This is a genomic window from Clostridia bacterium, assembly GCA_028698525.1.
In the GTDB taxonomy this organism is placed as follows: Bacteria; Bacillota; Clostridia; order JAQVDB01; family JAQVDB01; genus JAQVDB01.
Genome location: JAQVDB010000008.1, coordinates 1 through 44,578 on the forward strand (window position 1 = coordinate 1; position 44,578 = coordinate 44,578).

The 44,578-nt window shown below is 35.8% G+C and carries 44 protein-coding genes, 6 tRNA genes, 1 riboswitch and 1 other annotated feature; of the genes, 3 read left to right on the forward strand and 47 right to left on the reverse strand.

Annotated elements, in window-relative coordinates:
• Positions 1-354: 354 nt before the first annotated feature.
• From PHP06_01930 to PHP06_01940, 3 genes are read right to left on the reverse strand one after another with little or no spacing between them, the layout of a single operon-like run.
• Positions 355-1,530, reverse strand: coding sequence for an ABC transporter permease (locus PHP06_01930; GenBank protein MDD3839319.1), 1,176 nt, complete (start codon positions 1,528-1,530; stop codon positions 355-357).
• Positions 1,531-1,542: 12 nt separating this feature from the next.
• On the reverse strand, positions 1,543-2,211 hold the full coding sequence (locus PHP06_01935) for an ABC transporter ATP-binding protein (GenBank protein ID MDD3839320.1): 669 nt from the start codon (positions 2,209-2,211) through the stop codon (positions 1,543-1,545).
• A gap of 1 nt (position 2,212) precedes the next feature.
• Positions 2,213-3,835 (reverse strand): HlyD family efflux transporter periplasmic adaptor subunit, encoded by a 1,623-nt coding sequence (locus tag PHP06_01940; protein MDD3839321.1) that lies wholly within the window; start codon positions 3,833-3,835, stop codon positions 2,213-2,215.
• A 201-nt stretch (positions 3,836-4,036) separates the two neighbouring features.
• On the opposite strand from PHP06_01940, the gene PHP06_01945 reads away from it, so the two are divergent.
• Together PHP06_01945 and PHP06_01950 are read left to right on the forward strand one after the other, a co-directional pair.
• A complete protein-coding gene (locus PHP06_01945; protein ID MDD3839322.1) occupies positions 4,037-4,708 on the forward strand; it encodes a response regulator transcription factor in 672 nt (223 codons plus the stop codon).
• 2 nt (positions 4,709-4,710) lie between these two features.
• Positions 4,711-5,913: a HAMP domain-containing sensor histidine kinase gene (locus PHP06_01950; protein ID MDD3839323.1), complete on the forward strand. Its 1,203-nt coding sequence runs from the start codon at positions 4,711-4,713 to the stop codon at positions 5,911-5,913.
• Between the two features lie 339 nt (positions 5,914-6,252).
• Here PHP06_01950 and PHP06_01955 read toward each other — a convergent pair whose 3' ends face one another.
• The 20 genes from PHP06_01955 to hisZ form a co-directional block, all read right to left on the reverse strand.
• Complete coding sequence (locus PHP06_01955; protein MDD3839324.1) at positions 6,253-6,861, reverse strand: DUF445 family protein; 609 nt, start codon at positions 6,859-6,861, stop codon at positions 6,253-6,255.
• Positions 6,862-6,920: 59 nt separating this feature from the next.
• Positions 6,921-7,793: a putative sporulation protein YtxC gene (ytxC, locus tag PHP06_01960; GenBank protein MDD3839325.1), complete on the reverse strand. Its 873-nt coding sequence runs from the start codon at positions 7,791-7,793 to the stop codon at positions 6,921-6,923.
• A 61-nt stretch (positions 7,794-7,854) separates the two neighbouring features.
• Positions 7,855-8,616: a hypothetical protein gene (locus tag PHP06_01965; GenBank protein ID MDD3839326.1), complete on the reverse strand. Its 762-nt coding sequence runs from the start codon at positions 8,614-8,616 to the stop codon at positions 7,855-7,857.
• Positions 8,617-8,921: 305 nt separating this feature from the next.
• Entirely contained in the window at positions 8,922-9,914 is a 993-nt protein-coding gene (locus PHP06_01970) for a diaminopimelate dehydrogenase (GenBank protein MDD3839327.1), read from the reverse strand.
• 78 nt (positions 9,915-9,992) lie between these two features.
• A complete protein-coding gene (gene recX, locus PHP06_01975; GenBank protein ID MDD3839328.1) occupies positions 9,993-10,619 on the reverse strand; it encodes a recombination regulator RecX in 627 nt (208 codons plus the stop codon).
• A 170-nt stretch (positions 10,620-10,789) separates the two neighbouring features.
• On the reverse strand, positions 10,790-11,470 hold the full coding sequence (gene sfsA / locus PHP06_01980; GenBank protein ID MDD3839329.1) for a DNA/RNA nuclease SfsA: 681 nt from the start codon (positions 11,468-11,470) through the stop codon (positions 10,790-10,792).
• A gap of 146 nt (positions 11,471-11,616) precedes the next feature.
• Positions 11,617-11,706, reverse strand: a tRNA-Leu gene (locus PHP06_01985).
• Positions 11,707-11,712: 6 nt separating this feature from the next.
• Positions 11,713-11,787 (reverse strand) — tRNA-Cys (locus tag PHP06_01990).
• Between the two features lie 13 nt (positions 11,788-11,800).
• Positions 11,801-11,875 (reverse strand) — tRNA-Gly (locus PHP06_01995).
• 7 nt (positions 11,876-11,882) lie between these two features.
• Positions 11,883-11,958 (reverse strand) — tRNA-Phe (locus PHP06_02000).
• A gap of 9 nt (positions 11,959-11,967) precedes the next feature.
• Positions 11,968-12,044: transfer RNA gene (locus tag PHP06_02005), tRNA-Asp, on the reverse strand.
• An 8-nt stretch (positions 12,045-12,052) separates the two neighbouring features.
• Positions 12,053-12,128, reverse strand: a tRNA-Val gene (locus PHP06_02010).
• Positions 12,129-12,266: 138 nt separating this feature from the next.
• Complete coding sequence (hisIE, locus tag PHP06_02015) at positions 12,267-12,908, reverse strand: bifunctional phosphoribosyl-AMP cyclohydrolase/phosphoribosyl-ATP diphosphatase HisIE (GenBank protein ID MDD3839330.1); 642 nt, start codon at positions 12,906-12,908, stop codon at positions 12,267-12,269.
• 24 nt (positions 12,909-12,932) lie between these two features.
• A complete protein-coding gene (gene hisF / locus PHP06_02020) occupies positions 12,933-13,691 on the reverse strand; it encodes an imidazole glycerol phosphate synthase subunit HisF (GenBank protein MDD3839331.1) in 759 nt (252 codons plus the stop codon).
• A gap of 8 nt (positions 13,692-13,699) precedes the next feature.
• Positions 13,700-14,413 (reverse strand): 1-(5-phosphoribosyl)-5-[(5-phosphoribosylamino)methylideneamino]imidazole-4-carboxamide isomerase, encoded by a 714-nt coding sequence (hisA, locus tag PHP06_02025; GenBank protein MDD3839332.1) that lies wholly within the window; start codon positions 14,411-14,413, stop codon positions 13,700-13,702.
• Between the two features lie 73 nt (positions 14,414-14,486).
• Positions 14,487-15,071 carry an imidazoleglycerol-phosphate dehydratase HisB gene (gene hisB, locus PHP06_02030; protein MDD3839333.1) on the reverse strand — a complete coding sequence of 195 codons (585 nt, stop codon included), beginning with the start codon at positions 15,069-15,071 and terminating at the stop codon, positions 14,487-14,489.
• Positions 15,072-15,088: 17 nt separating this feature from the next.
• Entirely contained in the window at positions 15,089-16,168 is a 1,080-nt protein-coding gene (gene hisC / locus PHP06_02035) for a histidinol-phosphate transaminase (protein ID MDD3839334.1), read from the reverse strand.
• Positions 16,161-17,456, reverse strand: coding sequence for a histidinol dehydrogenase (gene hisD / locus PHP06_02040; GenBank protein ID MDD3839335.1), 1,296 nt, complete (start codon positions 17,454-17,456; stop codon positions 16,161-16,163). Before hisD ends, hisC begins: the two co-directional genes overlap by 8 nt.
• Entirely contained in the window at positions 17,457-18,095 is a 639-nt protein-coding gene (gene hisG / locus PHP06_02045; protein ID MDD3839336.1) for an ATP phosphoribosyltransferase, read from the reverse strand.
• Positions 18,067-19,347 (reverse strand): ATP phosphoribosyltransferase regulatory subunit, encoded by a 1,281-nt coding sequence (hisZ, locus tag PHP06_02050; GenBank protein MDD3839337.1) that lies wholly within the window; start codon positions 19,345-19,347, stop codon positions 18,067-18,069. Before hisZ ends, hisG begins: the two co-directional genes overlap by 29 nt.
• 350 nt (positions 19,348-19,697) lie before the next feature.
• Here hisZ and PHP06_02055 point away from each other — a divergent pair, with 350 nt between their 5' ends.
• Positions 19,698-21,455, forward strand: a complete 1,758-nt coding sequence (locus tag PHP06_02055) for an NFACT RNA binding domain-containing protein (protein MDD3839338.1) — start codon at positions 19,698-19,700, stop codon at positions 21,453-21,455.
• On the opposite strand, the gene pyrE is transcribed toward PHP06_02055, so the two are convergent.
• The 24 genes from pyrE to PHP06_02175 all read right to left on the reverse strand — a co-directional run bounded on the left by pyrE (position 21,452) and on the right by PHP06_02175 (position 44,372).
• Entirely contained in the window at positions 21,452-22,030 is a 579-nt protein-coding gene (gene pyrE / locus PHP06_02060; GenBank protein ID MDD3839339.1) for an orotate phosphoribosyltransferase, read from the reverse strand. The genes PHP06_02055 and pyrE overlap by 4 nt on opposite strands.
• 21 nt (positions 22,031-22,051) lie before the next feature.
• Positions 22,052-22,966, reverse strand: coding sequence for a dihydroorotate dehydrogenase (locus tag PHP06_02065; protein ID MDD3839340.1), 915 nt, complete (start codon positions 22,964-22,966; stop codon positions 22,052-22,054).
• A complete protein-coding gene (locus tag PHP06_02070; protein MDD3839341.1) occupies positions 22,959-23,741 on the reverse strand; it encodes a dihydroorotate dehydrogenase electron transfer subunit in 783 nt (260 codons plus the stop codon). Before PHP06_02070 ends, PHP06_02065 begins: the two co-directional genes overlap by 8 nt.
• A gap of 6 nt (positions 23,742-23,747) precedes the next feature.
• Positions 23,748-24,695 carry an orotidine-5'-phosphate decarboxylase gene (pyrF, locus tag PHP06_02075; GenBank protein MDD3839342.1) on the reverse strand — a complete coding sequence of 316 codons (948 nt, stop codon included), beginning with the start codon at positions 24,693-24,695 and terminating at the stop codon, positions 23,748-23,750.
• On the reverse strand, positions 24,695-25,984 hold the full coding sequence (locus PHP06_02080) for a dihydroorotase (protein MDD3839343.1): 1,290 nt from the start codon (positions 25,982-25,984) through the stop codon (positions 24,695-24,697). Before PHP06_02080 ends, pyrF begins: the two co-directional genes overlap by 1 nt.
• Entirely contained in the window at positions 25,971-26,912 is a 942-nt protein-coding gene (locus tag PHP06_02085; protein ID MDD3839344.1) for an aspartate carbamoyltransferase catalytic subunit, read from the reverse strand. The genes PHP06_02080 and PHP06_02085 overlap by 14 nt, the downstream gene beginning before the upstream one ends.
• A gap of 70 nt (positions 26,913-26,982) precedes the next feature.
• A complete protein-coding gene (locus tag PHP06_02090) occupies positions 26,983-28,221 on the reverse strand; it encodes a uracil-xanthine permease family protein (protein ID MDD3839345.1) in 1,239 nt (412 codons plus the stop codon).
• A 141-nt stretch (positions 28,222-28,362) separates the two neighbouring features.
• On the reverse strand, positions 28,363-28,899 hold the full coding sequence (gene pyrR / locus PHP06_02095) for a bifunctional pyr operon transcriptional regulator/uracil phosphoribosyltransferase PyrR (protein MDD3839346.1): 537 nt from the start codon (positions 28,897-28,899) through the stop codon (positions 28,363-28,365).
• A 152-nt stretch (positions 28,900-29,051) separates the two neighbouring features.
• Entirely contained in the window at positions 29,052-29,984 is a 933-nt protein-coding gene (locus PHP06_02100; protein MDD3839347.1) for an RluA family pseudouridine synthase, read from the reverse strand.
• A gap of 18 nt (positions 29,985-30,002) precedes the next feature.
• Positions 30,003-30,452: a signal peptidase II gene (gene lspA, locus PHP06_02105; GenBank protein MDD3839348.1), complete on the reverse strand. Its 450-nt coding sequence runs from the start codon at positions 30,450-30,452 to the stop codon at positions 30,003-30,005.
• Between the two features lie 226 nt (positions 30,453-30,678).
• Positions 30,679-31,305, reverse strand: a complete 627-nt coding sequence (locus tag PHP06_02110) for a TraR/DksA C4-type zinc finger protein (protein ID MDD3839349.1) — start codon at positions 31,303-31,305, stop codon at positions 30,679-30,681.
• A 17-nt stretch (positions 31,306-31,322) separates the two neighbouring features.
• Complete coding sequence (locus tag PHP06_02115) at positions 31,323-31,640, reverse strand: DUF5665 domain-containing protein (GenBank protein ID MDD3839350.1); 318 nt, start codon at positions 31,638-31,640, stop codon at positions 31,323-31,325.
• 116 nt (positions 31,641-31,756) lie between these two features.
• Positions 31,757-34,546 (reverse strand): isoleucine--tRNA ligase, encoded by a 2,790-nt coding sequence (gene ileS / locus PHP06_02120; protein MDD3839351.1) that lies wholly within the window; start codon positions 34,544-34,546, stop codon positions 31,757-31,759.
• Between the two features lie 51 nt (positions 34,547-34,597).
• Positions 34,598-34,821 (reverse strand) — a binding site (T-box leader).
• 44 nt (positions 34,822-34,865) lie between these two features.
• Positions 34,866-35,366, reverse strand: coding sequence for a DivIVA domain-containing protein (locus PHP06_02125; GenBank protein ID MDD3839352.1), 501 nt, complete (start codon positions 35,364-35,366; stop codon positions 34,866-34,868).
• A gap of 18 nt (positions 35,367-35,384) precedes the next feature.
• The gene (locus PHP06_02130) at positions 35,385-36,170 is read right to left on the reverse strand and encodes a YlmH/Sll1252 family protein (GenBank protein MDD3839353.1); all 786 of its coding nucleotides are present in this window, start codon (positions 36,168-36,170) and stop codon (positions 35,385-35,387) included.
• Between the two features lie 45 nt (positions 36,171-36,215).
• Positions 36,216-36,491 (reverse strand): YggT family protein, encoded by a 276-nt coding sequence (locus PHP06_02135; GenBank protein ID MDD3839354.1) that lies wholly within the window; start codon positions 36,489-36,491, stop codon positions 36,216-36,218.
• A 13-nt stretch (positions 36,492-36,504) separates the two neighbouring features.
• A complete protein-coding gene (gene sepF / locus PHP06_02140; GenBank protein MDD3839355.1) occupies positions 36,505-36,954 on the reverse strand; it encodes a cell division protein SepF in 450 nt (149 codons plus the stop codon).
• Positions 36,955-36,969: 15 nt separating this feature from the next.
• On the reverse strand, positions 36,970-37,662 hold the full coding sequence (locus PHP06_02145; GenBank protein ID MDD3839356.1) for a YggS family pyridoxal phosphate-dependent enzyme: 693 nt from the start codon (positions 37,660-37,662) through the stop codon (positions 36,970-36,972).
• Positions 37,663-37,693: 31 nt separating this feature from the next.
• Positions 37,694-38,917 carry an HlyD family efflux transporter periplasmic adaptor subunit gene (locus PHP06_02150; GenBank protein MDD3839357.1) on the reverse strand — a complete coding sequence of 408 codons (1,224 nt, stop codon included), beginning with the start codon at positions 38,915-38,917 and terminating at the stop codon, positions 37,694-37,696.
• Between the two features lie 198 nt (positions 38,918-39,115).
• The gene (alr, locus tag PHP06_02155; GenBank protein ID MDD3839358.1) at positions 39,116-40,219 is read right to left on the reverse strand and encodes an alanine racemase; all 1,104 of its coding nucleotides are present in this window, start codon (positions 40,217-40,219) and stop codon (positions 39,116-39,118) included.
• Between the two features lie 14 nt (positions 40,220-40,233).
• Positions 40,234-41,277 carry a peptidoglycan bridge formation glycyltransferase FemA/FemB family protein gene (locus tag PHP06_02160; GenBank protein ID MDD3839359.1) on the reverse strand — a complete coding sequence of 348 codons (1,044 nt, stop codon included), beginning with the start codon at positions 41,275-41,277 and terminating at the stop codon, positions 40,234-40,236.
• Between the two features lie 75 nt (positions 41,278-41,352).
• The gene (locus PHP06_02165; GenBank protein ID MDD3839360.1) at positions 41,353-41,619 is read right to left on the reverse strand and encodes an ATP cone domain-containing protein; all 267 of its coding nucleotides are present in this window, start codon (positions 41,617-41,619) and stop codon (positions 41,353-41,355) included.
• Between the two features lie 238 nt (positions 41,620-41,857).
• Positions 41,858-43,243, reverse strand: a complete 1,386-nt coding sequence (locus tag PHP06_02170; protein ID MDD3839361.1) for a 2-isopropylmalate synthase — start codon at positions 43,241-43,243, stop codon at positions 41,858-41,860.
• 329 nt (positions 43,244-43,572) lie between these two features.
• Positions 43,573-43,720: riboswitch (cyclic di-AMP (ydaO/yuaA leader) on the reverse strand.
• A gap of 85 nt (positions 43,721-43,805) precedes the next feature.
• Positions 43,806-44,372: a helix-turn-helix domain containing protein gene (locus PHP06_02175; protein MDD3839362.1), complete on the reverse strand. Its 567-nt coding sequence runs from the start codon at positions 44,370-44,372 to the stop codon at positions 43,806-43,808.
• Positions 44,373-44,578: the final 206 nt, after the last annotated feature.

A 44,578-nucleotide genomic window follows, 5' to 3' on the forward strand; every position in this document is an offset into this window, starting at 1 on the left:
AAATTATATATCAGGAGGAAATGCTTTTACGATAAATGAAAACAAAGATTATCTTGTTTACACTGATGGAACATATAAAGGCAATCCAGAAAATATAGGAATAGCCAATGATTTTTAGGGCTAGATGAATTTACGGGCTTGGGGGTTTACCTGAAATAGCAGATACTTGTCAGGCAGCATATATATAGACTTCTGATGCTTGGTAAAAAAGCAAAATTAAAAGACTTTGCTGAACTTAAAGCGGGAGATTTTGATAGCTATAGTTGTGCCGATACCGATACTTTAAAAAAATACAAGGACCCCTATTCATATCGAACGGGATCCTCTTTATCACTATATTATAACTTCCGCACATTATCCTTCATACCGTAGTGCATCAATTGGTTTTAACTTACTTGCCTTGTTCGCTGGATATAGCCCAAATACAACTCCGATCATCAAAGAAAAACACACTGCCAAAAGTGCCGTACTAGTAGACATCACAAGAGTCATGCCCATTATTTTAGACAGAATAACCATAAGTGTCCATGCAATTAACAGTCCCAAGCATCCACCCATAAGGCTTATGACTAAAGCTTCTATTAAAAATTGGCTCAATATATTCTCCCTTGCTGCTCCTATTGCCTTTCTTATACCTATCTCCCGTGTACGTTCAGATACTGAAACGAGCATTATATTCATTATACCTATGCCACCCACAAGCAAACTAATGGCAGCAATTCCGCCTAACATAAGTGTAAGGGTCTGTGTAGTTTCGCTTAAAGTATCTAGCATCTCTGATTGGCTATACAAACTATATGCATCTGTATCATCGTCAAATACACGGTTGAGATAGCTCTCAAGCGATACCTGGGCCATATCTACCACATCACCTGAAATCGCCGAGGCATAAAATGTTCGGATGCCTTTTTGAAAGAGTATGCGTTCACCTAATGTAAAGGGAATTACTATTTTTGAGTCATTTGATCCTGTCGATGAACTACCCTTTTCCTCAAATACACCTATAATTGTAAATACATAACCCTCATAGGATATCTCTTCCCCAACTACATTTCGTGTCCCAAAAAGCTCCTCTGCAACTTCTGTACCTAACACCGCTACAAAACTTCTATTGTCTATATCAGGCTGCTTTAAAAACCTGCCCTGTGCTATTGGATAATTTCTAATTTCACTGTATTCTGGTGTTGTTGCCTCAATAGTGGCTTCATCATAGGTGATATTTCCCGCTTTTAGTGTAGCTGACTGACTTATTAGCGGAGCAATACCGGCGATAAACACATTAGACGTAGCCACCTCATTTAGATCATCCATAGTGATAGGATTGTTTCCCTCGGTTCTTATATTGGCAGTCAAGAGGTTTGTGCCCATATCTTCAATACTGGACGTCACCTGGGACGTAGTACCTTGGCCAATGGCGACTAATACTACCACCGCAATTACCCCTATAATTACGCCTAATATAGTTAGAAAAGAACGCATCTTATTTGATGCAATTGATTTTATAGCCATTTTGAATGATTGTACAATCATTTTACCACCTCCCTAAACCTTCTTTTTTATTCGGCCATCTTCAATATATACTCTACATTCAGCTTCGGCAGCCACATTACTATCATGGGTAATAAGTACTATTGTATTCCCACTTTTATGTAGTTCATGAAATAAGGTTATTATCTGCTTACCAGTGGAACTATCCAAATTACCTGTAGGTTCATCTGCAAGTATGAGCGAAGGCTGGGTCACAAGTGCCCTTGCTATCGCCACTCGCTGTTGCTGTCCGCCAGAAAGTTCAGTCGGCTTATGATGGATTCTATCTGAAAGTCCCACCTTTTTAAGTGCTTCAATTGCCCGCATTCTCCGCTCTTTTCCCTTCACTCCCTGATATACAAGTGGCAACTCCACATTTTCCAGCGCATCAAGTTTTACTAAGAGGTTGAAGCCTTGAAATATAAAACCTATCTTTCTGCTCCTTATTTGGGCGAGCCCCTTTTCAGAATACTCAGCAATATTGAGTCCATCCAGCACATAACTCCCCTTGTCAGCAATATCTAAACAACCCATGATATTCATCAATGTTGACTTGCCACTACCTGAAGGGCCTACTATGGCCACAAATTCTCCCTGCTCTATTTCAAGAGAAACCTCGTTGAGTGCATATACAGTTTCGCCACCCATTTCATATTTCTTTACTATACTATCTAATTCAATCACTCTAGTCACGCCCCTGTCCTTGAGGGCCTGCGCCTGATGGTGCTCCGTCAGATGGCGGTCTACCCTGGGGAGTGTTGCCCTCCATCTGGCGTGGTGTACCCATGTCCATCCCTCCTGGTGCCATCATCCCACCTTGTTGTCTATTAGTGTTAGTAGTTTTAGTACGTACAATAACCACCTTATCGTCGGTATCGAGTCCATCTGTGATCTCTACATAATTATCATCTGAAAGCCCAGTGCTTACAACAGTCCTTTCGCCAGGATCCTCTCCAGGGTCCTTAGGTAGGGTTCCTGTATAGAGCCATACATACTGCTCTCCTTGTGTAGACTGTATAGCCTCAAGGGGCAATAGTAATATATCGGTACGTTCTTCGATTATGATCTCAGCTGTGGCATTCATTCCGATTTTTAGTTTTTCATCACCTTCAACCTTGAGTTTCACATCGTATGTAGTCACGCCACTATTCACTTCACCTACTTGAGATATACTTTCCACTGTTGCATCATACGTCTTATCCTCTATAGCATCAATTGTAACCTTTGCACTCTGGCCTTCCTCTATATTTTGAATATCCAACTCATCAATTGATACCGTCAAAGTATCTGCACTATCTGTATATATGGATAATATCTCACTATTTTCTGTCACCTGCGTACCATCATTTATTGAAATTTCATTTACTATACCATCATATTCGGATACAAGCCCTCCACTTTCACGCATCTTTTGTGCAGCAAGAAGTAAATTTTGCTTTTTCAAACGCCCTTTAATCTGCGTTTCATATTTTTCTGAAGTTGGCAAATCTTTTAAATATATAAGCGAAGTATTCTTATATACTTTACTATTTTCATTTATATATATTCTTGACACAGTCCCTACATCGGCTATTACCTTAACTGGCTGATTTATAGATAGGGATCCTGAACCTAGTTCATCTCCGTCACTATTGTATACAGTTGCTGCTGCATCTACAGCAGTACCGTTATCAGTAAGCGTAATTATAGCCTTTCCATTTGAAACATCGACAACTGTACCACTATATGTACTACTATCCACATCAACACTTACACTATCTCCCTCTTCTACTTCGGAAGTTTCAATTGTCACCTTCATCTTTCCATCAGTAGATATTGTAAGAAGTGAACCATGCTCAGAAATAACGGATTTTACATTATCTCCAGACTCTGTTAATATCTCCTTTACCCTGCCTGATACGGGTGATTTGATTATCTCAGTAGTACTCTCACTCTCTTTCAGCCTTACAATGGCATCATCTATGGATGAGATCTCATCTTTTAACTGTGATATAACGCTATCAAGCGCATCTGTGTCCAATTTAGCTATTATATCACCTGCTTTGATGCTTTGACCACTCTGTACTTCTACCGACAGCACTTTTAAATCAAAGGGAGCAACAACATCTACGCTCTTACTTGGCCAAATTGTACCTGTACCAGTTATAGCTTGGGTCAGATCCCCAGTAGTAATTTCCGTAACCTGATAAGTTGTAGATGAGATGGCTTTGGATTTGCCAGCGAAAAACAAAAAATATACTGCTATAACTAGCACAACAACTATAATTGATGCAACAATTATTTTTTTAGTATGAATTTTCTTTTCCATATCATAAAACCTCCTCAAAAAGTATTATGCTAAATGAATATATCTACATACTCAAATTCTTCTATTTATTTATCATCACTCCCCTTTTTGACTATAACAAGCATAGCGTATAAACCTTAAAATAGTCTTAAAACACATGAGTTTTTAAGGTTGTTTCAAGATTTCCATGTTATAATTAAAATATAAATCGAGGTGAATTGTATGAGGATATTACTTGTAGAAGATGAAAAACAACTCTCCGAGTCATTGACCCAGATATTGAATAAAAACAATTACATAGTTGATACTGCATATGATGGTGAAGAAGGACTTAACAACGCCCTATCTGATATCTATGATTTAATTATTCTCGATATAATGCTACCTTGCCTTGACGGACTATCAATGCTCAGCCAAATAAGAAAGGCCAATATAAATACTCCTGTGCTTATGCTCACAGCAAGGAGTGAGGTAAGTGATAAAGTGAAAGGACTGGATTTAGGAGCTGACGACTATCTAGCAAAGCCTTTTTACTCTGAAGAGCTTCTAGCTAGGATAAGGGCACTTTTACGGCGAAAAGGCGAATTTATATCTGATGATATTATCTCGTATGCCGATTTAACATTGGATCTTGCCAATATGGAATTGAGTACAGGCAGGAGTAAAGTACGGCTATCTCTTAAAGAGTTTGAGCTGATGCGTCATTTTTTGAGCAATCCAAATGCAATTTTACAAAAAGAATTTTTGATAGTAAAAGTTTGGGGATATGACTCTGATGCTGAATACAACAATCTTGAAGTATATATATCCTTCTTACGTAAGAAACTTACTCGCATAAAAGCTAATGTCCAAATAGTTACTATAAGAAATGTGGGTTATAAATTGGAGGCATAAAATTGTTCGATAAACTACGAAATAGATTCCTATGGTTTACCATGGGTATATTGACATTGATATTTCTAATCATATTTACTATAGTCTTTATTTCAACTGCTGCCAAGGCACAGCAACAACTTAATATGACCCTAAATGACGTCATGCATATACCGAATCATAAAATATCCATACATAGCCCCCTTCATGCAAGCAGTATATCTGTTGAGATTAATCACGAAGGGGACATATTAGATATTTTATCCCTAGTTAAAATAAATACGCAAACACTTACCGAGACATTAGAAAAAATAGTGTGTAGTAATGATTATGAAGGTACAGTAAATATGGGTGGCAATCGTTTTGCATATCTGAAAAAGGACATGCCATTTGGCTTTAAAATAGTCCTTGTAAGTCGTGCAATGTATGATGACACCATAAAAAACCTACTAATTACCCTCATCTTTGTAGGTTTTTTTAGTCTGGGCATACTATTTCTTATCTCTTGGTTTTTCGCAAACAAAGCAATCAAGCCTGTGAAAATGGCCTTTGAACAGCAAAAACAATTCGTTGCCGATGCCTCTCACGAACTAAAAACTCCCCTCACTATAATAAACACTAATCTAGATTTAATCTCGTCAAATAGCAATGAAACTGTAGATGAGCAGCATAAGTGGATAGGATATATCTATGAACAGATTGATAGAATGTCAAAGCTTATTAATGATATGTTAATACTTGCACGTGTGGATGAACATGAAATAATTTCTTCAAGAGTAAACTTTTCTGATATATTAAATAATGCTTTACTATATTTTGAGGTTGCCCTATATGAGCAAGATATAAATCTTAAGCAGGATGTCTGTGAAAATATATATGTATCAGGAGATCCCATATCTCTAGAAAAGCTTGTATATATATTGCTTGAAAATGCCCTTAAATACTCACCAAGGGGAGAGGAGGTTTCTGTTGAGCTTACATATGAAAAATCAAAACTTTTATTGAAAGTCAAAAACACTGGAGTAGGTATATCTAGGGAGCATATTGACAAGATATTTGACCGTTTCTATCGAGTAAATAGCGCAAGGACACAGAGAAGTGGGGGATATGGCCTTGGACTTGCAATTGCAAAAGCTATAGTCAATCAGCATAATGGATATATATGGGCAAAGAGCACATATAAAAGCTATACTGAATTTATAATTGAATTACCAATCATCGGGTAGATAGTTTTGTAATTAGTAGATAAATAGGAGCCAGTCTAAAATATTAGCCTTTAATCGCTGTAGTTGCAATACCTCTCACCAAATAATCTTGGAATTCAAAAAACCGCACTAAAGCTGGAATAATTGAGATAATATACATAGCTAATAATCCTCTCCAGTCAGTGGTAGCAGTTAAATCATTAAAAATTTTAAGAGCAAGAGACTTTGATGCAATTTTCCATAAAATCTTGTATAATGTTCATGAGAGACACCCTTTCTATGTTTGGTTTAGTCACTTAGCATATTATCAAAAGGGCATCTCTTTTTATATTTTTTAATTTAAAATATCCTACAGTAATTTTACACTACCCCCATAAAATATAATAATAATGCTTGAAATATTCCTATTACTCCTCCGATAATACCACCTAGTATCTCTATATATTTTAACTCATTGCTCGCTATATCAATTATTATTCTCTCTAAATTTTCTAGTTCAAACTCATTAATCTTTGTTTCGATAATATTTGATATATCTATTGAATCTATTGCATTATTTTTTATCTCATTCACCGAGCTATCTAGAAAGTCCTCTAACTCTGTACTTACTATCTTGTCCACATAATTGACAATCAGCCCTTTTAAAGGTCCGGGAATAAGTCCTGGGATATTTTTATAAACTACTATCGATATCTTGTCCTTTATTTTGGCTGATAAATTCCGCTTATTATCCTGGTCCCATATTTCATCAATGATATCCTGTATAGACAACAATTCACTCTCTACTGTATATCCTATGCTTCTTGCTATTTCATTTCTCCTTTTAGGAATCACTCCTTGTATGGTAAATCCAATAAAAGGTATTGTTACAGCATTTAAAGGGCGAAATATTAATTTTATTGCAAGCAAATTGGTAAACCAACCTATCAATGCGCCTATGACCGGTAATATTACAAACTCAATATTCACTGCTCTTCCTCCTGTGTTTTAGTATAATATATATTATACTAAAAATAGCACCTAAGGTGCTATTTTTTCTTTTCCGTCAATGAGCATAAGTAGTTATTACCCTCATTGTCATCTATATCAACTTTTCCATAAAAAACATTTTTTATTGTATTTAGAACCTCTTTGTTACCATTTTTTTTATCACTATGGATAGTGATCTTATTAGGTGCTATCGTAATCAATGAACTTATCAAAAGATCATCACCGCTAATTTCATTGTTTGATATCTCTTTAGCCAAATCCTTCAATAAATCATTATTTATTGCTTTCATATCCGAATCCAGCAGCACATAATTGCTGTTAGAATCCAGGATTACGTGAACTTCATCTATTTTAGGTTCTTGTATCTCTACAAAATATCTTAAAAGTTTTATAAACTCATTATATTCTTTTTCAATAATAAAATCATCTGCTGCTTTTTCAACAGAGTCCTCTATCTGGTCTATTATCTCCTTAAGTCTAAATCTGATAAATCCATCTAATATCAATTTATCATTCTTGCCCATATATTCATGTAACCTATTGTAAATATACTCTTTTCTTTTTTTCCTTATATCGATGCTGCTATTTGGTTGTTGTTCCCCGTTGAATATATTTTTAGCATCCGAGGCTATTCTTTTCTTCTCTTTTTCGGTAAAATAAAAACAATTTAGATTTACTGTTTTTATTAACATAGCTGACTCTATTATTTCTAATAAGGTGTCAGCTAAAATTCTAACAAATTTTTTATATAATGAACTATCATTAAAACAAAAAACAACTCTAGACGTATTATCATAAAAAAACCAATTACAATCAAATCTTTCGGCGTAATTGCCAGCACTGATTCTATCTTTAAGGATGTGTAAAAAACCATCCTTATCGTCGGTTATCTCTAAACAATATGATTGCATTTTTTTAATCACTCCTTTCGATAGTAGTATATGTCGCAATAATATTACGTATACTTTACAATTATTTCTTTGATTTATTCTGCGTCAACGGAATTATGCTCCCATAATCATACAATTTTTTATTTCTGATAAAAATATCTCTTTTTTTATGTTTATTCAAAAATTTAGTTATCTGTTCATAATTAGGATGTTTTTCTATACCGCCTGAGAAAAAAATTTTATCTTTTGCCACCAAACCAGTTGCACCGCCTATAAATCCATAATCCATTCCCTCTATTTCGATGAAACCTGGATCGATCAACAAAACATCAATATTTTTCTGTGTTAATTTTGCTGCTATTCCCCTGTCTGAAGTAATCAATGCCTTTTCGTTGATTATACAAACAGAACACTTAGCATATCCCTGCTTTACATCTATAAACTCCACTCCCATTTCAAGTAAAATGGTTTTCAAAACCGGGTCAGTATATTTTGTATTATGTATAGCCAAATTACCAAGTCTTGCTACATTATATGCAATATTATCCGGATAGTTTCTTTTAAGCTCTTTTTTGCCTTTTATGATTTTAAAACCTTTTCGTTTGAGCTTATAAATCGTTTCTTCATCGGCATTAGGAGCAACCACTATATTATCTTTGTAAATCGGATGAAACATTATATCAGGATGAGAACAGACAGCTTGATACAATTGTTGGCATCTGCCTACTGTGATACATTCAATTCCCCAATCTGTTAAAAATTTTATAGTTTGGGCATCCATTCTCTCGTCCACTAAAGCACAAGTTACATCTCCATCAGGTATAAAAGGAGTATCTAAAAACATGATCAAACACTGCCTTTCCATATATATAATTATTAAAGATACTGATCCAAATCCTTATATTTTTTCGATCAGTTTATTTCCTGATACTATTCTATAGTCATTATTCTAACACCATTTCTTTTTTTAAGTATAAATATTTCTACAAACTCCCCTAATCAATATCAAAATTCAGGACAAATATATTTCCATTAAAAAATAATAACCATAAGAGATTTTAAACAACTGTTCTTATGGTTATCGATTTTACTACAACTAAAAAATCTTCGGTTTGACAGACAAAAAACCGGAATATAAATACAATCCCACTATAACAATCTTCTCCTCAGCTTTTCAGGGGATTCAACGGATAAATAAGCAGGAGGTATATCAAAAACTGTAACCGCACCTATACGCCCTTGCTGACTCATCCTGTATACAGCTCGTGCATAGGCTACCAATACACTTCCGGTAAATTCAGGATTGCTATCCAATTTCAAAGAAAACTCCATATTATGATTATGCTCATTTTCCTTCCCTGTACGACCGCTTCTGATTACAACTCCTCCATGGGGCATGCCTGAATGTTGTTCATTTAGCTCTTGTTGACTTATAAAGGTCACGCGTGTTTGATAATCAGCAAAATAATTAGGCATGTTTTGAATTTGTTCTTTTATCTTCTCTTTATCTGCTCCTTGTTCAGTGACAACATAGCAATCCCGCATATGTCTGTCACCAACACTTAACCGGGGCTGTTCACCTTTTCGAACCTTTGCCATAGCGTCTTCTATAGGCACAGTGTACTGAACAGCATCTTTTACTCCTGAAACACGGCGTATAGCATCCGAATGTCCCTGACTTACCCCTCTTCCCCAAAAAGTATATGTACTCCCATCTGGCAATATCGCTTCTGTTATCAGACGATTTATAGAAAACAAACCTGGATCCCATCCTGCTGAAATAAGACTTAAACGCTTACCTTGCTTTGCTGCAATATCCACATCATCAAAATGCTCCGGAATTTTCGCATGGGTATCAAAACTATTCACAGTGTTGAATATCCTTGAAAAGTAAGGAGTCTGTTCAGGAAGGTCTGTCATAGATCCCCCACACAATATCATCACGTCAATTTTCTCTCTGTATTCCTGTGCCTGTTTAATATTTAGCACTTGTGCAGATTGAACAGGCTTAATAACCCCTTTTAAATCTCGCCTGCTAAAAATTGCCACCAGTTCCATGTCCGGATTTTTATCAATAGCCAGCTCTACTCCTCTTCCCAGATTACCATATCCAACTATTCCTACTCTAATATATTTGCTCATGTATTACGCCCTCCTCATCAAGCGTTTTTATGTTATTGTCTTGTACTAATCTATTAAAAAGGCAAAAGCATTAAACTTTTAATACTCTTCTTTAGCATCTTTTATCAGTTGCTGAATAACTTTGTTAACTATATCATAATTAAATCCTTTGTAAACCAAATGTCTAGCCAATTTTTGATACATCTTGTTCCGCTCTTCATGTTTTATTAATTCTAATTTTTTTTGACCATGATACAATGCATTCTCATATTCTTGGCCATCAGTTATATACAGTGATAACATTTCGTCTACAATCTCCGAATCTATCCCCTTTTTATAAAGATCCTGTTTTATGCGGTTTTTACCATACCTGTTTAGATTGATCTTATCTTTGATCATCATCCTTGCCAGTTCCTTATCATCTATCATATTATATCTTTTGAGTAGATCAATGACTCTATCTATTATCCGCTGCTGGTATCCCTTTCTATCCAACTTCATCCTCAGCATATGTTCGCTTTGCATGCTGCGGCCCGATATGTTGAATGCGGTAGTCTTAGCCTGAATATATTCTTCTTCCTCTACCACTTGTCTCAACTGGTCCTGGTTTATTTGAATTCCTTTGTCCAGTTTAAGTTTATATATAGTCTCCTTAGACACTCCTAAAACAAATTCCCCGTCTATATATATATTGACTCTATCTTTATTTTTCTTCTGACCTTGTATGTCGGTGATTACCCCATTCTATCATCCGCCTCTTTAAATCCAATCAAATAAAAAACATATCCTACTTTTAAAATTGTAATATATTTTAATACCGCTGACAAGATCAATGCCCTTAACCACGGCAAAAAGGGTTTAAGATCAAAATAACAATAATCTTCCAACACTTTTTGTCACAGTCTGACTTCTACAAAGTCTCTTGCACTTATAGCGTCAATAGTAACATCACAATCAAGGGCAACGATCTTTACCCCATAACTCTTGGCTTCTTTTAAAGCCTCTCCAAATTCCCAATGAGTTTTATAATTGGGGGCAAAATAAAGCACATCTTTCATCTGTATAATAAATGCTATATATGCCTCATAACCCTCTTGAACACTTTGACAAAGCTCCCTTATATGCTTAACACCCCGTTGAGTGGGAGCATCAGGAAAAAGAGCCACACCCCTTTGTTCTAATGTAACACCTTTTACTTCTATAAATATTTTTCTTGAAGAGCTTTGTACATAAAAATCAAAGCGAGAATTCCGGTAATTACATTCGGGTTTAATCGAGTGTACATCTTTAAAAATATCATTCTGGTTAAGCCATTCAAAAAATACCTTGTTAGGTGCCTGGCTATCTATATTGATAATCTTATTACCTTTGCAAACTCCAATCAAATCATATTTTGTCTTGCGGTGCTTTCCTTCAACTCGTTGCACAAAAACTCGCACCCCGGGAATTAAAAGTTCCTTACACCTGCCAGTATTTTTCACGTGACAAACTTCCTCTTTCCCTTGTATATCTATATAGGCGATAAATCTGTTGGGCCGAGACAGAAATTTTGCCTTTCTTATATTTTGATATTTCATAGCTATATTAACATATACCTCCTTAAATCTTGTAGTACACATTATAAACCCAAATAAACCCAAAGCTAGGATTGAATTATTCTTATTCTATCATGTTTTGAAGGAACGTAAAAAAGGGTTTCACAATTTTTGTGAAACCCTTTTTATGGTGCCGGAGACCGGAATCGAACCGGTACAGTCTTATTGGGACCGCAGGATTTTAAGTCCTGTGCGTCTGCCAATTCCGCCACTCCGGCATATATTGGAGGCGCCACCCAGATTTGAACTGGGGAATAAAGGTTTTGCAGACCTCTGCCTTACCGCTTGGCTATGGCGCCATTTAGATAAAATTGGAGCGGAAGACGGGATTCGAACCCGCGACATTCGCCTTGGCAAGGCGACGCTCTACCACTGAGCCACTCCCGCTCTTTGTTGGTGCTTCGGGGCGGAATCGAACCACCGACACGAGGATTTTCAATCCACTGCTCTACCGACTGAGCTACCGAAGCATGAAATAATGGCGACCCGGAAGGGACTCGAACCCTCGACCTCCAGCGTGACAGGCTGGCATTCTAACCAACTGAACTACCGGGCCACTATGTGTGGTGGGCGCAATAGGGCTTGAACCTATGACCCCCTGCTTGTAAGGCAGATGCTCTCCCAGCTGAGCTATGCGCCCTCTCGTCAACAGCGACAAGTAATAGTATAAAACAGAAAAGTAACAAAGTCAAAATTCCATATCCGCTAATTATGCCATTTATTTAAATATTTCTTGTGTTTGCTTAACTATTCTCATTATCGCTATACGTTGTATTATTTATCTTCTTCTTTCCAATTCGCAATAAATATCCTCCCATTTTACTTTTCTTTCCACCATAACAACCATCAAATGATATAATAAATCTGAAACTTCATATATCAACTCATTAACATCAGGATTCTTGGCAGCTATTATAACTTCTGCTGATTCTTCTCCCACTTTTTTAAGCATCTTGTCTATTCCTTTGTCAAACAAATAATTAGTATATGAACCTTCTTTAGGATTGTTTATCCTGTCTATAATTATATTATACACATTTTGTAGCGTTTGTTCATCAAAACCCTTTTTTCCCTTAAATTTTTCAAATTGCTGCTTACTAGTAAATGACTGAGTATAAAAACAACTTCTATTTCCTGTATGACAAGCAACACCTTTTTGATAAACGGAAACCAACAATGCATCTTTATCACAATCATAAGATATATTAGATACATATTGATAATTGCCGGATGTCTCCCCTTTTTCCCAAAGACACTTTCTGCTCCTGCTCCAAAAGCAGGTTTTACCTGTCTGTATGGTTTTGGTTAAGGATTCCATATTCATATAAGCTAACATCAACACCTCTTTAGTTTGACAGTCTTGTACTATCGCAGGAATTAATCCCTTCTCATCAAAATTCAACTGTTTTATCCAATCCAACTCCATTTTTAGTTCTCCCTTCAACTACAATTTAATTTCTATTCCCTTGTCATTTAAGTATTCCTTCAACTCCGATATATTAAGCTCATTAAAATGAAATAAAGACGCAGCTAATGCAGCATCAGCTCCGGCTTTTACAAAAACATCATAAAAATGCTCTTTGTTGCCTGCACCTCCTGATGCAATCACCGGTATATTTACAGAATCACATATGAGTTTAGTAAGTTCTAAATCATACCCGTTTTTGGTTCCATCTGTATCCATGCTGGTCACCAACAATTCTCCGGCGCCAAGCTTTTCTATTTCCTTTGCCCATTTGACAGCATCCAATCCGGTATCCAATCTTCCTCCATTAATAAAGACGTTCCATCTATCCATCCCGCATTTTTTGGCATCAATAGCTACTACTACGCATTGGCTTCCGTATTTCTTTGCGGCATCAGTTATGAGTGATGGATTTTTGACTGCCGCAGTACTTATGGAAATCTTGTCTGCCCCTAATTTTAATATTTCTCTAAAATCATCGGTATCCCGTATTCCTCCGCCCACTGTAAAAGGTATGGAAACTTTTTCAGCAGTTCTCCTGACAACATCTTTTATGATATTTCTATTGTCAGAAGTAGCAGTAATATCTAAAAAAACCAGCTCATCTGCCCCTGCTCTATCATAAGCAGATGCAATTTCTACTGGATCCCCTGCATCTTTTAAATTAACAAAATTTACACCTTTTACTACCCTGCCGTTATGCACATCAAGACAAGGGATTATTTTTTTATTTGACATATATATGTTTAAACCTCCAATTTTAACAATTCTTCAAGATTAAGCACGCCAGAGTATAAGGCCTTGCCAACTATCACTCCTGCTGCTCCTGTCTCCTTTATTCTCCTTACATCTTCTATGCTGGCCACTCCCCCAGAGGATATAATATTGGCATCATATTTATCAACAAGGGCTTTTAGAGTATCTATATTAGGTCCTGTAAGGGTTCCATCTTTTGATATATCCGTGTATATAATATTTTTTACTCCTTTTCTGTACATCTTGTCAGCCAGTTGATAAACGCTCACATCCCCTACCTCAGTCCATGCATCTGTGGCAACAAATCCATTTTTAGCATCTATCCCCACCACGACTTTTTCCCCATACATGTTCAAAGCTTGATCCAGTATTTCGGGGTTTTTAATGGCAGCTGTCCCCATTATTACCCTGTTCACACCGGCATCCAAATATCTATCAATGTCTTGTATGCTCCTTATTCCGCCTCCCACCTGTATTGGAATATTAACGCTATTGAGTATCTTTTTAATAGCATTAAAATTTTGGGAAAGCCCTTTATATGCGCCATCCAAATCTACAACATGAATAAACTTTGCACCCTTTTGTTCCCATTCAGCAGCAATCTGTTCAGGGTGATGGGAATATACCGTCTGTTTATCAAAGTTTCCCTGCACCAACCTCACGCATCTTCCCTGCCGCAAATCAATCGCTGGATAAATTCTCATTATATCAACTCCCTAAAGTTCTCTACCAATCACAATCAGGCACCACTATTCTTTGCTAGTAAAATTAGCTCAGTTATAAAATTCCTTTTGTAGAGGGAATTCCAATTATCCTGCCGTCCGTTTTCGCTGCTTGTCGTATAGCCCTCCCAAATCCTTTAAAAATTGCTTCTGCTTTGTGATGATCATTTGACCCATATATCAGCCTAATATGTAAAGTTATCTGTGCATTCATCACTAATGCTCTGAAAAACTCTTCAACTAATTGTGTGTCCATCTCACCCAGCCTATCGGATTTAAAGCTGACATCATACTTTAGATAAGGTCTTCCACTTATATCTATGCTTATATTGGCTAGTGATTCATCCATAGGCAGAAAAAATGTAGCATATCTACTGATTGCCCTTCTATCGCCTAATGCCTTGTTAATCGCTTGACCCAATGCTATGCCCACATCCTCAACGCTGTGGTGTGCATCCACAAAAACATCACCAGCACAGGTTACCTTTAAATCAAACAATGCATGTGCAGCCAAAAGATCAAGCATATGATCAAAAAAACCTATTCCAGTATTGATATCTCGTTTTCCTGTTCCGTCTATATTCAATTCCAAGTTGATATCAGTCTCATTGGTTTTCCTGGAAATAGATGCACATCTCATTGAAATACCACCTTTCTCTATATAATATCCTTTATTACTTGCAAAAACTCTTGGTTTTGATCTTTAGTACCTACAGTCACTCTATAGCAATTATCTAAAAGAGCTGAACCTTTAAAGCTCCTTACCAATATCCCTTTATGCTGGAGAAAACCATCCAATTCAATCTCTTTATCCGTTTTAAACAATATAAAATTGGCCTTACTTTCAAATACTTTAATACCTTTTAGTTTTTTTAATTCATTGTAAAGATATTCTCTCTGCTCAAGGATGTTTTTTATTTTTTCTTTATTAGCTTGCTCCTCATCCAATATCAGACTCGCTACTATTTGAGCTAAAGAACTCAAATTATAAGGCGGTTTAGCCTTGTTGAGCACCTCAATTATGCTTTTATGCCCGATACAATAACCGATCCTTAAGCCTGCCAGACCATAAGCCTTTGAAAATGTCCTTAAGACAACAAGATTATCAAAATCATTTACCTTATCAGCAATAGTTTCACCGAAATACTCATAATAAGCCTCATCCACCGCTATTATAGTATCTTTACACTCTTGTAGGATTGTAATCAGATCTTTTCTTTCTATTACAGTGCCGGTAGGATTGTTGGGATTACATATGAATGCCACCTTAGGCGAATATTTCTTTATCGAACTGATAAAGAAATCTAAATCATATCTATACTCTTTATCCAAGCTTACTTCCACCGGCTGTCCACCATAAACCAAAGTATCTAGTTTATACATTGAAAAAGAAGGTATAGGCATTACTACTCTTTCTCCCTTATCAACAAAGGCCTTTATTATTAACTCTATTATCTGATCCGAACCTGCGCCCACTAATATATTCTCTGGGTTGGCATTGGATTTTATAGCAAGCTTTTTTCTCAATATATCAGAATCGCTGTCAGGGTATAAATTTAATTTACCATCCGATAGAAGATATTCAGATACTTTCTTTCTTACACCTTCCGATAAACTAAAAGGACTTTCATTTGCATCCAATTTTATTTTATAATTTTGTTTGTTTGCTTTATAAGGAACAATCTGCCTTATGGCATCTCTCTGCAATTGCTTGGCAATATGCCCTGAATTATTCATCTTCTGTAAGCCTCACTTTTATAGAATTTTCGTGTGCTGTAAGCCCTTCAGACCGAGCAAAAATCATTATATCTCGACTCGCTTGATTTAAAGCCTGCTGTGAATAATATATTATACTTGACTTCTTTATGAAATCATCCACTCCTAAAGGAGAAAAAAACCTTGCAGTACCCCCTGTAGGTAACACGTGATTAGGCCCTGCAAAATAGTCTCCTACCGGTTCAGCGCTATAATTGCCCAAGAATATTGCACCGGCATTATCTATCCTGGTCATCATCTCAAAGGGATTTTCCACACATATTTCTAAATGCTCAGGAGCAATATTATTTGCAAGGTCTACAGCTTGAGCAAGATTATCTACACATATTATAGCACTATAATTTTGTAGGGATTTTTCTATTATATCCTTTTTCTCCAGTTTTCGAGCCTGCTGATTTATGCTTTGTTTAACTTTCTGGGCTACTGTTTCGCTATCTGTGATCATTATACATGCAGCGAGAGGATCATGCTCTGCTTGGGAAAGAAGATCTGCAGCTACAAATTCCGGAACACATGTTCGGTCGGCTATAACCAATATCTCACTTGGCCCTGCAATCATATCTATATCTACAGTTCCATACACACACCTTTTAGCTAGTGCTACATATATATTGCCAGGTCCGGTTATCTTATCCACCTTGGTAATAGTTTGTGTCCCATATGCCAACGCAGCTATTGCCTGGGCCCCCCCTATCTTAAAAATTTCATCCACACCTGCTTCCTTGGCTGCTACCAAGGTATTATGATAAATTGTCCCATCAGGTTGTGGCGGAGTCACCATAATAATTTTTTTAACCCCCGCAACTTTAGCAGGCATCACATTCATCAATACCGACGATGGATAAGCAGCTTTACCTCCGGGAACATATACACCTGCCTTTGCTATACTTGTGATTTTCTGTCCCAGCATTATCCCCTCATCATCAGTTTTAAACCAGGACTGCCTTTTTTGCATTTGATGAAATTTAAAAATATTATCTCTAGCTTTACGGATACTTTCAAGCAAATCATCATCTATTTTTCTATAGGCTTCTTCCATTTCATCCTGGGTGACTTTCAGCTGCTCTACATCCATTTTTACTCCATCAAATTCTTGAGTATATGCCAGTAAAGCACTGTCCCCTTTCTGTTTTACATCCTGTATTATTTTTTCAACTGCTTGCATATACTCTGAAGAAACAATATCATCCCTGTCTATTAACTTTTGTATCATTCCATCTTTCTGATTAAAATCTATCACCCTGATCATTTATTCCACCTCCATAGCTCTTCTGATCTGTGATATGAACATTTTAATATCCTCACTTTTAGTTTTTAAACTAGCCCGATTAACCACTAGTCTGGCACTTACATCACATATATCCTCCAAAACAACCAATCCATTCTCTTTCAAGGTTCTACCGCTTTCCACGATATCCACTATTACCTCTGCAAGCCCTAATATAGGCGCTAATTCTACTGATCCATTCAATTTTATTACTTCTACAGTCTCATCTTTACTTTTATAGTATTTGGATGCAACATTAGGATATTTGGTAGCAACTCTTTTGTTGGATATTACTATATTTCTGTTTTTTAGCTCCGGCATTCCTGCGACTGCCAACTTACATTTGCCAAAATCCAAGTCCAAAATCTCGTAAAGATCCCTCTCCTCTTCCATGAGAGTATCCTTACCGCATATTCCTACATCGGCAGCCCCATATTCAACATAAGTAGGTACATCGGTAGGCTTTACAAGGACGAACCTATATTTATCTTTGTTGGTATTAAAAATCAATTTTCTGGTATTCCCTTTAAGTTTGGCACAGTCAACACCTGCTTTTTCCATCAAATCTATTGATAGATCAGCTAATCTCCCTTTAGCAAGAGCAATTGTAATCATACCCATGGCACTTCTTCCTCTCCAAGTTATTTATAAAAGAATCGGTTTTATATGTTTCCCACTTATCTTCACAAAATTTATAAATCTCAATATCCTTATCACCTATCATCTTTATGATATTCTTTATCCCTTCGGATTTAACCATCCCTTCATCGTACAGAGCCATATCAACAATATATCCCCGTTCTCGCATTCTAGTGCATAATTTGAATGCACAAGCTCTGTTTTGATCATCAAATATCAATCTATAGTCTATTGCAGGGGCCTTATTCAGCATCCCCTGTTTCTCCAAAGCTATAAGTAACCTTTTTATCCCTATAGCAAAACCGGTAGCAGGCATATCTTGCCCAAAATTGCCGATCAGATTATCATATCTGCCTCCTCCGCAGAGTGTATAACCTATTCCCTTAGCAAAGCCCTTGAAAATTATCCCCGTGTAATACTCAAGACCCTGAACCATCCCTAAATCCAAGGATATATATTCTTCAAGCCCAAAATCTTTTAATATCTGGCACACATTTTTTATCTCATCCAATGCCTTAAGACTTTTATAATTATCGCTCAAATAGCTGGCGTTATTGATAACTTGATCAGGCTCTCCGTAAAGAGTGGGCAGTTTCATTATAATGTCCTTTATTTCAGCATCCATATCTTTACTCTCAATAAATTCTTTTATTTCAATATAATTCTTCTTATCAATTAAACGTCTCAATTTCTCTATATCTTGCGTGCTTAATCCGCTGTCCTGCATTATCCCTTTGAAAAACTCTACTTGACCTAAATCTATTTTAAAGTCTTTTAATCCCAAATGCTTTAAAGATAAAATAGCTGTAGAAATTACCTCTGCATCTGCTTTTGGTCCTTTGGCTCCTATCAGCTCTAACCCTGCCTGGGTAAATTCTCTTTGCCTACCTGATTGAGGCTGCTCATATCTGAAAACATTCCCCACATAAAATATCTTAAGGGGCAGTGACTGATTCAACTTAGTTGCAGCAACCCGTGCTATAGGGGTAGTGATATCCGGCCTCATCACCAGTATCCTTCCTTCTCTATCTATGAACTTGAGCATATTCTGTTGTTCTATAGTTTCTATCCCTCTGAATACATCGTAATATTCAATGGTGGGAGTCTGTATTTGACTATAACCACACTTTAAGAAATATTCTTTCAAATTGTTTTCCACAACATTCTTGTTGTAGCATTCATCAACCAGATAATCTTGAACTCCTTCCGGAATATGCAAATTCCAGTTTTCCATAATACCTCTCCTTTTATACTTTAATGCTGTGAAGTTGTAAATCGATACATTAATGGTAGTATATAATAATTAATTATCATTGTCAATAAGTTTTATAAAACTGTAGCCAATATTTTTATTCCATCAACATCTTTCCCCACAAGATTCTTTTTTCATACCCATTTTTAGTATAATTTGTGTAAAAAACATAAATAATAGCATATTAAACTCTTCGAATTATAACTTGTATATAATGAAAACGAACAGCTTAAGTAAAATTAGGTGGTTGATCTATAAAAAAGCCCATTTAACTTTATTAAAATATTATATAATGTTATACTATGTTAAAAACTAAATTCGGAGGAAACAATATGGCCTATGATGGAATAGTTTTGCATAATGTATTGTTTGAACTGAACAATAAAATAATTGGCGGCAGAATAGAGAAAATTTATCAGCCTGAAAAAGATGAAATAAGGCTTCATATAATAAAAAACGGTGAAAAATATCAGCTTTTATTATCATCTAATCCTTCACAGCCAAGGATACACTTGTCCCGCTCAAAAAAGAAAAATCCCCCTCAGCCTTCTATGTTTTGTATGCTTTTAAGAAAATATCTCACATCAGGGAAAATTATAAGATTAAGCCAGCCCGGCTTTGAAAGAATTTTGGATATATCCATACAGGCAAAAAATGAGCTAGGGGACAATGTGATATATAGATTGATTATAGAAATAATGGGGAAACATAGCAATGTAATATTTATAAATGAAAATAACAAAATCCTGGACAGCATAAAACGTGTATCCAGTGATATGAGCAGAATAAGACAGGTAATGCCAGGACTGTGTTATGTATATCCACCCTCCCATAATAAAAAAAATCCTCTTGTGCTCAATCGGGAACAGATCCTAGACCTGTTATTAAATTATCCTAGCAATGATAGGATGTTATATAAGGCCATAACCAACATCTTTTCAGGAATATCCTATCCGGTATCAAGGGAAATTATATTCCGTGCAGGGTTTGATGTGGATATACCCTATTCACAGATGAGTGATGAAGGATTTTGTAAAATCGCCGATTGCGCATATGATATTTTCAATCAAGTAAAAAAATGCGATTTTTGCCCAACTATGTGGATATATCACGACAATCCTGTGGATTTTTCTTCGCTAAACTTAAATATAAATCAACCTATGGAAAAGTTTTGCGATGATTCTATAAGCCATATACTTGATAAATATTATTCAACGAAAGAACTGATACAGAAGTTAAATCAGAAAATTTCCAATGTAAAAAAAATAATAGACAAAAATTTAGAAAGATGTTATAAGAAGCTTGGGATACAACTGGACACCCTGAACAGAGTCAAAAATCGCGATCAACTTAAAAAGAAAGGTGAATTGCTGACGGCTAATATATACAGAATTAATAAAGGCCTTAAACAGATAGAACTTGCTGATTATTATAATAACAATCAACCTATTATAATAAAATTAAAAGAAAATCTTACACCTGCACAAAATGCCCAAAAATATTTTAAGGCTTACGCTAAAGCAAAGAACTCCTATAAAATAGTGTCACAGCAGCTAAAAATAAACAAAGTAGAGATAAATTATCTGGAAAGCCAGCTGGATAATCTTGATAAGTGTTCATCAACAGACGATGTAGAAGAAATCATATATGAACTAAAAAAAGAACGATATATAAAAGATAAACAAAACAAAGCAAAAAGACCTATTGTAAGATCCCAGCCTATGCATTTTGTATCGTCTGATAAAATCGATATCTATGTAGGTAAAAATAATGCACAAAACGACTATCTTACATTAAAATTCGCAGGTAATGATGACCTGTGGCTTCATGTTAAAGATGTGCCGGGCTCCCATGTAATAATAAGATGCAAGGGTAAGGATATACCTGATAATACATTGATAGAAGCCGCCCACCTGGCTGCTTATTACAGTAGGGCTAAAAATTCTTCCAATATAGCAGTAGATTATACTTTAAAGAAAAACGTGAAAAAACCCAAGGGAGCAAAGCCCGGCATGGTAATATATGAAAATTATAGAACCGTCTTTGTAACACCAGACAAAGAAATAATAGATGGGTTAGATATTGTCTAGCTCCCTATAGACGAACCGCTTCCAGGTCTAACCAAGCTAACACCCTGCTTACAGATAGGACACTCATCTTGAGGGTAGGAAATCACATCCATTTGAGCTACTGAATAAAAATCTGTACCGAAATCTACCCTACCTTTACTTCTATCCACAACCACACCTACACCTACTACCTGTCCCTTGCACTCTTTAACCAGTTCAATCACTCGTTTTACAGACCCACCTGTAGTAACGACATCCTCTACCACCAACACCTTTTGACCGGGGGTTATTTTAAAGCCCCGCCTCAACATCATCTTTCCATCCTGCTTTTCTGCGAATATATTTTTCTTATCTAGAACCCTCGCTACCTCATACGATAACAAAATCCCGCCTACTGCAGGACCGATTACAAGGTCAACATCTTTATCCTTAAAATAGTCCGCTATTCTTTTGCTCACAAATTCAGAGTGCCGATGATATTCAAACAGCCTTGCACATTGTAGATATGTGTCGCTATGTTTGCCTGAACTCAACAAGAAATGTCCTTTCTGCAAAACACCTGCATCCTCAAAAACTTCCATAACTTTTTGATCCATAAAAAAACACCTTCCTCATAGTCAATATTTTAAAGTGCCTATCAAACTGCTCACACATGATATATTGTTCTCTCTGCAAAAATCCTTTAATTGCAAGGATATATTCTCACATGCATAAGGATGGACCAAATTCGCCGTCCCGACTCCGACAGCAGTGGCCCCTGCTATCATAAACTCTGCAGCATCTTGTCCGTCCATCACTCCCCCCATCCCTATCAAAGGAATTTCGACCCTTCTGCTTACTTCCCAAACCATCCTCAATGCTACAGGCTTTATAGCAGGACCGGATAATCCTCCAACAATATTTCCTAATATAGGCCTTCTGGTCTTGGCATCTATCGCCATACCCTTTAATGTATTGATTAGACAAATTGCATCCGCTCCGGCTTGTTCACAAGATATAGCCATTTCACATATGTCTGTTACATTAGGAGATAATTTTACAATTAACGGTATATCAGTTGCCTTCCTTACTGTTTTTACTAGATTATATATGCTTTGACTGCTGGTGCCAAACTCAATGCCTCCCTTATCCACATTAGGGCATGATATGTTCAGCTCTATAGCAAATATAGGTTGATTCTCAAGTTTTCTCACGATTTGGCAATATTCCTGTACAGATTCTCCTGATATGTTAATAATTACGGGAACTGAATACTGGGATAACCTAGGCAATATATTATCAATGAAATAATCTATACCAGGATTTTGCAATCCTATGCTGTTTAAAACTCCGGATGGAGTCTCTGTAATCCTAGGCGGTGGATTCCCGATTTTCTCATCTACGGTAATCCCTTTCACAGTTAGCGCTCCTAACTGCTCGATATCCATAAATTCTGAATGCTCCATCCCAAATGAAAATGTCCCTGACGCTGCTACGATTGGATTTACTAGCTTTCTCCCTAAAAAATCAACGCTCATATCTATACTATTCATCGAATATCACCTCATCAGCATAAAACACAGGGCCATCTTTGCATACCCTTTTATACGTATATCCCCCATCTGTCTTTATTTTGCATGCGCACCCCATGCATGCACCTATTCCACAACCCATGTTCTGCTCCAGTGACACCTGACATAAAATATCATTTTGTTGACAAATATCTTTTACAGTTTTGAGCATAGGATACGGGCCACATCCCAAAACACAATCGTATTTACCACTTCTTAATATGTCAATCAAAACATCCGTTATTTTACCACCATAACCCACACTGGCATCATCTGTGGAGATCAACACTTGCTTGGAAAACTTCTCAAACTCATATACAGAAAAAACCTGACCGCCATCTCTATATCCTAATAATGATGTAATATTTCTATCTTTGAAATGCTGTGCAGCTAACAATAAAGGGGCTATACCTATTCCGCCTCCTATTAAAATTATATCTTTTATATCTTCTGATACATTAAAATAACTGCCACACGGACCAATCATATCCATATAATCACCTTTTACGCTGCTGCATAGTATTTCAGTCCCCTGACCCTTAATCTGTATATAGATGGTAAACGACTGCCTGTTTAAGTCTACAGATGCAATGCTGATGGGTCTCCTCAACAACAAACCGCTGTGCTGGCACAGTTTAATGTGTGCAAATTGACCAGGGCGTGCTTCAGTAGATATATAGTCGCTCCGAAATACCATTTTATATATATTTTTTTCAATTTGCTCATTTGAAATCACTTTACATTTGATTGCCTTCATATATCATCACCATGCAAGTTTTTTGGCTTTAGCCAAGGTTTCATTTATATTCTTTGTCATTTTAATAACTGCCTTTCTGGCTGCCTGCTGGTACTCCTTTTCCGGATAACCTTCTAGCATATAAGAAAATATAACAGCCCTGGATGAATTGATGATGGCACCCAGCCCATCATGGTTAAATGCACACGCTATCTTTTCAGCATCCGCCCCTTGAAATCCAAAACCGGGAACTAAGAAAATGCTATTTTTAATCAGCTTTCTTATAGATTGTGCTTGTTGAGGGAAGGTTGCTCCGACTACTGCCCCTACGCTGCTGTACCCATGCCTGCCCATCGTTTCTTTTCCCCATTCATTTACATGTTCAGCTACTATCTCATAAATATATCTACCGTCTTGGTTTCTCAAATGTTGAATTTCAATGCTGGATTTGTTTGAAGTGCTAACCAATATAAAAATTCCTCTATCGTATTTATTACAGTCGTTAACAAAGGGCTCAATTCCATCTGTTCCCAGATACGGATTTACAGTTATTGCATCAATTTCATAAGGTCTGTAAAAGTCATCTAAATCAAGATCCATCATACCTAGATATGCTTTTGAATACTGTTCAGCTGTGCTCCCTATATCATTTCTTTTTACATCCCCTATCACAACCAGCTGTTTTTGCTTTGCATATCGAGAAGTCCTTTGAAAAACTTCAATCCCTTCTCTTCCGAACACCTCATAATATGCTGATTGTAACTTTACCGCAGGTACTAAATCAAAAACGCTGTCTATTATTGATTTATTAAATTGGTACACCGCCTCGACTGCTCCACGCAAATTATGACCATATTTTGCAAAGTTTTCTTGCTTTATAAACTGTGGAATGCATTCAAAATTAGGATCTAACCCAACAACACAATAACTCTTTTTCTCAATGATCGATTCAATAACAGCATCAGCAAAATTCATCAGATAACCTCCCTATCCAATTCCCCATCTCTAACAATTATCCTTCCTTTATTTATCGTGTACAATATCCTACCTTTTGCTTTATAACCCTGATATGGCGAGTTCTTAGATTTTGATACAAACTCTTCTGTTTTTATTTCATATCGATACTCAGGATCAATTATAATAATATCTGCAACCGCCTGAGTGCTTATTCCGTCACATTTAAGGTTGAGAATTTTACAAGGATTGCAATAAAACTTGTTCAAAATATCTGTCCAATCAAGCATGTTTTTATGCAAAAGTTCTGTCAAAGCAACCGGTACAGCTGTTTCAAACCCCACCATCCCTGGCTTTGCTAATTGAAATTCTATGTTCTTTTCGTCTTCACTGTGGGGAGCATGATCTGTAGCTATTACATCAATAACTCCCTCTCTTAAACCTTTTTTTATGGCATCTATATCTGACTTTTCTCTTAAAGGTGGATTCACTTTTGCATCTGTATTAAAATCTCTAGCATAGGAACTATCCAATGAAAAATAATGTGGTGCTGTTTCACATGTTACATGTACTCCTCTTTGTTTTGCCCTTCTTATTATGTCCACACTCCCTTCTGTACTGACATGGGCTATATGAACACTTGCACCTGTATTTTCTGCCAAAATCACATCCCTTGCTACCATTATTTCCTCAGCTGCCTTGGATATGCCCATCATTCCAAAAAAAGTAGAATCTCTTCCTAAATTTATCAATCCTTCTGATGTTAGCTGTGTATCTTCGCAGTGAGAAATAACGGGAAGACCAAATGTCTTGGCATACAATAATGCGTTCTGCATTATCATAGAATTACTGACCGAAAAGCCATCATCAGATACCGCAACTGCACCGTGCTCTTTTAGCTCCCCCATATCTGTCAATCGTTTGCCTTCCAGTCTCCTTGTTATAGCTCCTATCGGCAGTACATCTATCACTCCATCAGTTCTACTTTTGGCTTTAATATATTCTATCATTGCTTTGCTATCTATTACAGGATCAGTATTGGGCATACATGCAACTATAGTAAAACCTCCTTTTGCAGCACTCCTTGTACCTGTATATATATCTTCTTTATATTCATATCCCGGATCACGCAGGTGGCAGTGCATATCGACAAAACCGGGGAGGACCATTTTTCCACTGGCATCGATGATCTCGCACTCTTGATCATCTATCTTATCTGCAATCATTTTTATTCTTTGACCCTCAACTAATATATCTCTTTTAAATACTCCTTCATCAGTCACAATACAACCATTCTTAATTAATAACATCTTTTCTACTCCCCTTTCTGGTAAGTAGATATAACAAGGCCATCCTAACTGCCACCCCGTTAGTTACCTGTTGATCCACCATTGAATTTTCAGAACTCAAAACTTTTGAATCTATTTCTACAGCTCTATTGACCGGACCCGGATGCATTACCAGCGCATCTTTTTTACAAAGCTTTAATCTATCCTGGTTTATGCCGTAATAGCGATAGTATTCATATGCAGAGCCTATAAATCCCTCTTTCTGCCTTTCTCTTTGAATCCTCAAACCCATCACTACGTCCACATCTTTTATCGCTGAATCGGTATCGTAATATACAGATACTCCCATATCTTCAATATCAGGAGGCAAAAATGTAGCAGGGGCAGCAACTCTGACTTGTGCACCCATTTTTGTAAGTCCCCATATATTACTCCTAGCCACCCTGCTATGCAATATATCACCTACTACAGCCACTTTAATTCCGTTTAGCGTTCCTTTTTCTTCTTTGATAGTAAACATATCAAGCAGTGCTTGGGTAGGATGCTCATTTACCCCGTCCCCTGCGTTTATGACAGAAGCCTCTACATTCTTTGCCATTATATGAGGCGCACCTGAAAATGGATGGCGTATTATCACCACATCTGCTGCCATTGCATCAACAGTCTTTCCGGTATCTATAAGGGTTTCTCCTTTATTCACACTGCTGGATGAAACGCTGATACTACAGCTAGTCGCACTCAGGTATTTAGCGGCAAGATCGAAGGATAGCTTGGTTCTAGTGCTGTTTTCATAAAAGATACTTACAATGGATTTTCCATTAAGGTGAGGTGTCTTCTTTACATCTTGAAGCAGTATATATTTCATCAACTCTGCAGTTGATAATATATAATCTATCTCTTCAAATGTCAGTTCCCTTAACCCAAGCAAATCTTTTCTCATATACTTCATTTGTCTACACCACCTTAAATGTTATTAGTAAAATAGCAGCAAGATTATATCTCACTGCTATTTTCTTATATCATATGTTTTCAGGCAATAACTTATTTAATACTACACCTACAAGCGCTGCAAGGCTAATGCCCGCCAGCTTAAGATTCCCTATTGGAAGTATTACTCCACTCAATCCCATAACAAGTATCAAAGACACGATGATCAAATTTCTGCTACATGTAAAATCCAAATTTGCCTCCGATATCGTCCTCATCCCTATACTTGCTATCATACCGAACAATATCAAGCTTACTCCTCCCATGACAGGAGTGGGTATAGTCTGCAATGCTCCTCCCAATTTGCCAAAAAGGCTCATCGCTATAGCAAACACTGCTGCCAGCTCTAATATTTTAGGATCATATACCTTTGTCACCGCTAAAACACCTGTGTTTTCACTATATGTGGTATTTGCAGGTCCTCCTAACATACCGGCAAAAACTGTTGCTAACCCGTCACCTAAAAGTGTTCTGTTTAAACCCGGATCTGTAAGAAAATCTTTCTTTACAACAGCTCCGTTAGTTGTGATGTCTCCAATATGCTCCATGAAAGTTACCAGTGCTACCGGGGCAATCAACGCAATTGCCTCCCATGAAAATTTGGGGAACATAAACTGGGGTAATCCAAACCATTTTGACTGAGCCATTATTTCTTGTGAATGGGCATTGAATATCAAAGGATTAGCACCTGATAGACCAGTAATATCAAACACCATCGATATCAGATAACCAACCCCTATCCCTATAAGAATAGGAACCAACTTAAAGAATCCTTTAGCAAATATCGATACAGCTATAACGACAGCCAATACTATGAGTGCTACCGCCCAATTGTTCTGTGCCATATCAACCGCTGTAGGACTTAAAACTAACCCTATAACCATTATCATAGGTCCTGTTACAACCGGAGGAAAGAAGCTCTTTACCTTTTCCACTCCGAATATCGTAACTATTAAGGATAATAACAAATACATAACACCCGCTATTACTATTCCTCCAAGGGCGTAAGGCAGTCTTGAAGGATCTAGAGGTTTCCCATTATCACCCATAGGGCTTACTGCTAGTATAACCGGGATAAAAGCAAAACTCGACCCTAAAAAAACAGGTACCTTTCTATTGGTTACAAGATGGAATATTAAAGTTCCTACTCCAGCTGTAAAAAGCGCTACTGATGTACTAAGCCCCGTCAAAAGTGGTACAAGGACAGTTGCTCCAAACATTGCAAAAACGTGTTGAATGGCTAAAAGTATGTTCTTAGTTGTCTTTGACATTATAATTCCCCCTAATTTTAAAATTTTTTATAAAATAAAAAACCTTATCAACGCTGATAAGGTTTTTGACTCACAAAAATATAGTGATTCCAAAATACCTTTACCAGCCTCTCTGGACTGATTTAAAAGGTGAAATTGAAATTACAATTCATTTATTACCACTTTATTGTATCCATCAAACTCTGTTACATTTACATTCACTATCTCACTTCTAGCTGTAGGCACGTTCTTGCCTACATAATCGGCTCTGATAGGCAATTCCCTATGTCCCCTGTCTATCAACACCGCAAGCTGTATTGTTTTAGGCCTTCCAAGATCTATGATAGCATCCATTGCTGCCCGTGCTGTCCTACCTGTATATAACACATCATCTACTAAAACTACGTTTTTTGAATTTATATCAAATGGAATATCAGTGTCATTTATTATAGGATGTTCTGACAGCATGCTCAAGTCGTCTCTATATAAAGTTATATCCAATATACCTGCCTTCACTTGTTTACCTTCCACCTGTTTTATCTTTTGCGCCAGCCAATCAGCTAAAGTTACTCCCCTTCGTTGAATGCCTACCAGCACAACATCTTCAATTCCCTTATTTTTTTCTATTATTTCATGGGCTATTCTTATGACAGCTCTTTCCATTGCCTTTTCGTCCATTATTATTGTCTTTTCCCTCATAGTGCTATCCCTCCTTTTTAAGGTATAAAAAAAACCTTACACTTCTGGCAAGGCGAAAATACAACATATAACGTTATTCTCCCTTGCCAGCCTCGCAGGACCAGCTTAAAGGTCTTGACTGAAAAAAGTATATCATAAATTTTTCATCATGTCTACTGCTTTTTTGTCACTTTTTGTTGTAAGAATAAAATAATTTCTTTGAAATACTCTGGTAATTCAACAGTAAATTCCACATATTCTCCGGTAATAGGATGATAAAATCCTAGCAGTTTAGCATGTAATAGCTGGCCTGTTAAATTAAACTCATTTTTTTTAGGCCCGTAAACCGGATCTCCTACAACAGGATGACCGATATGAGACATATGCACTCTTATCTGATGAGTCCTGCCTGTCTCCAACCTGGCCTCTATCAAAGTATAATTGCCATACCTTTGTTCAACCTTGAAATGGGTTACCGCACATCTTCCTCCTTCAGTAGCTATCGCCATCTTTTTCCTGTTTTTTGGATTTCTTGCTATCGGAAGATCTATTGTTCCCTTTTCTTCTTTTATATTGCCATAAACTAATGCTGTATATTTTCTCAATGCTTTTCGAGATTTTATCTGCTTTGCAAGCTCTATATGTACCTGATCGGTTTTGGCAACTACCAGCACTCCTGACGTGTCCTTGTCCAACCTATGTACTATCCCTGGTCTTATCTTACCGCTTATGCTCGATAAGTTCTTACAATAACCCAAAAGTGAATTTACTAAGGTGCCTGAATAATTTCCCGGAGCGGGATGTACCACCATTCCCTGGTGTTTGTTTATTACCATCAAATAATCATCCTCATACACGATATCAATTGGAACTTTCTCCGCTGATATCTTCGGCTCTTGCAATTGTTCAGGTGCTATTGTTATTATATCTCCCTGTTTTATTTTATAGTTAGGCTTTACATTGTTTGTTCCTTTAACCTCTACTCGATTTTTATTTATTAAGTTTTTTATATACGACCTGGATAAATCCTGATTTTTATCTGAAAGATAAACATCTATTCTCTTACCTTGATCTGCTCCATCAACAACAAATTTTCTATCCTCCAAACTGAATCACCCTTTGCTTCAAGCGGTCTTAAAATTCTTCCCGAACAGTATGATTAGAGCTAATAATATAGTCCCTGTTACCACTGCAGTATCAGCAATATTAAACACAGGATAATTTATCAATCTAAAGTCCAGAAAATCCACAACAAACCCTAGCCTTATCCTATCTATCAAATTTCCAATCGCTCCCCCTAATATCAACGAAAGGCTTATTTTCAACAGTACCTTTTCTTTAGGAAGGGTAAACAAATAATACACAATTATCCCACTCACTATCAGAGTAGTTACAATAAAAAACCACCTTTTATTTTGCAATACTCCAAATGCTGCACCTCTATTTTCCACATATGTTAGATGAAATACATCTTTTACAATAGGTATGGTATTACACTTTTTCAAATCAGTTAATACATAGTACTTAGAGACTTGATCAGCTATTATTATTAAAAATATAATTAAGAATAACACATTTTTTCCCCCTATAAATTATAGTTTCTATAAAATTATACCACATAGATGACCCACACTGAAGATAATAATTGACAAACAGGAACTTATATCATAGAAAGAGTGCACTATATGTGTTTCATACATAGTTGCTATTATACTATGATTTCAGCAATCCGGGAGGATATAATACCGTATGTAGCTTGCTGTCACACTTATAAATACAGCTGCATCGTTGTGCTAAAAACTACTTATCTCTATCGCTTCGGTATTTTTCTACCTTTTCCACTATACCTACATCTTCCTCACTATCAATATAAGTCTCATCATAACCTTCTTCTCCTGATAAATCTTGAGGTCCACTTGAGCTGCCGTATCTCTGAAGCTCCTGCCAAGCATCCTCTCCATCAAATCCTGTTTCTTGTGTATTATCCCTAAAACTTCTGCCGAATGGGTGTGCTATTACCTCCTCTTCCACAGGCCTGACCTGTTTCTTCAAGCTCGGGTTATCCTGCCTATCATGCTCACATTGTAAACATAGCCTGGTTTCCGGTATTTCCTTCAGTCTTTCAAAGAATATCTCTCCTCCACATATTTCACATATACCGTAATTACCTTTTTCTAACTTCAATAATGCATCATTAATTTCTTTTATCTGTCTTTTTTCACTATCCTTTAAAGCATGATTTTCTTCCACCACTGTAGTTTCTGATGCTAAGTCGGCAGGATGATTATCATAGCTTGATAATTCTCCAAACTCCTCTTTTAAAGATGTTTTAGGAAAATTCTTTTCCATGGACGAAACTAGCCTTTCTTTGTTTTCCAGCTCTTCTTCAAGTATTCCTTTTAAATAATTTAATCTCTTTTGGTCCATTACATTCCTCCTAATATCTAATATAGTGAATCCTGTACAATCTTTACTATTTCTGCAATAAAGTCCCCTATTATAGGTAAGTTCAGCAATGCCAATCTGCTCAACGAATACAATACTACTGCGCCCAGCACTGTAAATCCTATCGCCATACCGATGCCTCTTGCCAATCCTGCTACAAAATTTATATATAGCAGTCTTTTCATATCGTTAAGTATTTCTACATATTCTGCGATCTTCATCTTTTCAATATCTTGAGATAATTCATCCATTCTTCGCTCAATCACTTCTAACAATTCTTTTTTTTTTCGTCCAAATATATCATCCTCATATATCATCCTTAGATTAATTCTTCCTTTAAAATAATTAATTATACAAAAAAAGAGGATATATGCTCATATATTTGAACATAATATCCTCTTATTAGTCTAGTCTATTTAATTTTCAGTCCTCTTTATTTTATGTTCTGTATACACCTTTCGCAGATATCAGGATATTGATCGTCCTTCCCTACGGATCCGTCAAAATTCCAGCACCTTTCACATTTCTTACCTGTAGCCTGACTTACTCCCACCTCGAAGTTTTTAATCTCATCGCTGACAAACAATCCATCCCGGTCAACTTGTGCATACTGGTGTAAATCTACTTCCGATACTATGAATATAGTATTTAAATGGTCTTTTATCTTTCCTAAAAACTCATAAACTTCTCCATCTGCGTATATATCCACCTTAGCATTCAGAGAGTGCCCAATAACTTTTTGGTTTCTAGCCTTTTCAAGAGCCTTGGATACTTCATCTCTCACTTTGATAATATTGTCCCATTTCTTTTCAAGCTCTGAGTCTATATATTTGTCTTGGGATTTTGGCCAATCTGCAAGCTGAACACTTATATCGCTTTGGTCTTTGCTCTTGGGCATATGCTGCCATATTTCTTCGCTGGTAAAAGTAAGCACAGGTGCAATTAATTTTACCAGTGAAACAAGGATATCATACATGGCAGTCTGAGCCGCTCTTCTCTCCTTGGATAAAGATTTAAATGTATATAATCTATCTTTAATTATGTCCAGATAAAAGTTGCTCATATCTACCACACAGAAATTATGAATAGAGTGATATAAAACATGATATTCATAATTGTCATATGCATCAGTTACTCTATCTATCAAACTGTTCAATTTCATCAATGCCCATTTATCTATCTCAAGCATTTCATCATATTCTACTCTGTCCTTGTCAGGATCAAAATCATTCAAATTTCCAAGCAAAAATCTGCAAGTATTTCTGATCTTTCTATATACCTCTGACAATTGCTTCAATATCTGCTGAGAAACACGCATATCAGACCTATAATCCGCTGAAACCACCCATAATCTTAAAATATCAGCACCATATTTTTCAATGACATCTAATGGGTCTATACCATTGCCTAATGATTTGGACATTTTTTTCCCTTGCCCGTCTACGACAAATCCATGGGTCAATACAATCTTATACGGCGCTACCCCTCTGGTAGCAACAGATGTCAATAGCGAAGACTGGAACCAACCTCTGTACTGATCATTACCTTCAAGATACATATCCGCCGGCCATCTCTGACCTGGTGTAGTCTCAAGAACAGCAGTGTGAGTAGAGCCTGAGTCAAACCATACATCCATGGTGTCAGTCTCTTTCTCAAATTGATCGCAGCCACATTCACATTTTATATCATCAGGCAGAATATCCTCAGCAGAATAAATAAACCATGCATCCGAACCTTCCCTTCCGAAAAGTTCAGATACAGCTTTTATAGTTTGGTCATTGATTAGTTCTTTCCCACATTTTTTGCAATAAAAGATAGGTATCGGAACTCCCCAAATTCTCTGTCTAGAGATACACCAGTCATATCTATCCTTTACCATGTTGGTTATTCTCTCCTGGCCCCATGCAGGCACCCATTTCACACTATCTATTGCTTGAATAGCTTTATCCCTGAATCCATCTATAGATGCAAACCACTGTTCAGTAGCCCTGAAAATAACCGGATCCTTGCATCTCCAACAATGGGGATATGAGTGGGTCAAGGATGTTATTGCAAGCAGCGCTCCAGACTTTTTAAGTTGGTCAAGTATCACACCGTTTGACTCTTCATAATAAAGTCCTTGCAGACTGCCGGCCTTTTCAGTCATATAACCTCTATCATCTACAGGGTTAAGAACTTCCAATCCATACTTCATACCTATCTCAAAGTCTTCTTGTCCATGACCAGGAGCAGTATGAACACAGCCTGTTCCTTGTTCCAATGTTACATGATTTCCTAATATTATAGGTGAAAATCTATCAATAAAAGGATGCTTTGTTTTTATTCCTTCCAACTGCCCACCGTCAAATTTCTTCAAAACTTTCCATTCTTCCAACCCGGCTACTTTTGCAACATGCTCTATCAATTCAGTAGCCAACAAATACACTTCTCCACCAGTTTCTATCAAACTATACTCAAAGCTAGGTCCTAAACATATAGCAAGATTTGCCGGCAATGTCCAAGTAGTGGTAGTCCATATAATAACATATACATTATCTAATGAACTTACAACATCACTGAACAGCCCCTTGTCATCTTCTACCTTAAATTTAACATAAATAGAATCAGTCTCATGATCATCGTATTCTATCTCTGCCTCTGCAAGTGCTGTCTCACACTTGGGACACCAATATACCGGCTTTAAGCCTTTGTATATATACCCTTTTTTGGCCATTTCTCCAAAGACTTCAATTTGTTTAGCTTCAAACTCGGGTTTTAAAGTCAAATAAGGGTTATCCCAATCCCCTCTCACACCCAATCTTTTGAACTGCTCTCTTTGATTGTCCATATATTTGAGCGCATAATCTTTACACTTTTTCCTGAACTCTACCGGGCTTATTTCTTTCCTGTCGATATCTAAGTTTTTTATCGCCTGCAATTCAATAGGTAAGCCATGTGTATCCCACCCAGGGATATATGGTGAATCATATCCAGTCATGGTCTTGTATTTGATGATTATGTCCTTTAATATTTTATTCAATGTATGCCCTAGATGTATATCACCATTAGCATACGGTGGACCATCATGTAAAATAAACTTCTCTTTCCCCTCATTTTTTTGGACAGATTTGCCATATATATCGTTCTTATCCCAGAATTCAACAAATTCTGGTTCTCTTTTCGGTAAATTCGCCCTCATAGGAAACTTTGTTTTAGGCAGATTCAATGTTTTGCCATAATCCATTTATTAAAACCTCCATATCTAATTAAAATTAAAAAGCTCCCGTCCTATCAAAGAAGGGACGGGAGCAACATATACTTCCCGCGGTACCACCCTGTTTCCAGAAAAATTGGCACTCACAATTATATAACGGTTGACCGGAAATTCCTACTTATAATAAAATATTTTCAGAACACGGCTCAAGGGTGATCTTCAACAAAAATTAAACATTGACATTTCACCAACTGTCAACTCTCTGTAGTTTAACAATTGTTTACTCTCCCTCTCACTGCCTTTTAGTATATTTAATTGGAGATTATTATATACTATATTTTTTACATCGTCAAGATTCTTGTGCTTCTATCACAGGCGAAGCATCATATTCATCATACTCAAAAAGATTTTCTTCGTCATCTATCATTTCTAGCTGAGTTTCCAACAAAGATTTGAAACGAGACTTAAATATTTTAAACTGTTTTCTGTTTCTCTCAAACTCTTTCTTTATTTCAATAACCTCTTTGTTTGCTTCCTCTATGATCTGTTTTGCTTTCTGTTCCGCTTCACTAATAATCAGCTCGGATTTTTGATGAGCATTATTTGTTACCTCATCAGCGGTTTTTTGAGCAGTAATCAGAGTTTCTTTTAATGCACTCTCCATCTTTTTGTAACTTTTAATCTGATCATCAATCAATGCTAATTTATCTTTTATTTCCATATTTTCCTTGTACATCTTTTCGTAATCTGCTACAACTTTATCCAAAAACTCATCTACTTCATCATCATTATAGCCTCTAAAGCTTCTACTAAATTCTTTATTATGTATCTCCATAGGTGTTATAGTCATAAAACTCCTCCTCATTATTTACAACATCTTTTTGAATTCAACCTTTAATCTCTTCTTTTTAGTATACCCCGTAACCTGGTTCAGGATAACCCTTCCATATTTCTTTAAAGAAATAATATCTCCTTCTTGAACCTGTTTTGAAACATCATCAACTATTTGCCAATTAATTTTTGCTGATCGATTAGTTATATACTCTGCAGACATTTTCCTCGAAAGCCTGTATGCCGCACTAATTACAGCATCTAGCCTTAAGGATGAAACAATTGCATCAAATTTTTTGTACTCCTTTTCGGGAATATCAATGCTACTTATATCCACTTTTTCAACACTTACTTTTGAATTACCTATTTTCTGCAGATTAAAATTTAAATAATCCACCATATCAGAACATACAAAACAAAAACATCTGTTTTTACCGTCTAATACAATATCTCCCACTTTTTCCCTCGTTATTCCCATGCCTAATATACCGCCTAAAAAATCTTTGTGCTTGAGCTCACAGCTTTTACTATTTCCTATTATCCTTAAACAACTTATAAATTCTGGTAATTCATCAATTTGATAATAAAAGGGCTTTAAAATTAAAAGCTTTCTTTCAGCGTAAGGATATCCCCCTTTAAATATTCCTTGTACACCTTGAAATTGATTTAGAATTGAATCAATAACTTTCTGCTGATAAGGGTCTAAAAAGGAAGTGCTTGAAATACTGTGAATCCTTTCAACTCTCTTAATTTTATCGATAACTCGAGAAAAAAATAATCTTTCACTCTGTTCCAACCCATCAACAATATTTAATATATCCAAAATACCACCTTTCTCGATACGTTCTGGTTTGTTTCTATATAATTTTTAAATAAGTGATCTCAATAAAGCAATAATTAAGTTTAAAAATATTATAGCGAGCAAAGGCGATATATCTATGGGTAGTCCACCTGTATTTATCTTATTTGCGATATTCCTAAATGGTGCCAAAATCGGTTCAATAAATTGTTGTATCCAACTCATTAATGGATGCGACCTGTCAATAACCCATGATAACAACGCATTTATGACTATTAACCACGAAAAAATTTCCAAAAATATTATAATACCTTGTACGATTGCTGTGCCTATTTGTCCACCCATTATTGCCCTCCCTTCAATCCTTTGGAGCCCAAGGCATTTCTAGATCTTCATCACCCATTCCATATACTACATCCCCCGAAACATCTACATTGCTAGGCGAGATTACTAAAATATCTTTGGTCACTTTCTGTACATTGCCCTCAAGAGAATAAGCAGCACCGCTTATAAAATCAACTATCCTTTGTGCCACTTCTACATCCAAAGTTTCTAAATTAACTATTGTGGGTTTTCTGTTTTTTAGATTATCTACAATCTGTCTGCTGTCCTCATAGCAATCCGGCCTACAAACGATCATTTTTATTTGAGAAGCTGTATGTATATTTACCACCTTACCTTTTCTACCTATTTTTGTTTGATAATCAGCTACATCTTCATCTTCTCTAAACTGCTCTTCCTGGTCCTCTATCAATTCGTCCTCTAGTCCTATGTAATATAAAACCTTGTTCAAAAATCCAGAACCCATCTCCAACACCTCCGCTTAATATTCTCTTTGTCCAAATATTCCAGTCCCTACTCTAATCATATTTGAGCCTTCTTGTATTGCAATATCATAATCATTAGTCATACCCATAGATAAGTACCGCATGTCCACATAATCTAATTCCATACCCCTTATATTGTCAAATAATTGTTTTGCCTTCTCAAATATAGGTCTCACTTTTTCACTATCCTCATAAAATGGAGCAATAGTCATCAAACCTTTAATTCTAACATTTTTATAATTTTTGGCACTATGGATCAGCTCCATAAGCTCATGTTGGTCAACCCCAAACTTACTCTCTTCACCGGATATATTAACCTGTATCAATATATCCATCGTTTTATTTTGCCTTTTACATCTTTTATTTATTTCTTTTATAAGCTTTAAACTGTCTACCGAATGAATCAAATCCACTTTATCCAATATATACTTCACTTTATTGGTTTGAAGATGACCAATCATATGCCACCGTGCTTGCTGTCCTATTAATTTGTATTTTTCACATAATTCTTGGGCTCTATTTTCGCCAAGTATATTTAATCCGCAATCAATAGCTTGTCTTATCTCATCGATACTGCGAGTCTTGGAAACAGCTATAATAGAAATCTCATCAGGATCCCTTCCTGTGCTTTTAGCAGCATCCGCTATTTTTTGTCGTACCTTGTCTAAGTTTTCCTTTATGCCAATCATAATTTATTTTTCACCAACCCGTTTATTGCTTTTATCGTATTTCATTTGCATCCGTTATGTATTCCGTAAATAATTTTAAGTTATCATCCTTACCTTCAATTATAGCATAATTTTCGTCATTTCCTAGTATTTCGACAGGAACAAATTGGGGAAAATTATTTTTTAATATATATATGCCTGTTGTACCTTTATTTGTTTTTATAGACTCTAATGGAACTTTATAGCCTTTTTCATCCTGTAACTTAACATCAAAATCTAAAACCCTAGATTGCCATAACAGCGGTATATCATATTTTAGCTCAAGATTTAATATGCTCTTTTCTGAACTATCATTTATACCCAATATCTTTGTTTCTAAAAATTGGTCTTTTATCTTTATTTCAATAAAGCTTTTATCCTGCAATAGTTTTGAATAATCCCTATCAATAGGGATCGTTATATAGCATTTAAAATTATCAATTATTTTATACAAGGGCTGTCCCACACTTGCGTTGATTTCTTGCTCCATATCCGGATGGTTTTCAGTTTTGGTCATTATATTATTTACTGTTTGCCATGTATAATCCCCAATAGCATCAGGAGTTAAAACTTTTTCAAACCCATCGATCAGATAGCTTACAATACCCGCCTCCGGTGAATATATATTTTTTACAAATTCTTGTCTCTTTTCCATAAGCTGATTCTTCTCTTCATATAGTGATTGTAAATATTCATTTTCCGAACTCTGAGCGATCATATCTGATCGTTTTCCCAACAACCCTTCAAGCTGTTTGCTTTTTTGTTCTACTAACTGCATATCTTGTTGTTTAGTAGCTGTTTGTATCTCCCGTTGAACAGAATTAATTTTATCCTGGATTTTTTCAATATCTGCTTTAATAATTTTATCCACTACATTTCTTTGATAATATTCATTGATTTCCTCATCTATTTTTGCTAATCTCTCATCCACCTCGTTGGCCTGTTCAGATTTCACTATGGATAAAATTTTACTGCCCTTTGAAATCTTATCGCCTTCCTGACTGTACAAAATCACTTGTCCATATGCAGGAGATTCATATAGTTTCTCATCCCTGGTAATAATTCCGCTATACCGTTCAATCTTTTCAATCTTCCCTTGCTGTAAAATATCCGTTTTGTAGTCCATCTTGTTGTAATAATGTTTGTATATAAATAATAAAATAAAAAAAATTATAATAATAGATACAACCAATCTTATAAATTTCTTTTTTCTCTTTGTACGATAAGCCTTTTCCATATAGTCACCTTCTAATGTAGTGCATAATAAAATATTATCCTAAATATCCATAAAGTAATATAGGTCTCCAGCAGTAAAATAGTCTCAAATTGCTTCATTAAAAATATTATTCTTCACAAAAATAAAATTTCCTTCATTAAATGGTAAAAAGATAATAAAATAAGCTGCTCCGTCTTTTTAGAACAGCTTATTAATTACCTATTCTTCTAATTTCCTTGGAATGTTCTCTTTTATGTAGATAGGATTGATCATTGCTCTGACAAAATCACCTTCTTGAGCATCTGTATCTGTTAAATCAATACAAGTTAATTGCATACTCACTTGACCAACAATTTTGATGGGCTTGTCCTTAAAATAAACTAAAGGCGTAGGTTTGATGAAATCCCTCATTGCACCATATATAGTTTTTGCAAAATTGATAAAAATAGTCGGATCTTTCTTTCTTACTGTAGAAAATCCATCGTAATATCCTAAATCTAAAATCCCTAGCTTCATATCCCTCTTAGCCTTAAACGTATGCCCATATCCTACATATGATCCCGAAGGGATATCCCTCACCCTGATAATTTTAACCATGAAATCCCAGGTCTTTTCCAAGGATATATCGGCTTTGAATATTTTTTCACCATAAATGATATTACCTAATCTGACCAAATTAAATCGACTTTCCGGGAAATCCATAGCTGCTAAACTATTAGCCGCTGTAACTATTGGAAACTCTATTCCATTTTGCCTGAACTTTTCTATACAGGCATTAAACAGGTCCAATTGTCTTCCGGTGAATTTCTTATCTGCAGCAGACGAAAGGTGTGTACTTGCTCCAATATATGATATCCAATTTGTACTTTTTATGACTTGTATCAAATCATCTATTTGATTCTCAATAAAACCGTATCTTCCCATTCCTGTATCTATTGCTATAAATGCATTCTTTTGCTGTTCTCGTTCTGATAACAATTCCTCTAGCATTTTAACATCTTCAAAATATGAAAGTGTAGGGGTAATATCATAGTTTAGTAAGTCTTCAAATCTTTGCATAGGGTCTGCAAGTAATAATATTGGCATGTCAATCCCTATTTCTCTAAGAGCTATTCCTTCATCTACAGTTGATACTCCAAACCAAGACACCCCACTATCTTGCAAAACAGGGGATATAAGTTTTAAATCATGACCATATGCATTTGATTTAACCACTGCCATCACAGGAGTATCTATATATTTTTTTGCCTTATGTATATTATTTATAATTTTCTGTTTGTATATCTTTACATATTTTGTAGTTGTCCTATCAACGGATTCCAACTCAATCACCCCGACTACTTTTTGAGATGCATTATCTTTTTACGAACTTTTAGACCTGCGTCTATCATCTTATACAAGGCATTATTTGAAATCAGATCATATTCACCTAAGAACTCAGTAAAATCACCATTAAATCCCTTCTTAAATCTATATAATCCATATAAAGGATTGGAAGGGTCTAGGTCACCGGATACCCCTCTAAAATCGTATATTTCACAGCCCTCTGAATGAGCCCATTTTATCATTTCCCATTGTAACAGATAATTGGGCATTTTATTTCTATGTTTATTAGCGCTTGCACCGTAGAGATACCAGCACTTATTTCCAAACTTTAAACATATTGTTCCCGCTATATCCTCTCCACCATAACTTGCCATAAACAGTTTCATAAATCCTTTAGGAACAAATAAATCATACATACTTTCAAAGTATTCAATAGGTCTTATGACAAAGTCATCTCTTTCGCCGGTAGTTTTCATTAAATTGTAAAAACTACTTATATCTTCCCTGCCGCCTTCTCTGATCTGTACACCTCTTCTTTTGGCTAAACGAATATTGTATCTGGTCTTTGAATGAAACGAATTCAATAATTCTTCTGTCGTCTTATCTTTGATATTTAATCTAAAAACAAATTTTGGTTGTATGCTCTCAAAATTTAAGTTTTTAGGTTTTATATAAAATCCAAGTTTTTTTAAGTTTTGGTGAACTGTTTCATCTTTAACAGAAATATCTGGATCCAATCTGAGATACACAGCTTTATGAGTTTTGATAAATTTCTTAAGCTGTTGGATCAGTTGGCTCAACAATTCATAATTTTGCAAATCAATGACAGGACCTCTAGGTGAATAAAGGATATTCCTGTTAATCCCAGGTACTTTCCTTTCAAGTATTAACATGCCACCTATAAAATCCTGATCCTCTTTAAATAATAAATAATAAGGCTTCCAATAATCACTTTTAAGCTGACCCCATTCATATGTTTGTAATATATGGCTTTTGGGATGGCTTTTAATCACTCCGTTATATTTCTCTCCATCATCTGTAATAATAATCTGCATTGTTACAACTCCTTCAGAAGTTATTGTCAATATCTAATATAACATAAAATACAAAACCTGTATATCTCGATATTTTTACTTGCTTTTACCGGATTTGTATGCCTGTGCAATATCATAAAATCCTGCGTCCTTCAAGACATTCACTACAATATCATGTATCATAGAAGATTTAATCGGATCTGTTTTACGCAATTTAATCCTTTTAATTATTTCTTTACTCAACTTGTCAATATCTGAACCGGGAAAAGGTTGTTCTGTTTCATCAGACACTCTTTCCAAAGTCAATTTTATTTTATCCAGATTAAATTCTACAATCCTTCCATCTCTTTTTATAACTTTCACTTTAGCATCACCTCGTTTTATTATATCTTACTACTAGTATAAATTACCTTCAAGCAAAATTAAAATAGTAATAACTGCTCTAACTGGTTTTCATGATTCTTTTTTGCTCCATAACCCAATATAATTACATAAAAAAGATAGAAGATTTATTATTTAATCATATATTAAGAAGAGTGAACTGTGCTCATGTCCACTCTTCATGTTGTTAAATATGGGTGTATATCATATCTGGATAGCTTTATTTTATTCTGCTCTGTCTGATGGAAAAAAGTTCAGGGAAATATTGGCTTGCTAAAATCTCCATCTCTGAATCCCCTATAACTGTAACCCTTCCACTATCATATTCAGAATCTATCCATTCCTTTATCTTTGCAACTCTTGGGTCCCTCTTATCTATTGCATCCTCCCCTTTTAATGAAAAATAGCTATTCAACCATGCAGCAATCCCTGCCAAGCCTGAGTGTGCATCTACTACTACAACAGGTGGTCTTCCTAATATTTTAGTGGTATCAAATATATTGTATATCTCTTCATCCTTGAGCAAACCGTCTGCATGTATACCTGCTCTAGTAGCATTAAAAGCTCTGCCTACAAAAGGCGTTCTGGGAGGTATTTCGTAATTTAAATGATTCTCAAAATATTCAGCTATCTCAGTGATAACCCTCAAATCCATCCCACCATCATTACCACGCAATTGAACATATTCCATTGCCATTGCCTCTAAAGGAGTATTTCCAGTCCTTTCCCCTATGCCAAGAAGAGAAGTATTTACAGCAGATGCCCCGTAAAGCCATGCAGTTGTAGAATTAGATACAGCTTGATAAAAATCATTATGACCATGCCATTCTAGCCATTCTGACGGAACCTCACCATAATTTACAAGTCCATACATTATCTGTGGAACACTCCTAGGCAATGCAACTCCAGGTATGGATACACCTAACCCCATTGTATCACATGCTCTGATTTTCACAGGTATATTTGATTGTCTAGAAAGCTCCATCAATTTATTGACAAAAGGCAATACAAAACCATAAAAATCAGCCCTTGTTATATCCTCAAAATGACACCTAGGTATAATGCCCTCTTCCAGTGCATCTGAAACAATTCTAATATAGCTTTCCATAGCTTGTTTTCTATTCATATTTAATTTGTTAAATATATGATGATCGGAACAGGATACTAGTATGCCTGTCTCTTCTATCCCTAATTCTTTTACTATTTGAAAATCTTCTTTTCTAGCTCGTATCCATGCAGTAACTTTTGGATATTCATACCCTTTTTCCATACACTTGATCAGTGCCTCTTTATCTTTTTTAGAGTATACGAAAAACTCACTCTGCCTTATTATCCCGCTATCATTATCCAATTTATGCAACAAATCAAACAAGTCACTGATCTCATCAACTTTGTATGGAGATCTGGACTGCTGACCATCTCTAAAGGTAGTGTCAGTTATATAGAACTGTTCAGGTATATTCATGGGTACTATCCTATGATTGAACACTATTCTAGGAACTTGATTATACGGATAAATATTTCTAAACAGGTTGGCCTCCTTTACATCTCTAAACTGATACTCTATCTCCATAATTCTAGTTTTTTCATTGTACTTTACATTCATACTTATACTCCTCCAATCTACTTTTTAAATTAATAACTAAAACCCTCTCCCCATATTCAGCTAAATTTTATCTAGTATATTAAGCCCGCTTAAAATACGCAACTATTCCGTTTAATATTTATAATGCCTGCATTAAAAACAGGTAAGTAACTAAAAACCATACCTCCTTTTTTAAAATATATACGCTCTGGAAACGCTAACATATTTATTTGATAATATCCCCAGAAAACTCATGATAAGATATTCCATATATATTTTATGAAATATTGTTGGTTAACAAAAAAAGCGATATCACCTAACCCATAGGCAAAAACCGCTTTAAAGACATAGATACCCTTCCTTAAAGCTTCCGAGGTTAGCTGACGGATTCGGGTAGAAAGGAAACTAACCCTACCGGATAAAATCCGGATTCACCCCATTATATTGGTTCCCCCGTATCCTGCTTGTACAAAAGCAAGAATTCAGCATTTATTTATTTAATTTTTACAATCAATATTTTAACTGTTTTTTCTATATTATAATCTTATTGTAAGTAAACTTCAAGAATTTTTTAATTATAATATCAAGCTGCAATTTTTTTTATTATGCAATAAAGATATTCCAAGTTCTTCTCTTTTTCCGACGGAAACAATACTATCAAACGATGAGTTGTGGTTACCACCATATCAATAAGCCTTTCAATGATTTCAGGGGTTAAATGTTGTTTGTGCCCAAAAGATGAATCTATAAAAATTCGCCTTATATTTGATAATAATACATCTTTAAGCAGCAAAAGCTTTTCTTTGTTTTTTGAATTGATCATATTAGCTCTCAATAATTCAAAGCCTAAACATTTTCTATCCTCCATGTCTTCGTACAAAACATAAAGAGTTTCCTTTAATTTTTCATCCCAAGGCATAGAGCTACAGTTTATATTTTCTAGTTTATTGCAGGTTTCCTGCCACTCACTCTCTAAAATATACATAAATAGACCATTCTTGCTTCTATAATAGTTGTATAATGTACCCACCGCCAAACCCGCTTTTTCAGCTATCATTTTCATTTCAGTATCTTGGTATCCCTTTAAACTAAAAAGCTCCATTGCAGATTTAAAAATATTTTCTTCAACATCTTCAATTATCTTTGGCATTATTTATCCATCCTGTATTGACTTTATGAATTGTAATTCATATAATATATTATAGTTTATATAATTATTTTGTCAATATTGCCATTCTTTAATAAGGGAGTTTAAAATGAAAATAATTGACCAGTTTTTGCATAAATATCAAAAGAACCTCCGTTATTACGCTCTATTAGCGGACTACTGTCAAGCAGAATGCCAACGATTGTTAA

Bases quoted from the DNA above. Each gene is read 5' to 3' on its own strand.
- PHP06_02145 (MDD3839356.1), bottom strand. From the start codon at position 37,662: ATGATTGGCATAAAGGAAAACTTAGACAAGGTACGACAAAAAATAGCG.
- PHP06_02175 (MDD3839362.1), bottom strand. From the start codon at position 44,372: ATGCCAAAGATAATTGAAGATGTTGAAGAAAATATTTTTAAATCTGCA.
- hisG (MDD3839336.1), bottom strand. From the start codon at position 18,095: ATGGGTATGATTACAATTGCTCTTGCTAAAGGGAGATTAGCTGATCTA.
- hisZ (MDD3839337.1), bottom strand. From the start codon at position 19,347: ATGGAAAACTGGAATTTGCATATTCCGGAAGGAGTTCAAGATTATCTG.
- PHP06_02090 (MDD3839345.1), bottom strand. From the start codon at position 28,221: ATGTCAAAGACAACTAAGAACATACTTTTAGCCATTCAACACGTTTTT.
- pyrF (MDD3839342.1), bottom strand. From the start codon at position 24,695: ATGAATTTTGCTGATGCTGTTATTGAATCGATCATTGAGAAAAAGAGT.
- ytxC (MDD3839325.1), bottom strand. From the start codon at position 7,793: ATGCAATCATATTGTTTAGAGATAACCGACGATAAGGATGGTTTTTTA.
- PHP06_02150 (MDD3839357.1), bottom strand. From the start codon at position 38,917: ATGGAAAAGGCTTATCGTACAAAGAGAAAAAAGAAATTTATAAGATTG.
- PHP06_01945 (MDD3839322.1), top strand. From the start codon at position 4,037: ATGAGGATATTACTTGTAGAAGATGAAAAACAACTCTCCGAGTCATTG.
- sfsA (MDD3839329.1), bottom strand. From the start codon at position 11,470: ATGAAATATCAAAATATAAGAAAGGCAAAATTTCTGTCTCGGCCCAAC.
- ileS (MDD3839351.1), bottom strand. From the start codon at position 34,546: ATGGATTATGGCAAAACATTGAATCTGCCTAAAACAAAGTTTCCTATG.
- PHP06_02110 (MDD3839349.1), bottom strand. From the start codon at position 31,305: ATGGACCAAAAGAGATTAAATTATTTAAAAGGAATACTTGAAGAAGAG.
- PHP06_02055 (MDD3839338.1), top strand. From the start codon at position 19,698: ATGGCCTATGATGGAATAGTTTTGCATAATGTATTGTTTGAACTGAAC.
- hisF (MDD3839331.1), bottom strand. From the start codon at position 13,691: ATGTCAAATAAAAAAATAATCCCTTGTCTTGATGTGCATAACGGCAGG.
- PHP06_02065 (MDD3839340.1), bottom strand. From the start codon at position 22,966: ATGAATAGTATAGATATGAGCGTTGATTTTTTAGGGAGAAAGCTAGTA.
- PHP06_02085 (MDD3839344.1), bottom strand. From the start codon at position 26,912: ATGAAGTATATGAGAAAAGATTTGCTTGGGTTAAGGGAACTGACATTT.
- PHP06_01970 (MDD3839327.1), bottom strand. From the start codon at position 9,914: ATGAGCAAATATATTAGAGTAGGAATAGTTGGATATGGTAATCTGGGA.
- hisA (MDD3839332.1), bottom strand. From the start codon at position 14,413: ATGAGAATTTATCCAGCGATTGATTTGCGGCAGGGAAGATGCGTGAGG.
- PHP06_02070 (MDD3839341.1), bottom strand. From the start codon at position 23,741: ATGAAGGCAATCAAATGTAAAGTGATTTCAAATGAGCAAATTGAAAAA.
- PHP06_01965 (MDD3839326.1), bottom strand. From the start codon at position 8,616: ATGTTTTTAGATACTCCTTTTATACCTGATGGAGATGTAACTTGTGCT.
- hisD (MDD3839335.1), bottom strand. From the start codon at position 17,456: ATGATCAGGGTGATAGATTTTAATCAGAAAGATGGAATGATACAAAAG.
- PHP06_02170 (MDD3839361.1), bottom strand. From the start codon at position 43,243: ATGAATGTAAAGTACAATGAAAAAACTAGAATTATGGAGATAGAGTAT.
- PHP06_01930 (MDD3839319.1), bottom strand. From the start codon at position 1,530: ATGATTGTACAATCATTCAAAATGGCTATAAAATCAATTGCATCAAAT.
- hisC (MDD3839334.1), bottom strand. From the start codon at position 16,168: ATGAATAATTCAGGGCATATTGCCAAGCAATTGCAGAGAGATGCCATA.
- pyrE (MDD3839339.1), bottom strand. From the start codon at position 22,030: ATGGATCAAAAAGTTATGGAAGTTTTTGAGGATGCAGGTGTTTTGCAG.
- PHP06_02115 (MDD3839350.1), bottom strand. From the start codon at position 31,640: ATGATATATGAGGATGATATATTTGGACGAAAAAAAAAAGAATTGTTA.
- PHP06_02160 (MDD3839359.1), bottom strand. From the start codon at position 41,277: ATGCAGATTATTATTACAGATGATGGAGAGAAATATAACGGAGTGATT.
- pyrR (MDD3839346.1), bottom strand. From the start codon at position 28,899: ATGAGGGAAAAGACAATAATAATGGACGAAAAGGCAATGGAAAGAGCT.
- sepF (MDD3839355.1), bottom strand. From the start codon at position 36,954: ATGGGTTCTGGATTTTTGAACAAGGTTTTATATTACATAGGACTAGAG.
- PHP06_02135 (MDD3839354.1), bottom strand. From the start codon at position 36,491: ATGGGTGGACAAATAGGCACAGCAATCGTACAAGGTATTATAATATTT.
- PHP06_01940 (MDD3839321.1), bottom strand. From the start codon at position 3,835: ATGGAAAAGAAAATTCATACTAAAAAAATAATTGTTGCATCAATTATA.
- PHP06_02125 (MDD3839352.1), bottom strand. From the start codon at position 35,366: ATGACTATAACACCTATGGAGATACATAATAAAGAATTTAGTAGAAGC.
- PHP06_02080 (MDD3839343.1), bottom strand. From the start codon at position 25,984: ATGTTATTAATTAAGAATGGTTGTATTGTGACTGATGAAGGAGTATTT.
- hisB (MDD3839333.1), bottom strand. From the start codon at position 15,071: ATGAGATGTGCATCTATTTCCAGGAAAACCAATGAGACTGATATCAAC.